The organism is Streptomyces sp. NPDC005262 (assembly GCF_042872425.1).
Lineage (GTDB): Bacteria > Actinomycetota > Actinomycetes > Streptomycetales > Streptomycetaceae > Streptomyces.
The window spans coordinates 113,260-170,171 of record NZ_JBIAKK010000017.1 but is presented as its reverse complement, the minus strand read 5'-3'; the positions used below and the strand labels follow the sequence as shown (position 1 = coordinate 170,171).

General features: G+C 69.6%; 49 protein-coding genes and 2 pseudogenes (2 of these 51 only partly in view). 19 read left to right on the top strand and 32 right to left on the bottom strand.

What is annotated here, in order from left to right:
- The 3 genes in view from ACFYP5_RS31770 to ACFYP5_RS31760 are tightly spaced (at most 16 nt apart) and all read left to right on the top strand, a layout consistent with a single transcriptional unit that may run on beyond the window.
- Positions 1-1,834: the 3' portion of an FHA domain-containing protein gene (locus ACFYP5_RS31770; RefSeq protein WP_389042298.1), read on the top strand. 521 nt of this gene lie to the left of the window's left edge; the window shows 1,834 of its 2,355 coding nt (coding positions 522-2,355); its start codon lies beyond the left edge, outside the window; its stop codon occupies positions 1,832-1,834.
- A 16-nt stretch (positions 1,835-1,850) separates the two neighbouring features.
- Complete coding sequence (locus tag ACFYP5_RS31765) at positions 1,851-2,630, top strand: hypothetical protein (RefSeq protein WP_389042296.1); 780 nt, start codon at positions 1,851-1,853, stop codon at positions 2,628-2,630.
- The gene (locus ACFYP5_RS31760) at positions 2,630-3,673 is read left to right on the top strand and encodes a serine/threonine-protein kinase (RefSeq protein WP_389042324.1); all 1,044 of its coding nucleotides are present in this window, start codon (positions 2,630-2,632) and stop codon (positions 3,671-3,673) included. Before ACFYP5_RS31765 ends, ACFYP5_RS31760 begins: the two co-directional genes overlap by 1 nt.
- Positions 3,674-3,693: 20 nt before the next feature.
- On the opposite strand, the gene ACFYP5_RS31755 is transcribed toward ACFYP5_RS31760, so the two are convergent.
- The gene (locus tag ACFYP5_RS31755) at positions 3,694-4,974 is read right to left on the bottom strand and encodes a streptophobe family protein (RefSeq protein ID WP_389042294.1); all 1,281 of its coding nucleotides are present in this window, start codon (positions 4,972-4,974) and stop codon (positions 3,694-3,696) included.
- 144 nt (positions 4,975-5,118) lie between these two features.
- On the opposite strand from ACFYP5_RS31755, the gene ACFYP5_RS31750 reads away from it, so the two are divergent.
- A complete protein-coding gene (locus ACFYP5_RS31750) occupies positions 5,119-6,378 on the top strand; it encodes a DUF6777 domain-containing protein (protein ID WP_389042292.1) in 1,260 nt (419 codons plus the stop codon).
- A 230-nt stretch (positions 6,379-6,608) separates the two neighbouring features.
- Here ACFYP5_RS31750 and ACFYP5_RS31745 read toward each other — a convergent pair whose 3' ends face one another.
- Positions 6,609-9,953: a S8 family serine peptidase gene (locus ACFYP5_RS31745; protein WP_389042291.1), complete on the bottom strand. Its 3,345-nt coding sequence runs from the start codon at positions 9,951-9,953 to the stop codon at positions 6,609-6,611.
- A 306-nt stretch (positions 9,954-10,259) separates the two neighbouring features.
- Between ACFYP5_RS31745 and ACFYP5_RS31740 the strand changes: the two genes are divergently transcribed.
- The 3 genes from ACFYP5_RS31740 to ACFYP5_RS31730 all read left to right on the top strand — a co-directional run bounded on the left by ACFYP5_RS31740 (position 10,260) and on the right by ACFYP5_RS31730 (position 11,843).
- A complete protein-coding gene (locus tag ACFYP5_RS31740; RefSeq protein ID WP_389042289.1) occupies positions 10,260-10,439 on the top strand; it encodes a hypothetical protein in 180 nt (59 codons plus the stop codon).
- A 537-nt stretch (positions 10,440-10,976) separates the two neighbouring features.
- A complete protein-coding gene (locus ACFYP5_RS31735) occupies positions 10,977-11,495 on the top strand; it encodes an ATP-binding protein (RefSeq protein WP_389042288.1) in 519 nt (172 codons plus the stop codon).
- A gap of 132 nt (positions 11,496-11,627) precedes the next feature.
- The gene (locus tag ACFYP5_RS31730; RefSeq protein WP_389042287.1) at positions 11,628-11,843 is read left to right on the top strand and encodes a hypothetical protein; all 216 of its coding nucleotides are present in this window, start codon (positions 11,628-11,630) and stop codon (positions 11,841-11,843) included.
- Positions 11,844-12,642: 799 nt separating this feature from the next.
- Here the strand turns inward: ACFYP5_RS31730 and ACFYP5_RS31725 are convergent.
- Entirely contained in the window at positions 12,643-12,816 is a 174-nt protein-coding gene (locus ACFYP5_RS31725) for a hypothetical protein (RefSeq protein WP_389042285.1), read from the bottom strand.
- Positions 12,817-12,848: 32 nt separating this feature from the next.
- The gene (locus ACFYP5_RS31720; RefSeq protein WP_389042284.1) at positions 12,849-12,989 is read right to left on the bottom strand and encodes a hypothetical protein; all 141 of its coding nucleotides are present in this window, start codon (positions 12,987-12,989) and stop codon (positions 12,849-12,851) included.
- 410 nt (positions 12,990-13,399) lie between these two features.
- Here ACFYP5_RS31720 and ACFYP5_RS31715 point away from each other — a divergent pair, with 410 nt between their 5' ends.
- Positions 13,400-15,502 carry a SpoIIE family protein phosphatase gene (locus ACFYP5_RS31715; RefSeq protein ID WP_389042282.1) on the top strand — a complete coding sequence of 701 codons (2,103 nt, stop codon included), beginning with the start codon at positions 13,400-13,402 and terminating at the stop codon, positions 15,500-15,502.
- A 397-nt stretch (positions 15,503-15,899) separates the two neighbouring features.
- Here ACFYP5_RS31715 and ACFYP5_RS31710 read toward each other — a convergent pair.
- Positions 15,900-16,364: pseudogene (locus ACFYP5_RS31710) on the bottom strand (lamin tail domain-containing protein); the annotation flags it as partial.
- A 465-nt stretch (positions 16,365-16,829) separates the two neighbouring features.
- Between ACFYP5_RS31710 and ACFYP5_RS31705 the strand changes: the two are divergent.
- A complete protein-coding gene (locus ACFYP5_RS31705) occupies positions 16,830-17,441 on the top strand; it encodes a TetR/AcrR family transcriptional regulator (RefSeq protein ID WP_389042280.1) in 612 nt (203 codons plus the stop codon).
- Between the two features lie 73 nt (positions 17,442-17,514).
- Entirely contained in the window at positions 17,515-19,215 is a 1,701-nt protein-coding gene (locus ACFYP5_RS31700; RefSeq protein ID WP_389042278.1) for an acyl-CoA dehydrogenase family protein, read from the top strand.
- A 213-nt stretch (positions 19,216-19,428) separates the two neighbouring features.
- Here the strand turns inward: ACFYP5_RS31700 and ACFYP5_RS31695 are convergent, their stop codons facing one another.
- The 3 genes from ACFYP5_RS31695 to ACFYP5_RS31685 all read right to left on the bottom strand — a co-directional run bounded on the left by ACFYP5_RS31695 (position 19,429) and on the right by ACFYP5_RS31685 (position 22,504).
- Positions 19,429-20,064 carry a DUF6629 family protein gene (locus tag ACFYP5_RS31695; RefSeq protein ID WP_389042276.1) on the bottom strand — a complete coding sequence of 212 codons (636 nt, stop codon included), beginning with the start codon at positions 20,062-20,064 and terminating at the stop codon, positions 19,429-19,431.
- Positions 20,065-20,954: 890 nt separating this feature from the next.
- Positions 20,955-22,067, bottom strand: coding sequence for an XdhC family protein (locus ACFYP5_RS31690; protein ID WP_389042274.1), 1,113 nt, complete (start codon positions 22,065-22,067; stop codon positions 20,955-20,957).
- A 137-nt stretch (positions 22,068-22,204) separates the two neighbouring features.
- Positions 22,205-22,504: a DUF1876 domain-containing protein gene (locus ACFYP5_RS31685; protein WP_389042273.1), complete on the bottom strand. Its 300-nt coding sequence runs from the start codon at positions 22,502-22,504 to the stop codon at positions 22,205-22,207.
- 311 nt (positions 22,505-22,815) lie between these two features.
- On the opposite strand from ACFYP5_RS31685, the gene ACFYP5_RS31680 reads away from it, so the two are divergent.
- Both ACFYP5_RS31680 and ACFYP5_RS31675 read left to right on the top strand, forming a co-directional pair.
- The gene (locus tag ACFYP5_RS31680) at positions 22,816-23,646 is read left to right on the top strand and encodes a PP2C family protein-serine/threonine phosphatase (RefSeq protein WP_389042271.1); all 831 of its coding nucleotides are present in this window, start codon (positions 22,816-22,818) and stop codon (positions 23,644-23,646) included.
- Between the two features lie 65 nt (positions 23,647-23,711).
- Entirely contained in the window at positions 23,712-24,707 is a 996-nt protein-coding gene (locus ACFYP5_RS31675) for an MASE1 domain-containing protein (RefSeq protein WP_389042269.1), read from the top strand.
- A gap of 50 nt (positions 24,708-24,757) precedes the next feature.
- Here the strand turns inward: ACFYP5_RS31675 and ACFYP5_RS31670 are convergent, their stop codons facing one another.
- Positions 24,758-26,023, bottom strand: a complete 1,266-nt coding sequence (locus ACFYP5_RS31670) for an FAD-binding protein (protein WP_389042268.1) — start codon at positions 26,021-26,023, stop codon at positions 24,758-24,760.
- A 323-nt stretch (positions 26,024-26,346) separates the two neighbouring features.
- Between ACFYP5_RS31670 and ACFYP5_RS31665 the strand changes: the two genes are divergently transcribed.
- Positions 26,347-27,897 carry a sugar transferase gene (locus ACFYP5_RS31665; RefSeq protein ID WP_389042266.1) on the top strand — a complete coding sequence of 517 codons (1,551 nt, stop codon included), beginning with the start codon at positions 26,347-26,349 and terminating at the stop codon, positions 27,895-27,897.
- A gap of 103 nt (positions 27,898-28,000) precedes the next feature.
- On the opposite strand, the gene ACFYP5_RS31660 is transcribed toward ACFYP5_RS31665, so the two are convergent.
- Positions 28,001-28,984, bottom strand: coding sequence for a GDP-L-fucose synthase family protein (locus ACFYP5_RS31660; RefSeq protein ID WP_389042265.1), 984 nt, complete (start codon positions 28,982-28,984; stop codon positions 28,001-28,003).
- Between the two features lie 364 nt (positions 28,985-29,348).
- On the opposite strand from ACFYP5_RS31660, the gene ACFYP5_RS31655 reads away from it, so the two are divergent.
- Positions 29,349-29,798, top strand: coding sequence for an adenylyltransferase/cytidyltransferase family protein (locus ACFYP5_RS31655; protein WP_389042263.1), 450 nt, complete (start codon positions 29,349-29,351; stop codon positions 29,796-29,798).
- On the opposite strand, the gene ACFYP5_RS31650 is transcribed toward ACFYP5_RS31655, so the two are convergent.
- Positions 29,764-30,495 (bottom strand): CDP-alcohol phosphatidyltransferase family protein, encoded by a 732-nt coding sequence (locus tag ACFYP5_RS31650; RefSeq protein ID WP_389042262.1) that lies wholly within the window; start codon positions 30,493-30,495, stop codon positions 29,764-29,766. The genes ACFYP5_RS31655 and ACFYP5_RS31650 overlap by 35 nt on opposite strands.
- Positions 30,496-30,626: 131 nt before the next feature.
- Complete coding sequence (locus ACFYP5_RS31645) at positions 30,627-31,319, bottom strand: ribonuclease H (protein WP_389042260.1); 693 nt, start codon at positions 31,317-31,319, stop codon at positions 30,627-30,629.
- A gap of 140 nt (positions 31,320-31,459) precedes the next feature.
- Here ACFYP5_RS31645 and ACFYP5_RS31640 point away from each other — a divergent pair, with 140 nt between their 5' ends.
- A complete protein-coding gene (locus ACFYP5_RS31640) occupies positions 31,460-31,648 on the top strand; it encodes a DUF6381 family protein (RefSeq protein ID WP_030973195.1) in 189 nt (62 codons plus the stop codon).
- Between the two features lie 440 nt (positions 31,649-32,088).
- Here the strand turns inward: ACFYP5_RS31640 and ACFYP5_RS31635 are convergent, their stop codons facing one another.
- From ACFYP5_RS31635 to ACFYP5_RS31595, 9 genes and pseudogenes are all read right to left on the bottom strand, one after another.
- Positions 32,089-32,319, bottom strand: coding sequence for a DUF6296 family protein (locus ACFYP5_RS31635; RefSeq protein WP_389042258.1), 231 nt, complete (start codon positions 32,317-32,319; stop codon positions 32,089-32,091).
- Between the two features lie 107 nt (positions 32,320-32,426).
- A complete protein-coding gene (locus ACFYP5_RS31630; RefSeq protein WP_389042256.1) occupies positions 32,427-33,137 on the bottom strand; it encodes a TetR/AcrR family transcriptional regulator in 711 nt (236 codons plus the stop codon).
- Between the two features lie 69 nt (positions 33,138-33,206).
- The gene (locus ACFYP5_RS31625; RefSeq protein WP_389042255.1) at positions 33,207-34,385 is read right to left on the bottom strand and encodes a low temperature requirement protein A; all 1,179 of its coding nucleotides are present in this window, start codon (positions 34,383-34,385) and stop codon (positions 33,207-33,209) included.
- Positions 34,386-34,489: 104 nt separating this feature from the next.
- Positions 34,490-35,716: a PP2C family protein-serine/threonine phosphatase gene (locus ACFYP5_RS31620; protein WP_389042253.1), complete on the bottom strand. Its 1,227-nt coding sequence runs from the start codon at positions 35,714-35,716 to the stop codon at positions 34,490-34,492.
- 122 nt (positions 35,717-35,838) lie between these two features.
- Positions 35,839-37,098 (bottom strand): arginine deiminase, encoded by a 1,260-nt coding sequence (locus tag ACFYP5_RS31615; RefSeq protein ID WP_389042251.1) that lies wholly within the window; start codon positions 37,096-37,098, stop codon positions 35,839-35,841.
- 50 nt (positions 37,099-37,148) lie between these two features.
- A pseudogene (locus ACFYP5_RS31610) lies at positions 37,149-38,613 on the bottom strand (basic amino acid/polyamine antiporter).
- A 42-nt stretch (positions 38,614-38,655) separates the two neighbouring features.
- Positions 38,656-38,940, bottom strand: coding sequence for a hypothetical protein (locus tag ACFYP5_RS31605; protein WP_389042249.1), 285 nt, complete (start codon positions 38,938-38,940; stop codon positions 38,656-38,658).
- A 303-nt stretch (positions 38,941-39,243) separates the two neighbouring features.
- Positions 39,244-39,462: a hypothetical protein gene (locus tag ACFYP5_RS31600; protein ID WP_389042248.1), complete on the bottom strand. Its 219-nt coding sequence runs from the start codon at positions 39,460-39,462 to the stop codon at positions 39,244-39,246.
- 143 nt (positions 39,463-39,605) lie between these two features.
- A complete protein-coding gene (locus tag ACFYP5_RS31595) occupies positions 39,606-42,053 on the bottom strand; it encodes a SpoIIE family protein phosphatase (protein ID WP_389042246.1) in 2,448 nt (815 codons plus the stop codon).
- Positions 42,054-42,223: 170 nt separating this feature from the next.
- Here ACFYP5_RS31595 and ACFYP5_RS31590 point away from each other — a divergent pair, with 170 nt between their 5' ends.
- Together ACFYP5_RS31590 and ACFYP5_RS31585 are read left to right on the top strand one after the other, a co-directional pair.
- Complete coding sequence (locus ACFYP5_RS31590) at positions 42,224-43,621, top strand: amidase (protein WP_389042245.1); 1,398 nt, start codon at positions 42,224-42,226, stop codon at positions 43,619-43,621.
- Positions 43,622-43,793: 172 nt separating this feature from the next.
- Complete coding sequence (locus tag ACFYP5_RS31585) at positions 43,794-44,759, top strand: aldo/keto reductase (RefSeq protein ID WP_389042322.1); 966 nt, start codon at positions 43,794-43,796, stop codon at positions 44,757-44,759.
- A gap of 72 nt (positions 44,760-44,831) precedes the next feature.
- On the opposite strand, the gene ACFYP5_RS31580 is transcribed toward ACFYP5_RS31585, so the two are convergent.
- The 5 genes from ACFYP5_RS31580 to ACFYP5_RS31560 form a co-directional block, all read right to left on the bottom strand.
- A complete protein-coding gene (locus tag ACFYP5_RS31580; RefSeq protein WP_389042243.1) occupies positions 44,832-45,341 on the bottom strand; it encodes a DUF664 domain-containing protein in 510 nt (169 codons plus the stop codon).
- A 110-nt stretch (positions 45,342-45,451) separates the two neighbouring features.
- Entirely contained in the window at positions 45,452-45,916 is a 465-nt protein-coding gene (locus ACFYP5_RS31575; RefSeq protein ID WP_389042241.1) for a hypothetical protein, read from the bottom strand.
- 184 nt (positions 45,917-46,100) lie between these two features.
- Complete coding sequence (locus ACFYP5_RS31570) at positions 46,101-47,144, bottom strand: ABC transporter substrate-binding protein (RefSeq protein WP_389042239.1); 1,044 nt, start codon at positions 47,142-47,144, stop codon at positions 46,101-46,103.
- Positions 47,145-47,233: 89 nt separating this feature from the next.
- Positions 47,234-48,097: an ABC transporter permease gene (locus ACFYP5_RS31565; protein ID WP_389042237.1), complete on the bottom strand. Its 864-nt coding sequence runs from the start codon at positions 48,095-48,097 to the stop codon at positions 47,234-47,236.
- Positions 48,087-48,902, bottom strand: coding sequence for an ABC transporter ATP-binding protein (locus ACFYP5_RS31560; protein ID WP_030973163.1), 816 nt, complete (start codon positions 48,900-48,902; stop codon positions 48,087-48,089). The genes ACFYP5_RS31565 and ACFYP5_RS31560 overlap by 11 nt, the downstream gene beginning before the upstream one ends.
- A 215-nt stretch (positions 48,903-49,117) precedes the next feature.
- Here ACFYP5_RS31560 and ACFYP5_RS31555 point away from each other — a divergent pair, with 215 nt between their 5' ends.
- A complete protein-coding gene (locus ACFYP5_RS31555) occupies positions 49,118-50,716 on the top strand; it encodes an ATP-binding protein (RefSeq protein ID WP_389042235.1) in 1,599 nt (532 codons plus the stop codon).
- Positions 50,713-51,411, top strand: a complete 699-nt coding sequence (locus ACFYP5_RS31550; protein ID WP_389042233.1) for a response regulator — start codon at positions 50,713-50,715, stop codon at positions 51,409-51,411. The genes ACFYP5_RS31555 and ACFYP5_RS31550 overlap by 4 nt, the downstream gene beginning before the upstream one ends.
- 77 nt (positions 51,412-51,488) lie before the next feature.
- Here the strand turns inward: ACFYP5_RS31550 and ACFYP5_RS31545 are convergent, their stop codons facing one another.
- The 6 genes in view from ACFYP5_RS31545 to ACFYP5_RS31520 are tightly spaced (at most 45 nt apart) and all read right to left on the bottom strand, a layout consistent with a single transcriptional unit that may run on beyond the window.
- Positions 51,489-52,253: an ABC transporter ATP-binding protein gene (locus tag ACFYP5_RS31545; protein ID WP_389042231.1), complete on the bottom strand. Its 765-nt coding sequence runs from the start codon at positions 52,251-52,253 to the stop codon at positions 51,489-51,491.
- Positions 52,250-53,050 carry an ATP-binding cassette domain-containing protein gene (locus tag ACFYP5_RS31540; RefSeq protein ID WP_389042229.1) on the bottom strand — a complete coding sequence of 267 codons (801 nt, stop codon included), beginning with the start codon at positions 53,048-53,050 and terminating at the stop codon, positions 52,250-52,252. Before ACFYP5_RS31540 ends, ACFYP5_RS31545 begins: the two co-directional genes overlap by 4 nt.
- The gene (locus ACFYP5_RS31535) at positions 53,047-53,874 is read right to left on the bottom strand and encodes an ABC transporter permease (RefSeq protein WP_389042228.1); all 828 of its coding nucleotides are present in this window, start codon (positions 53,872-53,874) and stop codon (positions 53,047-53,049) included. Before ACFYP5_RS31535 ends, ACFYP5_RS31540 begins: the two co-directional genes overlap by 4 nt.
- On the bottom strand, positions 53,871-54,836 hold the full coding sequence (locus ACFYP5_RS31530) for an ABC transporter permease (protein ID WP_389042226.1): 966 nt from the start codon (positions 54,834-54,836) through the stop codon (positions 53,871-53,873). The genes ACFYP5_RS31535 and ACFYP5_RS31530 overlap by 4 nt, the downstream gene beginning before the upstream one ends.
- Positions 54,836-56,353, bottom strand: coding sequence for an ABC transporter substrate-binding protein (locus ACFYP5_RS31525; RefSeq protein WP_389042224.1), 1,518 nt, complete (start codon positions 56,351-56,353; stop codon positions 54,836-54,838). The genes ACFYP5_RS31530 and ACFYP5_RS31525 overlap by 1 nt, the downstream gene beginning before the upstream one ends.
- Positions 56,354-56,398: 45 nt before the next feature.
- Positions 56,399-56,912, bottom strand: partial view of a DUF1684 domain-containing protein gene (locus tag ACFYP5_RS31520; RefSeq protein ID WP_389042222.1) — the 3' portion only. It continues 224 nt past the right edge of the window; only the last 514 of its 738 coding nucleotides appear in the window; its start codon lies beyond the right edge, outside the window; it ends in the stop codon at positions 56,399-56,401.

Sequence of the window (56,912 nt, the reverse complement as noted above, 5' to 3'; positions counted from 1 at the left end):
CGGCACGTACGAGATCGTCGACCTCGGCTCGCACAACGGCACCTATCTGAACGGGCAACTGGTCGGCCGCGCCCCGGTCGCCGCCGGTGACATCGTCGGCATCGGTCACTCCGAGTTCTCTCTGGTCGGCGACGTACTGCAGGAGTTCGTCGACACCGGTGAGGTCTCCCTCGATGTACAGGACCTGGCGGTCACCGTGGAGGGCGGCCGCAAGAAGCTGCTCGACGACGTCTCCTTCCCGGTCGGCGAGAAGTGTCTGCTCGGCGTGGTGGGTCCGAGCGGCTCCGGCAAATCCACCCTGCTCAACGCGCTGACCGGCCTCCGGCCGGCCGACGAGGGCAGCGTCCTCTACGACGGCCGAGACCTCTACCACGATTACGCCGAGCTGCGCCATCGCATCGGGCTCGTCCCGCAGGACGACATCCTGCACTCCCAGCTGACCGTGCACCGCGCCCTCGGATACGCCGCCGAGCTCCGCTTCCCCCACGACACCGACCCGTCCGAACGCCGGGCCCGGGTCACCGAGGTGATACGTGAGCTGGCTCTGGAAAAACGGACGGAGCAGCCGATCCACAGCCTCTCCGGCGGCCAGCGCAAGCGCGTCAGCGTCGCGCTGGAGCTGCTGACGAAGCCGTCGCTGCTCTTTCTCGACGAGCCGACCTCGGGGCTCGACCCCGGCATGGACCGCTCGGTCATGCACATGCTCCGGGGGCTCGCCGACGACGGACGTACGGTCATCGTCGTCACGCACAGTGTGCTCAGCCTCGATGTCTGCGACCGGCTGCTGGTGCTCGCCCCCGGCGGGAAGACCGCCTACTACGGGCCGCCGGACGATGCGCTGCCCTTCCTCGGGTTCGAGCAGTGGCCGGAGGCGTTCGAGGCGTTCGAGATCGACCGGGACCGGAACTGGTCGGCGGAGTACCGCGCGTCCCCGTTCCACCGGCAGTACATCGCGAACTCCACCGCGCAGCCCCGGCTGCCGCACGCCACGGTCGCGCCGGTCGCCCCGCCACCGAAGACCCGGAGCGGGGGCGCTCAGCTGCGGACGCTGGTCCGCCGGTACGCCGCCGCGCTGAGCGCCGACCGGACCTTCCTGGCCATCATGATCGCTCTGCCTTTCGTGATGGGCGCGATGACCCGGGCCCTGGCCGGCAGCCGACTGACCGCGGACACTGCGATCAACGCGCTGCTGATCCTCTGTGTGGGCGCAGTGCTGACCGGCGCCGCGAACGCCGTACGGGAGCTGGTCAAGGAACGGGCGATCTATCAGCGTGAGCGTGCCGTCGGTCTGTCCAGATCGGCGTATCTGATGTCCAAAGTGGTTGTCCTGGGCACCATTACGGTGCTGCAGGCCGTGGTCCTGACCCTCGTCGGCCTGGCGGGCGTCGATCTGAACGCCCCGGGCGGCAAGGGCGTTCTCCTGCCGCCGCTGGTCGAAATGACACTGGCCGTGGCCCTGTTGTCGTTCACGGCGATGATGCTCGGTCTGGTCGTCTCCGCACTGGTGCGCAAGGAGGAGGTCACCATGCCGCTGCTGGTGCTCCTCGCGATCGTCCAGGTCGTCTTCTGCGGTGCGCTGCTGAAACTGCACGGTGTGCCAGGGCTGGAGCAGCTGGCGTGGCTGGTGCCGTCCCGGTGGGCGCTCGCGGCGATGGGCGGGACCATCGGGCTCGGCAGGATCGTGCCGGGAAGGGTGAGCTCGGATCCGCTGTTCGACCACACCGCGGCGGCGTGGCTGCTGAACATGGGGATGCTGGTGGTGCTGTCGGTCGTCTTCGGACTGGTGGTGGCGCGGCTGCTCCGCCGGCACGAGCCCGTCATCATGCGGAAGTAGTGGAGGCGGGGAGCCCATGGCGACACCGGAGTTCCGCCCCACACACGTCGTCCCATCGGACGGGATGTCCGCCTGGGAGGCGCCCGACATGTCCCGGCCGACCGAGCCGCTCGACCCGCTGCTTCCCGTCCAGCTGGTCGGCCGACGCGGCGACTGGGGACGGATCCTCTGCGCAAACGGCTGGTCGGCCTGGGTCGACGGCCGGCTGCTCGTCTCCGTGCCGCACGGCCCGCCGGAGCCCGGTCAGCCGCTCGCGCGCACCGCGGACCCCCGGCCGCTGATGGCGCGGGTCCAGGAGTCGCTGGCCCGGTACCGGGGCGCCGCGGAGGAGCTGACCGAGGGCCGGATCGACGGGGAGACCTTCCGCCGTCGTACCCAGGGGCTGCGGGTGGGCATGGTGGTCGACGGCGAGGCGGTGTGGCTGTACGACGCCGAACGCGAGCGCTGGGTGTACTGCGACGGGACGCAGCTGAGTACGTACGCGTCCTCGGCCGGTCCGGGCCACCCGGGCGAGGCGCCTGTGCAAGGGACCGGCGAGATGCACGCACCGGAGCCCGAGCCGACGCAGATCGTCGACCCCGCACGGTCGTCGGCCGGTCCGGGCCGCCCGAACGAGGCGCCTGTGCACCCCGGCACCGACGAGATGCATGAGCCGACGCAGATCGTCGACCCCGCGCGGCCGGCCGCATACCGCCAGGCGGATCCCGCCGATGCCGGGCCGACACAGCTTCTGTGGCCCGTCGACGAGCCCCGGTCGGACAGCGCCCATCCGCCCACCCGGACGGGTGACGCATGATGTCCCCCGCCCCTGCGCCGGTCCCCCCGCACTCCCCCGACCCGCGTCAGGCCACGGATCTGCCCGTGGGCCGACCGTCCGACCTGCTCGGCAGGCGTATCGCGGGCTACCGGGTGGAGAGCGAGATCGGCCGCGGCGGCATGGCGGTCGTGTACCGCGCCAGGGATCTGCGGCTGGACCGGACGGTCGCGCTCAAGCTGCTCGCCCCCGAACTCGCCCGCAACGACACCTTCAGGAAGCGGTTCACCCATGAGTCGAGGGTGGCCGCCTCGATCGACCATCCGCATATCGTGCCGGTCTTCGAGGCCGGGGAGACCGAGGGCATCCTCTACATCGCGATGCGTTACGTCGCCGGCCAGGACCTGCGCGCCCTCATCGACCGTCAGGGACCGATGCAGATCGCGGCGGCGGTCCGGATCGCCGCGCAGGTGGCGTCCGCGCTCGACGCCGCACATGACCATGACCTGGTGCACCGGGACGTCAAACCCGGAAACATCCTGGTCGATGCGGGCACGGACAGCGACCACCCGGAGCATGTGTACCTCACGGACTTCGGGCTGACGAAGAAGTCGCTGTCGCTGACCGGGTTCACCTCGGTGGGCCAGTTCGTCGGCACCCTCGACTACGTGGCGCCCGAGCAGATCTCCGGCCGCCCGGTGGACGGCCGGTGCGATGTCTACAGCCTGGCCTGTGTGGTCTTCGAGACGTTGGCCGCGGTACCGCCGTTCCAGCGGGACGACGACATGGCGCTGCTGTGGGCCCATCAGTTCGACCCGCCGCCGCCGCTGACCGGCCGGCGCCCCGATCTGCCGCCAGCCGTCGACGACGTCCTGGCGAAGGCCCTGGCCAAGAGCCCTGACGACCGGTACGACTCCTGTCTGCAGTTCATCGCCGCACTGCGCCCGGCAGCGCGGAGCACGGTGCGGAAGGACCATCCGCCGACGCAGGTGGACCAGCGAATCGGTGCGTGGGCCACCGGGCCCGAGCCACCGCCCGCGCCGCCGCACTGGGCGCTTCCCGTTTTCCCGGGGCTCGTACGCTGAGCGCTGTGGTCGCGCCCGTCTCAGCCGTTCGTCGGCACTTCTCCGCGCCGGTCGACCCTGGAGGCGAGCAAACCGCCGAGAAGACCGGTGACCAGGCCCCAGAGAGCGGCGACAGCGAGTGCGGACCACAGCCGTGGTCGCAGCGTCAGCTCACCGCCGAGGCCGCCGCCGAGGTCTCCGATGCCGAGCAGTGACACGCCGTAGTGCGCGGAGACCCTCGCGACGAGACAGATGGTCAGCACGGTGAGGACGAGCGCCACCGCCATGTGTACGGCATGCTGCCAGGGTCGTACCCGTGGCGGTGAGCGGACCGCCATGAGAAACGCGGCGGCCACGGTCAGCACGGCGGCGGCGACGACCAGCCACCACGCCCGGCCGTCCTGTTCGGCGAGCGTGGAGACATTGACCGTGGAGATGTCCGGCGTACGCAGTACCGAGTCGAGCATCTGCGGCATCGGCAGCCCGAAGGGACCATCCACCTTCCCCTCCCAGGACGCGCCGAGCCCCAGCGTGTAGGCGGGCCAGGCCAGGTTCGGCAGCCCCAGGAGGATCACGGCGAAGGTGTCGGCCGGGTGCCCCCGGACAGCCAGGACGACGAGTGCGACCACCAGTCCCACGACGACGTACCCCAGCAGCAGCGCGACCATCGCGTACGCGGCCGGGCGCACCGACTCCTGGAAGCGCAGGAGGCGGCCCGGGAGCGGAGCACTGCGCGCTACCAGCAGGGCCAGGACGAGGATGCCGGCCAGCCAGATCAGGCCGAGTACCACGGTGAGGGGGACATCGGTCCGGAATCCGACCTTCGGGGAGACCCCCAGCAGGTCCGCGAGGGCCGCCTCCGTCATGTCGCGCACGGGAATGTCGAAGCTCGCTCTGGCCAGGACGGACAGGCCGATGAGGACCAGTGCCCACAGCACCGCCACCCGGGCGGCCCAGCCGGCCAGTTCGCGCGTGCCGGCAACGGCCCGGTGGCGCAGCGGCCGCAGAAATCCCGCGGCGATCACCAGGGCTCCGGCCAGGGTCACCGACAGCGGAAGCACCGAGAACTCCGCGTGGGTCCTGGCGAGGTCCCCCGCGTTGCCCGTGAGCTCGACGGATCCGCCTGCCGCCATCACGACGATGGCCGCGACGACGCGCGGGAAGCCGTTGCCGGGTAGGCCGGCCGCGCCCGCCGCCCAGAGGCCGAGGGCGGCGGTGGCGACCATGACCACCAGCCCGGCGAGCACCGTCACGAGTGCGTGACCCCAGCCGTGCGCGGGTCTCGGCGCACGGTCGCGGTCGCTGGATGCCTGTTGGCTCACGCTGCCACGCTAGGCACGCGCGCGACGGACCGCCCCTTGGGAGGGGCCGACGGCGTCAGCTTGCGAGGCGCGCCGTCCGCGCGCACACAATGAGCACATAAGGGAACAAAGGGGGACGGATCCTTACGTGGGGAAGAAGAGGCCGTGAGCAGCCAACCGCCATCGCCCGACCGCCCGACAGGTCCCCCTTCCGGCCCGCTCTCGGGCCCCACGCAACCGGCGTCCGTGCCGCCGCCGGGTACTCCGTCCGGCTCCGCCGGCGGGCCGCCGAGCAGCGGTGACTCGGGTGGCTCGGGCGGCTCGGGCGGGGCTTCAGGGCCCGGCGGCCCGAGCGGGGGCGGCACCGGCCGCCCGTGGTGGCGGTCCGTGCCCAAGGTGGCGACGATCGCCGCCGTGATCATCGCCGTGGCCGTGATGGCTGTCGTCTTCATCCGCCCGGACGGCGGTTCCACGGCACGCGGCGAAATCTTCCTGCAGCCGGCGAGAGCGGCCGGACAGGACCCGTTCACCGACTCGACGTCGCGCAGCAACGCCCCGGCGACACCGACCACGGCGCCCACCCCGACCAGGACCGGGGCGGGCGTCACGCAGGGTGTGGACGGCTCGGCCCCGGGTCTGTACGGCGGGACCCGTAAGGTCGCCAGTTGCGACGTGGAGAAGCAGATCAAGGCGCTCACGGCCGAACCGGACAAGAACGACGCCTTCGCCGGGGTACTGGGTATCGATCCGTCCGACGTCGGCACCTATCTGCGGGCGCTCACCCCAGTCCAGCTGCGGTTGGACACCCGGGTCACCAACCACGGGTTCCGGGACGGTTCCGCCACCAGCTATCAGGCGGTGCTTCAGGCCGGTACGGCCGTGCTCGTCGACGACCGCGGCGTGCCGCGGGTGCGCTGCGCGTGCGGCAATCCGCTGCTCGAGCCGGTCCCGTTGAAGGGCAGTCCCGAGGTGAAGGGTGAGCCCTGGCCCGGGTACCGCTCCTCGGGCGTCGTGGTGGTGGAGCCCGCACCGCGTGTGGTGAAGAAGTTCGTCATGTACGACCCGAGGAGCGGCGACTGGTTCACCCGCGGTGCGGGTGACACCGGCGGCAGCGACAGGAAGACGAAGCCGCCCGCCGAGCACACGCCGTCGCCCTGCCCGTCGGCCCCCGAGGGGAAGTCCACGGAGCCGTGTCCACCGGCCTCGGACACGTCGGAGTCCCCGCCCTCCGAGTCCGTCTCTCCCCGGTCCCCGTCCCGCGGATCTGCGACCCCCGAGTCCCCGTCCACCGAGTCCCCTTCCACCGAGCCGCCGGCTCCGCAGTCCCCGTCCTCCCCGGAGGAGCCTTCCGGTCCGCCGCCCGTCATCGAGTCGACGGCGTCCCGGTCGGCCCCGGAGCCGCCGCCTTCCGGGCGGCCCGTGTAACCGCAGTACTCCGCGATGGCCTCGGTCTCCGGCAACGAGCCCCCGGCCGGATACTCGTCCATCTGAGCGGCGCCGGTGACTTGTGGCTGTGCCGTGCCGGGCGCCCGGCACGGCCGCACCACGACACCGAGACCTCCGCGCACGCGAACGGCCTGCCGGAACGGAGAACCGTCCCGGCAGGCCGCCTTGGATCACCCGCCACTCACACGGAGTTCAGCGGCTGAGCGCCGTCACTTCCCGTAGTACGCGTTGTAGATCGACACGGACGACTTGTTGCCCTTCTTGTCCGTGACATTGGCCCGGTAGGAGATCGCCTTCCCCTTGGCCGGGTTCTTCACCGAGATCTTGCCCGACTTGACGGTGACCTTCTTCCAGGTCTTTCCGGCGTCGTAACTGACGTACACCGTCAGCGACTTGAGGTTCGTACCGGCGGCAGCACCCAGCACCTTCACCGGAACGGAGGCGGTCCGGCCCGCAGTGACCTTGCTGTCCAGGGTCACCGTGGGCGAGAAGCGCACCGTGGAGGCCGGCAGCTGTGCGACCGAAGAGGTCTTCTTCGACCGGAAGGTCCAGCTGGCGTCGATCCGGGAGGACGCCGACGCCACCTTCGCCGATCGCTTCACGGAGGTCGTGAGCCGGTACTCGGCGTCACCGGAAGAGACCTTGAAGAACCTCTGCCCGTCCAGCGCGTCCGCGTTCTCGGCGACCTTCGTGCCGTTGCGGTACAGCGACGTCTTCACCGAGGTGTAGGCGGACGAGCCGGAGTGGGTCTGGCCGTCGGCGAAGAGCGGCAGCACACCGATGAGGTCGTTCCCCTCGCGGAACAGACCGTACGACTTGTCGATCCTCGGGCCGAACACCGCCGTGTTGAAGGTCTTCCCGTAGCTCTTGCCCGCCGCGAAGGTCTGCGGTGCACCCAGCGTGTAGAACGCGTCGGTCAGCGGGAAGCCGTCGGAGTCGACCCCGCTGTACTGCTCGAAGTCGAAGCTCCACTTCACCTTGTTCGCAGTCGAGAGATAGAGCGTGCGGGTGGCGGGGAGCTTCTGCTCCGACGGGACGGAGACGTTGGAGAACGATCCGGGCACGTAGCCCCACGGGGCGATCCCACCGGTCTTCCCGGCGGCGGAGGCGCCGATCCCGATCTTCACCTTGGCCAGCTGAGCCGTGGTGAACTTCTTGGTGTAGCCGGTCGCGACCTGCTTCACCGGCCCGCCGAACACGACGTTGTAGCCGGTCGATGAGCCCTTGGCCCAGATACCGGACCAGAACTGGGACAGCGAGCCGTCGGTCACCTGTGCGCCCAGATGGGCAGTGCGGAAGCCCTTGAACGAGTCCAGCCACCAGCCGAAGCCGTAGCCGCTCTGCTCTGTCTCGATCTGGACGTCGGCCGAGGCGAACTGCGACTTCGCGGCCGTGTCGGGCACAGTGATGTCCACCGGCTTCGTCTTACGGGCGTCGAGCGTCACGGTGACGTCCTTGGTGACGCTCAGCTTCGGCTGGAAGATCCAGTCGGCGCCCTTGCTGAAGTCCTGCCGGTCCACATAGATGCCGGTGTTGACCGCGTAAGCCCCCTTGGGGACACGGACCTTCACCGTTCCGGTCGGTCCCGTCGGGTCCAGCCACACGTCCGCCACGTCCCCGCCGACACCGACGAGACTCGTGTCGTAGAGCGCGGCGGACTTCCCCTGCCGGTCGAGGTGCTTGAGCGTCACGGTGTACGACTCGGCCTCGCGCTCGACCGCGGCCGCGGTGCGGACGGTCTGGCCACCGCCGCTGCCGACGACATAGGCGGAGTAGCTGCCGTCCGCCGTGCCACCGAGCCTGGTGTCGACGGTCAGCGGTACCTCGGCGGTACCGGCAGCGGGGACGGTGACCTTGTCCGAGCCGAGGGTGAAGAAGCCGGCCGGGGCGGGCTTGCCCTTCGGGCCGGTGGCCGTCACCGCCAGGTCGAGGGTGACGTCCGTCGTACCGAGGTTGCGGTACGTCACCTTCTTGACGACCGGGGTGTCGTCGGTGTGCGGCCACTGCTGGACCCCGAAGCCGACCGAGACCGGATCGGCCACGACGCTCTGGCCGATGGCCCGGTCGACGGCGATCCGGCCCGAGCCCTGCTCGAACGGCGTGTACGCGCCAGGCTTCGTGGACGCCGTCAGAGCGCCCTTCAGCTCGGCGTACTTCCACTCCGGGTGCTCCTGCTTGAGCAGCGCCGCGGCACCCGCCACGTGCGGGGTCGCCATCGACGTACCGGAGATCGTCAGATAACCCGGCGGGTTCTGCCCGACCTCCTGGTCGATGACGGAACCGGGTGCGGCGGCGGCCGTGATGTCCACACCGGGTGCGGTCACGTCGGGCTTGACCGCACCGTCGCCGATACGCGGGCCTCGGCTGGAGAACTCGGCCAGCTTGTCGTTGTCGTCGACCGCTCCCACGGTCAGCGCGGCGTCCGCGCTGCCCGGCGAGCCGACCGTGCCGGCCCCGCCCTCACCCTCGTTGCCCGCCGCGATGGCGAACAGGATGCCCTTCTCCGCGGACAGCTTGTTCACTTCGGCCTCGAGCGGGTCGATCTCGGGGCTGTCGGCGCCGCCCAGGCTCAGGTTGACGATGTCGGCACCCTGCTCGGCCGCCCACTCCATGCCGGCCAGGATCCCGGAGTCCTCACCGTAGCCGCTGTCGTCGAGCACCTTGCCGTTCAGCAGCTTGGCATCCGGCGCTACGCCCTTGAACTTCCCGTCCGACTTGGCGCCCGTGCCGGCCGCGATGGACGCCACATGGGTGCCGTGCCCGAAGCGGTCGACCGCGTCGGCCGAGGCGGAGAAGTTCTTCTCGGCAAGGATCTGGCCCTGGAGGTCGGGGTGGGTGGCGTCCACACCGGTGTCCAGGACAGCGATTTTGACGCCCTTGCCTGTGTAACCGGCCTGCCACGCGGCCGGCGCTCCGATCTGGGGCACGCTCTTGTCCAGGCTCGCCCGGCGCATCCCGTCCAGCCAGACCCGGTCGACACCGGAGGCCGTGGCGCGTTCGGCGCTGCCCGCCCGCTTGCTGGTGAGCGCCTGCCAGATGTCCTTGGCGTCTCTCTTCGGGGTGGTCAGCGCGTCGGCATTCAGCGATTTCAAGGTCCGGCGGACCTTCGTGCCACCCGCTTCGCGGACCTCGGCCTTGGCGGCGGCGGCCTGCCCGCCGCGATACCCGACGATCAGTTTCAGGCCCGCCTTCTGGGCCTTGCGGTTCACCGCGCGGTTCAGCTCGGTGACGTCGAAGAGCCGCTCGTCGAGCTTGCCGTCGACGATCAGCCCCCGGGCGTCGCTCGGAACGAGGAGCGTGTGCCCGTCGCGTATGCGCTTGGCCACGGGTATGTGTTCGCGCCCCTTGGCGGGCTCGAACATCACGACACGGCCCTTGGCATCCACGGAGACGCGGTCACCGGTGATGAGTGTGATGTGGTGCGGGGCCACGAACTGAGTGCCCGTGGCCCTCGCCTGCGTGCTGTCCGCTGTCGCCACGGCCGGGGTGGTCATGCCCGCCGCTAGCGCCACGGCGGCTGCCGCGGCAAGGGTGGATACGCACGCACTCTTCATATGTCTGTGCAAGTCTCCCCCTGGAGATCAAGTGGTTCCTGAGAACCGCCAGTTCCGCGGGGTCACGCACAGGTCTCCGCACCCCCCGGTCGACGCATTATGACCGAGCGGCACCCGAACGCATGAACATTTCCGCGACACGCGTGCGGAGTTGACGGAAATATACCTATGGGCACGGAAAAGCACTCATGACATGGAAACGGTCGGCCGTGGCGCTGTCGCCGTCCCGCCACCGAGGGCGTTCCGTGGCGCATCACCCTGTACGCGGCCGGGGCCATTGTCAGTCCCGCGCCGTAGTCTTTTCGTATGTCTCGCCCCCCTTCGCCTGCCACGCCCGTGCGTTCTCCCGACGCGGTCAACGAGGACATTCGCGCGCTCTGGGAGCGGTCGGGTGCCGTGCTGTCGCCGGAGGGCCGGCGGGAGTACGAGCGGCTGCTGGTGGAGTGGGCGGTCGCGGTCCGGACGGATGCCGTCGAGGCGGCGTGAGCTGCGCGGCTCCGGCTGAATTTCGGTGCCGCCACACTCGGTCCGGCTGGGACCGAACCGAGTGACGAACCGATCGAACCGGCGCGGGCTTCTCCGTCCCCGCAGGAGCAGGCCCTGACCGAGCCGCACACCGAGGAGTGCTGGGCGCGGTGACGTACTGCGGCAGAAACGTTCCAGGCTGCCGTGGTCGCCGAAGCCGTGACGACCGAACAGGGCCGGTCCGCATGGGAGACGGCCGCGAAGACGGCTGTCCTGCATCCCGGGACATCGGCCGAGGGCCGACGCGCGTCCGCCCCGCTCCCGGGCGCTGTTCCGGGGGCGGGGCGGTTCGGTAGCTGCGCCCAGCCATAGGCGCGAATGTGATGAGTCCACGGTACCGGGCAGGTATGACAACCGGCCCGGGCCAGAGGTCATGCCACTTTTCGAGACAGGTGACACCTGATCCTGGTGGTGACACCAACCTGTGAAACGCCGAAGCCATACCGGATTTCTGCGCTGTCCGTTCCCGCAGCCCGCACAGCGGTAACGTCGAGTCCCATGATCGTATGGCTCAACGGCACCCACGGCGCAGGCAAGACGACGACCAGTGCACTCGTGCAGCGGCTGATCCCGGATTCACGGGTCTTCGATGCCGAGAAGGTCGGCGAGACACTCATGGACATCACGCCGGGACTGCCCGGGACGGACAACTTCCAGCACTGGCCGCCGTGGCGGCCGCTCGTGGTCGAGACCGCCCGCCGCGTACTCGACTACACCGGCGGCACTCTGGTGATGCCCATGACTGTCCTGGTCGAGCAGTACTGGCGCGAGATCAGCACGGGCCTCTTGCAACATGCCATTCCGGTACGGCACTTCGTGCTCCACGCCGACCAGGACACTCTCCGCGGGCGCATCGATGGGGACACACTCCTCGGCCCCTCCCCCTTCCGTCTCAAATACCTCGAGCCCTACGCCGAGGCGGCCCGCACGTGGCTGCACGACGAGGCCGAGGTCGTCGACACCACGCACCTCACGCCCGCCCAGGCCGCCGTGCAGATCGCAGAGGCCCTCAGGTGAATCGTGGGGGCTACGGTGAAGGGCGGGGCTGCGCCGAGCGGACGGAATCGCCGCCCGGTCCCGGTCAGCCGCTGTTCCGCGGACGGCAGCCGCGGGGATGCTGTGAGCAGCAGCCTGATGCACCCTGGATGCATGAGTGCCCCCATAGTCGTCCACGGCTTCTCCCTCACCGGTGGCAGGGCGGTCACGATCAATGACGAGATCGTCGGTCTCGTCTACGACGACTGGGGCCTCATCGAACTTCTCCGGTGGGCCGGTCTCCGCGACGCCGAGCATTACCTCGAGAACGCGGAATGGATCGAATGGCGCGGCGGCTGGCCGCATCGATACCGGTGGGGATGTTCCTAAGGGCTGTCCCGTAATCCCTGGCGGATCAGCGCGCGGCGTCGGATGCGGTGCATCGCAAGGCGGAGGGGCGTCCCCATACCGGTCGTATTCGGGCGTTCCGACAACGCAGCGAGGTGCCGCAGCTGTCGTCGTGCGCCCGCCAGGGATTACGGGACAGCCCTTAGGGGCGTGCCCGCCGCAGATGCCGGAGCAGCGGCCATCTTCGTGGGATCGGGCCGGCACGACGGCCCCCGGTTGCTCGACCACCCGCGCCGGATCGAATGGTGCGGCAGTCGCGCGCACCGCTACGAACCAACATGTGCCCGGGCATGCCCCGACCCTCCCGCAGGGAGGTCGGGAGGGGCGGCGGGCCCCGCCGAGCGGGCGCAGCTACGGACGGGACCCGAAACGGGGCCCTGGCCTGGAGGCTTCGGGGATCCCGCGCGATCAACGATGCACCCGAACCAGCCATAGGGGTAGAGGCGTGACTGAAAAACGTCGGGGCGTTCTTCTCTTCGCCTCAAGGGAACGCACCACGTCTTCCGCTGAGCGACGGCCTGCTCGATGGTGAGCCTGGCCTTGTCCTGGTCGCAGGGGTGGCTGACGTAGCCGGCCAGGGTCTGCGCGCCTGCGGCGGAGTGTGCCGACGGTTCTGCTGTGCGGGGGACGGGTGCGACGCCGACGGCCAAGCCGTGCCGGACGACCGGCGGCGGCGGTGGACGCTCGCTCGGTCTGTATCCAAGACGAAGGCCCCGGGCCATGAGGTCCAGGGCTCAATCGCACATCGGTCGCCGCAGCCTGCCTGCTGTCCGTGTTCTGATCAGTCGGCGATGTCTATGTCGATTTGGCCGATCTTGGCTTGCCGGTTGTTGACGGTGGTGACGATGAGGCTCTTGCCGTTCACGTCCTTGGTCTTCTGGACGAGTTCACGGAGGTCGTCGAGGGTGATCTCTTTTCCGGACTTGGGTGTCAGGTGAGTCGTCACAGGTGGCATGTCCCCCATCGTCCCGATCGTCAAGCGCCCTGTCACGAGGGCCTCCTGGCCTTGATCAGGCCGACGGGTGAAGTGTTGGCCTCGGTACCGGCCCGGTACCCGTTGAACGCCACGTCCTCGGGGCCTGCGGCGAGCCGGCGCCGGCTGATGAGATCGCCGGTGCCGGGGTGCACGCTGACGACGCCGCGCTCCAGGGCCTCGGCCTGCCGGGCCGTCGCCGCCTGTGAGGGCCGGCCCCCGCGACCGTGCCGGTGACGGCCGGCACACCGGCCGCCAGTGCGGTGACCGGAGCGCGCAGCCGGCCGGTGCGGCGGCTGCGGGAGGATCGCAGACAGGGATGAGTCACGGTTGCGCGCCTTCCGTCCGGGGCCGGTGACGCAGATGCGATCACCGCCGGACGCCAAAAGGTTGCCGTGTCTGCTCCGGATCGTGTGACGGGAGGTTCGGACCGGTCCTCCGCCCGGAGTTGCGGACGGGATTCACTCGTCTGCCGTTCCTCGGTGGCGGGGCGGACCAGGAGCCCGGAGGCTGATCGCATACGTGACGAATCGCATGGGTGGCGGAGCCTGATGGGGGTGACACCGTGTCGGACGCAGGTGCACCGGTCCCCGCGTCCATGAACGACGACGGTCTGGACGCGGCGCTCCTCAACAGACTGTTCAACCAGTCCGTGGTGGGCCTTCATGTACTGGATCCGCAGCTGCGGGTGGTACGGATCAGTTCTCTGGCCGGTGCCGACCTCGCCGAGCAGGCGATCGGGCGTCACTTCACCGATGCGTACCATCTCGACCGGCCGGACTCCTTCGAGAAGCTACTGCAACGCGTGCTGGACACGGGTGTTCCGGTGCACGATCGGCTGGTCCACGGCCGGATCAAGAACGCGCCGGGTCCGAGCCGCAGCTACACGGTCACCGTCTTCCGGCTCAACGGCGAACAGGAGCAGATCCTCGGACTGCTCGCCGCCGTCGTCGATGTCACCGAACGCGAAAAGGCCCGCACTCGTGCGATGTACCGGGCCAGGTTGCTCAAGGGCGTGGGGCGGTCCCTCGATGTGGCGACCACGTGCCAGGCGCTCGTCGAAGCCGCTGTGCCGGGATTCGCCGACTTCGCCGTGGTCGAGGTGCTGGACGACGTGCTGCGCGGTGCGGATCCTCCGATGGGCCCGCTGAGGCCGGACGTCCCGCTGCGTCGGGCCGCCCTTCGCGGTGTCAGCCGGGCCACCCTTCGCGGTATCGAGGGTGTCGGCGAGCAGAGCGGGCTCATCGGTGACACGCGCCGGCTGCCCGCCCATACCCCTTTCGCCCTGGCGGTGTCGGACCTGCAGCCCCGTGTTCTCGCGCTCGACGCAGACACCCCGTGGCTCGTCTCGGATCCGCAGACCGCCCGGGTGATCCGGGCACTCGAGGCCCATTCGCTGATGGTGGTCCCGCTGAAGCTGCACGGCGCGGTCCTCGGGCTGGTGAGCCTGTACCGGTGCCCGGGATCGGATCCGTACGACGAGAACGACATCACGCTGGCCCAGTCGGCGGCCGTGCACGTCGCGCTGAGCATCGACAACGCGCGCCGGTACGAGCGCGACCATGTGATCGCGTCGACGGTCCAGCGCAGGCTGCTTCCGGCGGGCGGCGGCGCCGGGGTCGCCGTCGACACCGCGCATGTCCTGCTGCCCGGGCGCAACAGCGGATGCTGGTTCGACACCATCAACCTGTCCGGCGCCCGCACCGCCCTGGTTGTCGGCAACGTCGCAGGTCACGGACTCCAAACGGCCATCATCATGGGGCAGTTGCGTACGGTCATCCAGTCTCTGGCCGGTCTCGACCTCGAGCCGGACGAGGTCCTGGCCCGGCTGAACGACGCGGCGGACCGCCTCGCCGGCGAGCGTGCCGCACTTCCGCCGCGCGACTCGCTGCACCGGGAGTCACTCAAGGCGTCCTGCGTCTACGGGGTCTACGACCCGTTCACCCGCACCTGTACGGTCGCCCGTGCGGGGCATCCCGCGCCGATCGTCATCGCACCCGACGGCAGCGCGCCCGCCGTCGACGTACCCGAGGGGCCCGCGCTCTTCGCCGCCGACAGCGCCCCGTTCGCCACCGCCACCCTCGAACTCGACGAGGGCAGCATCCTGGCATTCGCCACCGGCGCTCTGCTGCCGGACGACGCGTCCGCCACCCGGATACGGAACGCACTCGCGCGCCCCCACCGCACTCTGCAGGAGCTGTGCGACGGCGTCGTCTACACGCTGCCGGCCGACAGCGTCCCCGACGGTGCGGCCATCCTCCTCGCGCGTACCGGCAGTGTGCCGCCCGATCGCGTCGCCACGTGGGAACTGGCCCACGACCGGACGACCCCCGCCATCGCTCGTACGCTCGTGCGCGACCGGCTCGACGGCTGGGAGCTCGACGACGATACGGTCCAGGCGACCGAACTGATCGTGAGCGAGCTGGTGACCAACGCCGTCCGGTACGGCACCCCACCCCTGCAGCTGCGGCTCATCCTGGACCGGTTCCTGACCTGCGAGGTCCACGACAGCAGCCCGGTGGCACCGCATCTGCGCCATGCCCGGACCGTCGACGAGGGCGGGCGCGGGCTGTTCATCGTCTCCCAGCTCGCCGCCCACTGGGGCACCCGGTACGGGCGGCACGGCAAGGCGCTCTGGACCGAGCAGGACGTCCCCGGCCTCGACTGACGGAGCCGCTCGACGCGCAGCGCCGCGCACCGGACCGCCGACGAGTCCGCCGCCGGCCGCCCATGACGAGTGCGGCGCCCCGCGGCCGGGTCGGCCGCGGGGCGCCGCGAGCGAGAGGCGGGGTCCGCTCCCAGGTCAGGGAACGGCCGTCACGGGGTCAGCGACGACCGCCACGATCGTGGTCGCGCCCGTGGTCGCGCCCGTGGTCACGATCGTGGTCACGCCCGTTGTCGCGCCCGTGGTCGCGCCCGTGGTCACGATCGTGGTCACGTCCATGGTCACGCCCGTTGTCACGCCCGTGGTCACGCCCGTGGTCGCGACGGTTGTCACGGTCGCGGTCGCGGTCGCGGTCGAGGCCGAGGCCGAGGCCGTAGCCAAGGCCGTAGCCGAGGCCGTAACCGGCGTGGTGGCGGCCCCAGGACTTGGAGTCGACCTGGTAGCCGCGGCTGTCACGCAGGGTCGCGGTGTCACTGTTGTCCCAGACGTACCGACGGCGGTCCTGATAGACGTGGTAGCCGTTGTCGCGGCCGATGCCGGTGTGGACCCGTACCGAGGAGCGGCCGGCAAGACGCAGGTCGAACCGGTAGGTGCGGCGGCTCTCGTCACTGAGCGTCCAGCCACGGAGGTTGACCGTCTGACGGCTGGTGTTGGTGACGGTGACCCACTCGTCGTTGAGGCTGCGGTTGGAGCCGTCATCGCGTCCGGGACTGTCGTACTGGATCTGCCCCAGGACGATGGGCGAATACGTGTACCGACCGCGGTCGTGACCGTGGTCGTCGGCGGCAGCCGGGAGTGCTGCGGCCGCCACCAGGGCGCCGGCCGCGAGAACGGAAGCGGTGAACCGCCGTGCGGAACGGGACATGAAGACCTCTCAGATGCTGGCCCGGACCGCGAGGTCCGAGCGTTGTTCGGTCCCGGCGTGATGCCGAGAACGCACACTTTGGCCCGAACACCCGATTCACGACACACGCCCCGATACGTGTTACGAAATGCAGACATTTCTGTCACACGCGACTGCATTCGACACGCATCCGATGTCTGCAAATCCGTCAATCACTGACCACTGCATCCACCCGTTCGGTATCGGCACGCCCGGCTTTGCGCGCACCCATACCCCTCGGTGTGCGCCACGGGGCACCCCGCGCAACAGGCGCCAAATTCTGTAACAGCCACCCCACAGCCCACCTCGAACGATATTTCGATTAGCCGCAGGAATGGGAAAAGGCGTTCCACTTCCGCCATCCACCAGGCAGTTCCCGCTCATTGCGCGCGGAGCACAACGGTGGTTCAGTGGGAGGTGAAGTTATGAATCGAGGTTCAGATCATCGTGGCCTACCGCCCCACCGCCCGCACCGAGGCGACCCGGCTCGCGCATCGCCAGCGGCTGCTGGACGCCGCACGACAGCTGCTGGCCGAAGGTGGATACGCCGCGGCCAGCATCTCCGCGCTCGCCGAGCGCGCCCAGGTCGCCACCGGCAGCGTCTACAACCACTTCGCCTCCAAGCAGGAGTTGCTGGCCGCGGTCTTCCGGCATGTCGCCGGCCATGAGCTCACCGCGGTACGGGAAGCCGTAGGCGCGAAGAGCGGGGCGGCCGAGCAATTGCGCACCCTGGTCGAGGTGTTCGCGTTCCGGGCACTGCGCACGCCTCGTACGGCCTGGGCGCTGCTCGCCGAGCCCGTCGATCCGCTGGTCGAGGCGGAACGACTGACCTACCGGCGCGGCTATCACGCCCTCGCCGAAACCGTCATCACGGCCGGCATCGAAAAGGGTGAGCTGCCCGCACAGAACGCCCGGCTGTCTGCCGCCGCGGTGATCGGAGCGATCAGTGAGGCGCTGCTCGGCCCGCTGTCCCCGTTGAGCGAGCGGACCGACCCGGAGCCGGTCGTGGCAGGTATCGCCACCCTCTGCCTCAGAGCCGTGGGAGCGATCGGCACCTGACCGGCCCCCGCACCCCACCGTCACTCCCCCGTACCGGCCGACCAGGCAGCCGACATCAGACAGGATCCGCGAGATGACCGTCACCGCATCCCCGACCGGCCTCCGGCCGGAGGCCCCCGCACCGCACCCCACCCACGAGGTCACCAACCAGGCGCCGCCCCGGACCGGCCTCGACGAGTACGGCACCAATGTGCCGCTCGCCGAGGCGGTCCGGACGTTCGGTGCGGCGTGGCACGAGCCGGAACTGCACGAGATCGGCAGCCTGGTCGGCTCCACGAAGTTCCAGACCGATGCGGAGCTCGCCCACACGTCCCCGCCCGTGCTGCGCACCCACGACCGGTACGGCAACCGGGTCGACGAGGTCGACTTCCACCCGGCGTACCACGAGATCATCGGCGCGGCCGTGCGTCATGGCGCGCACACGGCGGCGTGGGCGGATCCGAAGCCGGGTGCCGCGGTGGCCCGGGCGGCGTCGTTCATGCTGTTCGCCCAGGTCGAGCCGGGCCACGCCTGCCCGATGTCCATGTCGCACGCCGTGGTCCCGGTCCTGCAGCGCGACCTCGAAGTGGGCCAGGACTGGTTGCCGGGTCTGCTCAGCCGCTCCTACGACCCGCGGCTGATCGCCCCGGGCAGCAAGTCGGGGCTGACGTTCGGCATGGGGATGACGGAGAAGCAGGGCGGCTCCGACGTCCGCGCCAACACCACGCGCGCGGTCCCGGTCGCGTCCGACCCCGACGGCCGATCCCATCTGCTGACCGGTCACAAGTGGTTCTTCTCGGCCCCGCAGTCGGACGCCTTCCTGGTACTGGCCCAGGCGGCTGCCGGGCTCACGTGCTTCCTCGTACCGCGTGTACTGGCCGACGGCACCCGTAACACGGTCCGTATCCAGCGGCTGAAGAACAAGCTCGGCAACAAGTCGAACGCCTCCTCCGAGGTGGAGTTCGACTCCACGTGGGCGGTACGGGTCGGCGAGCCGGGGCGTGGCGTTCCCACCATCATCGAGATGGTCAACCACACGCGCCTGGACTGTGTACTGGGCACCACGGCTGGCATGCGCCAGTCGGTCTCCGAGGCGATCTGGCATGCGGAACACCGCAGCGCCTTCGGTGCCCGACTGGTCGACCAGCCGGCCATGACGGCGGTCCTCGCCGATCTGGCCCTGGAGACGGAGGCCGCGACCTGGACCTCGCTGCGGCTCGCCCAGGCGTACGAGACGGGCAGCGGCGAGTCCGAGGCGATGTTCCGCCGACTGGCCACGGCGGTGGCCAAGTACTGGATCTGCAAGCGCGGCCCGCACCACGCCTACGAGGCGCTGGAGTGCCTGGGCGGCAACGGCTACACCGAGGACTGGCCACTGGCCCGCCGCTACCGCGAACAGCCGGTGATGGCCGTCTGGGAGGGCTCGGGCAACGTCATCGCCCTCGACGTGCTGCGCGGCATCGCCAGGACCCCGCAGTCGCTGGACGCCTTCTGGGCCGAGCTGGAGACCACCGCCGGTGCCAGTGCCGTACTCGACGCGCAGGTGCGCCGGGTGCGTCGCGAGCTGGCCGAGGACCTGCGCGATCCCCTTTCCGCACAGACGCGCGCCCGGGCGACGGTCGAGGCGATGGCACTGGCCCTGCAGTCCTCGCTGATGCTGCGGCATGCTCCGGCGTCCATGGCCGAGGCGTTCGTCGCCGCCCGTCTGGGCGAGGACCGTGGCCACCAGTACGGCATCCTGCCGCGGGGCACGGACGCCGCCGCGATCGTGGAGCGGCACTTCGGCGGACGCTGAGGGATGTCGCGTAATCCCTGGTGGGTCAGCGCGCGGCATCGGGTGCGGTGCATCGCCGGGCGGAGGGGCGTCCTCGTACCGGGCGTACTCGGGCGTTCCGACAACGCAGCGAGGCGCCGTGGCTGTCGTCGCGCGCCTGCCAGGGATTGCGCGACAGCCCTTGAGGGCCCATGCCTGGTACCCGGCCGACCGGCCGGGCACCACCCCTTCCCCTCATCGATGCGGCATCGCCGTCCGCGCGGTCAAGGGCCGGTGCGTCCAGCCGAGCAAGGCCACCGAGCACACCGCGGCGAACGCGCACCAGGTGGAGATGAACTCCAGACGCCACAGCGTCGCGCAGATCGCGGCCCCGACGGCGACGAGGAGGCCGAGCAGCCGCAGCAGGCGGTCACCGGCGAGCAGCAGGGAGCCGACCGTGGCCACGAGGTAGCCCGCGACGAGCAGTTCGGAGTGCGGAAGGTCGAGGACGTACCCGAGGGTGTGACCGCGGATCTCCGCGGTCACGGGGCTGGTGGCCAGACGGTACGCGAGGGAGGCGGCGGTCGCGGCGCCGGCCACGACGGGGAGCAGCAGTCGGCGCCGGGCCCGCGGCGGCGCGGCGCTCAGCACGGCCGACGGCACCCAGAGCGCAAGCAGTGGAAGGGCGATGACGGCCCAGACCACCGTGGCGGGGCCGGCGCCGCCGCCGGAGCTCCAGATGAACGACTCGATGATCTGATGGGCGCCGAGTAGCAGCGGCAGCGCCGCGAGCGGCAGATCGCGGGACCGGCGGGTGCGCGCGACGCAGACCACTCCGATTACGGCGATGCCGGAACCGGCCGCCAGATCGGCTGTCGCACTCCAGCACATGAAGTCACCCCGGCCCCGAAGTTGTGCGAGTCGCTCTCTGACGGGGGCAACGCTAAGGGCTGTCCCGTAGTCCCTGGTGGATCAGCGCGCGGCGTCGGATGCGGTGCATCGCAAGGCGGAGGGGCGTGCTCATACTGGACGTATTCGGGCGTTCCGACAACGCAGCGAGGTGCCGTAGCCGTCGTAGTACGCCCGCCAGGGATTGCGGGACAGCCCTTAGGTCCTCCTCAAGGGACATGAACGGCGCCCCGCCCACACCCCCGTCCGGCATACCACCGTCCCCTGGGTGCGGTCACGCGGAGCGCGGACAGCGCATGCACGGTGGTGGTCCGCCCGCCACCGGTGGGCTCCGACCCGGGCCGCTGGGGGCGGGAACCGGGTCTTCCTGATGAAGGGGACAGTCGCGGCGCTGCCGGTGCTTCCTCGCCGGAAGCCATCAACTGCGGCCGACCGTGCGAACGTCGGTGGCAAGCACCGCCGGTGTCGGTCAGGTGCGTCCGCTCGCGCTTGTTCACGCCAACTCATTGACCGTCGGATCACGTTGACGTACCGTCACCGCTGATCGCGTACAAGAACTCGGTTCAGAATACGGAACATCGTTCCCTGGCCGAGGAACTGCCTTTACCACCGCACCAACCACCTCACGGGTGCCTGCGGAGGACACCGCAGGCGGTGAGAGGAACTCCTAGTGCGCACAGAGAATCAGCATGCCAGACGGCGGGGCGGCCGGACGGCCGCCTCGTTCATCGCGGTCGTCCCACTGATCGCCGCGGCCCTCACAGCGCTGTTCGCCACCGGCTCGGCCACGGCCGCACCGGCAGCAGGCTCGTACAGCCTGTCGAACGCAGGCAGCGGACGGCTCGGACGCCGGCGGTTCCATGGCCGAGAGCTCACACGGACTTCGGTCGCGGCCGGTGGATCGCCCCGGCGCTGTCGGCGAGGGGGGTGCCGGTGCCGCCCCAGCGCAGTGCGACGATCTCCGCCGCGATCGAGACGGCCACCTCCTCGGGGGTGCGGGCGCCGAGATCGAGGCCGATGGGCGAGCGAAGTCTCGCCAGTTCCGTCTCGCCCAGGCCGGTCTCCCGCAGCCGTGCCAGACGGTCCTCGTGGGTCCGGCGGCTGCCCATCACGCCGATGTACGCCGCCGGGGAGCGCAGAGCAACCTCCAACAAGGGGACGTCGAACTTCGGATCGTGCGTGAGCACACACAGGACGGTCCGCTCATCGGTCTCCGTGGAGCGCAGATAGCGGTGCGGCCAGTCGACGACCACCTCCGCACCGTCCGGAAATCGCCGGGGGTCGGCGAAGACCGGCCGTGCGTCGCAGACGGTGACCAGATAGCCGAGGAAGGCACCGATCCGGGCGACCGCGGCGGCGAAGTCGATGGCACCGAAGACGAGCATGCGCGGAGGCGGGGCGAACGAGTGCAGGAACACGGTGACGTCGTCCTCACGGCGCTCGCCGCGCGGACCGTAGTGGCGCAGGCCCGTCGCCCCTTGGGCCAGCTCGCCCCGTGCGTCGGCGGTGACGGCCGCGTCGAGGCCGCTGTTCCCGAGCGAACCGGACACGGTGTCCGGCCATACGGCGAGCGCGGCGCCCCGCCGGGCAGGGCCGTCGGTCACGGTGGCCACCACCACCGGCCGGTGTCCCGCCACCGACGCGGCGACCTCTCCGAACGCGGGATCGGTCGCGGCCGACACGGGGCGTACGAGGAGGGTGATCTCACCGCCGCAGGTGAGCCCGACAGCGAAGGCGTCCTCGTCGCTGTAGCCGAAAGTCTGCAGTTGTGCCCGGCCGGTCTCGACGACCTCCGTGGCCAGGTCGAAGACGGCTCCTTCGACACAGCCTCCGGAGACGCTGCCCACGACTTCGTCACCGGGGCCCACCGCCATCGCCGCGCCGGGGCCGCGGGGCGCGCTTCGGGTGACCGCGACGACGGTGGCGAGCCCGAACGGCTCCCCGGCGGCGTACCAGCGGCTCAGCGCCGGGAGGATCTCACGCATGACGGGCACCGCCCGCAGCTGCGTCACCGGCACCTGCCGTGGGCGGTGTCCGGCGAGCCCGCAGGCCGTGGCCCTCGACGAAGGCGTCCATGGATGTGCCGTCGGCAGTGAGACCGTACGCCTTGCGGCCTACGGCTTCAGCCCGCCACATCTGTCCAGGCGTACGGCTTGCCCAGAGACCCCTTCGTGGGTCCGGCGCCCACCGCCTCCATTTCGCGATCTGCCGCTCTCATCAGCTGGCCCGCGACATCCTTCATGGCACGGCTCGCCGCGAGTTCGTCCCCGATGGTGGGGATGTCCACGTCCTGCGGGTTGCAGCGGGCGACCCCGTGACCCATGAGTTTCTCCGAACCGGTGTCCAGCACGGCTTCGGCCTTGGTCGTACCGTTCTCCTCGGAGAGATCGAGGTGGACATTCCACTCCAGTGTGCGTGTCATCGCGCACCTCCCTCACCCGCGTCCGGCCGCACTGTGCCACCACCACGCGGTCCTGCCCTCAGGATCCACCCGGCACGCCCGGTTCGCGCTCCGGGGCGTGCCGCCCCGAGACCCGTCGGGATCCGTGACCGGCGGCCCACCCTGCGGGAGTTTCCGCGCCGAAATATGATGCGGAGGGCAACTGCGACGGGAGCCGTCGCCGGACAGTGCCCGCAAGAGCAGTGCCCGCGGGACTGTGCGGGAGGCGTCCCGGATCCGCCCGCCACATGAGTTCCGTGTTGCGGCTCGCGAACGAATGTGTGGAGCGGCCCATGAACCGGCGTCGTCCTCGCCGTTCCGCGAGTGCCGAGGAACTGCTCACCACGCTGCAGCAGCTCACCGCCCGGGCACGTCACGAGGTCCAGCTGCATCAGGCTCGGGTGGAGCTGGCCGAGGCGCTGCAGCAGGATCTGCTTCCCGCAGGCCTGCCCTCGCTCCCGGGGCTGCAGACCGCCGCCCGCTACTCACCGGCCCGCAGCGGACTGGACATCGGTGGCGACTGGTACGACGGCTTTCCACTGCCGGACGGCACACTCGGATTCGCCATCGGGGACGTGCAGGGCCATGACGTGGAGGCCGCCGCGTTCATGGGACAGATCCGGATCGGCATGCGGGCGATCGCCGCCACCACCTCGGATCCGGGCGAGATCGTGGGCCGGACGAACGATCTGCTCCTCTCCATCGACTCCACCCTTTTGGCGACCTGCACGTTCGTCCGTTTCGACCCGCGCGCCGGGGAACTGCGCACGGCTCGGGCCGGACATGTGTCCGCCGTCTGGGCCACGACAGACGGGCGGTCGGGGATCACGCAGGACGCCGGCGGACTGCCGCTGGGTGTCGCGGCGGAGAAGTATCCGGTCACCCGGCACCGGCTGACCGCCCCGGGGGCGTTCGTGCTCGTCACGGACGGAGTCGTCGAAGGGCCCTCCTTCCCGATCGACGAGGGGCTGGACGCGGTGGTGCGGCTGGTGGCCGCCCGGACCTCGGCGTCGGCCGAGGCGCTGGCCGACGAGGTGATGCACACGGCGGAGCGCACCGGTCACCAGGACGACGCGGCCGTCCTGGTCCTGCGCCACAAGGGCTTCCCCGTCGGCTCCGACTGACCGGGGGGCCGGGCCGAGCGTGTCACGCAGCGGCGCGTCCCGGGCCGCGGTGTCTGATGAGGTCTGTGATCCGCAGCGAGGGAACCAGACGTACGGCGTCAGCTGTGCTCCACATCCTGGTCGTCGCCGCCGGCTACTACGGGGCAGGACAGATCGGTCTGCTGAGAAAGGTGACCGTCCACGGCGCCACGGTCACCCCGCTCTGGCCGTCCACCGGAATCGCCCTGGGCTGCCTGTTGTACCTGGGCATCGGCGTCTGGCCCGGCATCACCCTCGGCGCGCTGCTCAACATCGTCACGCTCTCCGACACGGTCACGCTCTCCGACTGGGGAATCATGATGAGCAGTACCGCGGCGCCCGTCTGCTCGTACCTCATGCTGCGCAGATTCGGGTTCCGAATGGAACTGGACCGGCTGCGCGACGGTGTCGTGCTGGTCTTCCTCGGCGCGATGGCCGGAATGCTGATCAGCGCGACGGCCGGAACCGTCCTCTTCGTACTCGACGGCAAGCTGCCCGCAGGCCATTTCTGGCCGGTCTGGGCGGCATGGTGGTCGGGGGACGCCATGGGGGTGCTCGTGGTCACCCCGCTGATGCTCGTCATGCGCAAGGCGCGGCTGCCCCGCGCCGACGACAGATGGCTGGAGGCGACCGCACTGGCGGTCGCCTCCGTCGTGGTCACACTGGTGGCCACGCGGAGCGAACTGTCGATGATCTATCTGGTGTTCCCGCTGCTCATCTGGGCCGCCCTGCGCTTCCAGCTGGCGGGCAGCGCGCCCTGTGCTCTGCTGGTGTCCGTGCTGGCCATCATCGCGGGAGGGGAGGCGGTCGGTCCGTTCGCCGGACACACCGTCCTCCAAGTGATGCTGAACCTGGCGATCCTGAATGGTTCCGTGGCACTGACCGCGCTGCTGCTGGCGGCGATCGTCACCGAGAAGATGGATATCAGGCGCCGGATCGAGCAAGCCTGTGTGGAGCTGGCCGACGTGGTGGACCATCTCGCGCCGGGCAGATCGGCGGCCGCGTGGCCGTCGCGGTACAAGGACAGACGCGACGGCCTCTGACGTCAGGCGGCCGGGGCTCCCGCTTCACCCCGCACGCCCCTCACCCGGCGTCACTGCGGAAAGTGACGGTCCAGGAAGTCGTTGCGGAACTTGCCCGCCGGGTCCGACCTGGTCGTCAGCTTCTCGAAGGCGGCGTACTGCGGGTACAGCGTGCGCAGCGTCTCGGGTGCGGTCGTGAACACCTTGCCCCAGTGCGGGCGGGCCCCGAACGGTGCCAGTGCCTCCTCGATCGCCCCGAGCACCGGTGTGACGGCGGCGATGTCCTGCACCCAGGTGAAGTGGAAGGCCACCGCGTCGGTCCCGCTCGCGGGGCTCAGCCACAGGTCGTCGCGGGCCACGGTGCGGATCTCGCCGATCTGCAGCAGTGGGGCGATCCGGTCCCGGAGCCGGTCGAGCGCCGCGAAGGCTGCCGCAGCGTCGCTCCGTGCCACGAAGTACTCCGACTGCAGCTCGTCCCCGTTGCTCGGGGTGAACTCCAGCCTGAAGTGCGGCAGACGCGTGTGCCACGCACCGGGAACACCCTGCTGCCGTGTGCAGTTCGCGGCCGGCATGCCCTGGATCGGGTGGCGCGGACCGTCCGCGAGCCTCGCGCCGAGCCACTCCGCGGGCGCCTCCGCCGGTCCGTCCGCACTCACTCGCTGCTTGAGCCAGACCTGGTTGACGGGGCCGCCCCGCCAGTCGGTGAAGAGGCTGACGCTGTACGCGGCCGACATCACCTCGTCGAACCCGGCCCGGTCGCCGATCCGGGCCTGCGGCAGATCCTCGTAGACCCACTGCCGTACGTCGAAGGCGGGCACCAGGTCCAGCGTCAGCCGGGTCACCACGCCGAGGGCGCCCAGGGCGACCACTGCTCCGGGGAAGTCCGCGTCGCCGCGGGTCAGCCGCGCGGTGGTCCCGTCCGCCGTGACCATGTCCAGCGCCCGGACCGCACCCGCCAGAGAGGTGTTGGCAACCCCGGAGCCGTGCGTTCCGGTCGCGCAGGCGCCGGCCACCGAGATGTGCGGCAGCGAACCCAGGTTGTGCAGGGCGAAGCCGTTCCGGTGGAGTTCGTCGGCGAACTCCCCGAATCGCAGTCCCGCGCTGACGGTGACCGTCCCCGCCGCCCGGTCGATGTCGACGGTGCGTGGCAGTCCGGCCACCGACACAAGGTCTCCGGCCGTGTCCGCGACGGTACTGAAGGAGTGCCGGGTGCCCAGCGCCCGTACCTTTGTGCCGGTGGCGACGATCTCCTGCAGCTCCGCCTCCGAGCTGGGGGTACGCAGCCGCCGCGCACCGAAGGTGATGTTTCCGGCCCAGTTCTTCTCCGCGGGAGTCACCGCACGTCCTCTTTCGCTCGTGGCCGGCCCTCGCCGCCTCCGGCCCAGTCTCCCAGACGCGGAGGCGACCGTACGAGGTGGTGACATGTCCGCGCACCATCCAGCGCGGAATCGCCCGAATGCCCACAGCCGGCCACAAGGCCCTGTGATCCGGCCCGGATCGGGACGAGGCCAAAGCGGCAGCTCGCGTTCTGAACTTCACGAGAACTCCAGCGAAATGGCACGTGTGTGGATATCGTGCACCGAGCGAGGGCGCATCCGTCAGTCCACGGGATCGGCGGATGCGTCCTGTTTGTGGAGATGCAACTGTGACTGGGGGGTTCATGGGGCATGTCGAGCTACCCGAATCCGAAATATCAGGACCCGCGGGACTGGCGGGGGCGCCACGTCCGCGGACTGCTTCGAACAGGCCGCACAGCACGGAACTCGAACAGCTGTGGAGCGCCCCGACCGTACAGCGCAACCGTTCCGACCACCGGCCGGGCCCGAAGAAGAGACCGGGCCGGTACCTGCCGCTCATCGTCTGCACCGATCTTCTCGGCCTGGGGATACCGGCCTGGATCGTACTGGGCGCCTACGGGCAACCGCGGGCACAACTCGCCGCCGTGGTGTCCGCGTCGGCGTGGGCAGGTGTCAGGGCCATGCGTGGCAGGTACACGAGCCAGCGGCCGGCGGGCTTCGCGGGCGCGCTGACCGCTCCGGGGGACTGGCTGCTGTTCATGGGCGTGATGGCCGTGCTCGCGACCGTGTTCAGGGAGCCGGTCCAGCCGGTGACCGCCGTCGCGGCGCTGGTGCCCGGCCTGCTGGTAACCGTCGTCGTGTCGACGGTCCGTCACCTCCCGTGGCCGGGAGAGCGACAGCGTGCCGTGCACCGGGTGCTCGTGGTCGGCGAGGCGCCGGGGGTGGACCGGGCGGTGCAGCTGCTCGGTTCCCGTACGGACCACGCCTACACCGTGGTGGCCGCCATACCCGTGGGCGCGGCGTCACTGAGCTGTGAGTCTCCGGTGCCGGGGCGGCTCGCACCCGCCCCGGCCGACGACGACGTGACGACGGTCCTGGGCGGAGCCTTCGCCCACGACGCGGATCTGGCGCTCGTCGTACCCGGACCGCAACTCTCCGGGGAACGCCTGCGACGCCTGTCCTGGGGGCTGCACGACGGGGGGCTCCAGCTGTCCGTGCTGTCGGACCTCTCGGACATCGCGGCAGGCCGGGTGCGTCCGGCCTCCGCGGCCGGGCTGACGCTGCTGCACATCGTGCCGCCGCTGCGCCGGGGGCCGCAGATGGCGCTGAAGGCCGCGGTGGACCGTACCGGTGCGGTCCTCGGACTCGTCCTGCTGACGCCGCTGTTGCTCCTGATCGGGGCGGCAATACGGTTCACCTCCGACGGTCCGGTGTTCCACCGCCAGATCCGTCAGGGGCAGCACAACCAGCCGTTCACCATGTGGAAGTTCCGCACGATGGTGGAGGACGCCGAAACGCACAAGGCGGAGCTGGCGACGGCGAACGAGAACGACGGTGCGATGTTCAAGATGCGCCGCGATCCGCGGGTGACCCGGATCGGCCGGGTACTGCGCCGGACCTCGCTCGACGAGCTGCCGCAGCTGCTCAATGTCATCCGGGGCGACATGTCGCTGGTGGGTCCGCGGCCTCCCCTGCCGGAGGAGGTGTCCCGCTACGACGAGCGTGAGCTCCGTCGGCTCGCGGTCCGGCCCGGGCTGACGGGCCTGTGGCAGGTCAGCGGACGTTCGGACCTGTCCTGGCAGGAGACCGTCTCGCTCGACCTGTGGTACGTCGACAACTGGTCGGTGGCCACGGACCTGGGGCTCATGGCCCGTACGCTGCGCGCCGTCACCGACGGCCGCGGGGCGTACTGAGAGCGGCGGGAAGCCGGATGTGAGAAGTGAACGTCGGCCGGCCCCGCGGGGCCGGCCGTCGCGCTGCGGCGACCGCCCGGTCCGGCGGACCGGGCGGCAGTGGTCAGCGGTCGGTGTCCCGGTGATCCAGCCACCAGGCGTAGGTGCGGGCGATTCCGTCGCGCAACGGGATCTGCGGTTTGAAGCCGAGGGAGGAGAGGCGGGAGATGTCGAGAAGCTTGCGCGGGGTGCCGTCGGGCTTCGACGTGTCCCACGAGACGCCGCCCTGATAGGCCGTCACGTCCCGCACGGTGGCAGCGAGTTCATGGATCGTCAGGTCCTCGCCGCAGCCGACGTTGACCGGTTCGTCACCGTCGTAACGCTCGAGGAGCAGAAGGCATGCCGCGGCCAGGTCGTCGACGTGCAGGAACTCGCGCCGGGGGCTGCCGGAGCCCCAGAGCGTGACCTCGGGTGCGCCGCCGTGTCGCGCCTCGTGGAAGCGGCGGATCAGGGCGGGCAGGACGTGCGAGGAATCCAGGTCGAAGTTGTCGCCGGGCCCGTAGAGATTGGTGGGCATGGCGCTGATGTACGAGGCCCCGTACTGCCGCCGGTACGACTGGGTCTGCACGATGCCGGCGATCTTGGCCAGCGCGTACGCCTCGTTGGTCGGCTCCAGCGGGCCGGTGAGCAGGGCGTCCTCGGGGATCGGCTGCGGCGCACGCTTGGGATAGATGCAGGACGAGCCGAGGAAGAGCAGCCGCTCGACCCCGGCGGCATGCGCACCGGCGATCACGCTCAGCTGGATGCGCAGGTTGTCCTCGAGGAACTGCACCGGATACGTGCTGTTGGCCATGATCCCGCCGACCTTGGCGGCGGCCAGCACCACGGCGTCCGGGCGGATGTCACGCAGAAAGGCCTCGGTCGGTACGGCATCGCGCAGATCGAGGCTGTCGCGGCCACGGGTGATCACCTCGTGGCCTTCGGCGGTGAGGCGGCGCACCACTGCCGAGCCGACGAGTCCGCGGTGGCCCGCGACGAATATGCGGGCGCCGGGTCGCAGGAGGGGGCGGACGGATTCCTGGGGAGGGCCGGGGAGATCAGTCGTCATGGCTCGGATTGTGCCAGTAGCTGTACACCGCGGTGCCGTTTTGCCGCAGATCGCGCAAATACCGATATTTCGGTGACCCAGCCACCTCTCCGGCGACCTCAGAGGGGGGGAGGACGTGGCGAAGACCGCGCTCATCACCGGCGTGACCGCACGCCCCGGTACTCGCCCTCCGTGCGCCAGGAGGGGTTCTCCTGGGAACAACCCCAAAAGTGATCTTATGCGTTCACGTGATGCGCAAGTGGTCTTCACAGTAAGGTCATTGCACCATCAACACCGATACCGATATCCCGCAGGACCGGATGCCATGTCCGGACACCTGAATCCGGGAAACGGACGTCACGTTCACCGTGGGGGGAGAGAACGGATGGGGCACAGGGTCGGCTACGCGCCGGGAGTCTACGACCTGTTCCATGTAGGGCACCTGAACATCCTGCGGCATGCCCGCAGCCAGTGTGACTACCTGGTGGCGGGGGTTGTCTCGGACGAGATGGCCGCGCTCGCCAAAGGCCACAAGCCGGTGATTCCACTGCCGGAGCGGCTCGAGATCGTCCGCAGCGTGCGCTACGTGGACGCGGCGTTCGTCGAGACCGTGCCCGACAAGGTCGAGACGTGGCAGCAGGTCAGGTTCGACGTCATCTTCAAGGGAGACGACTGGCGGGGCACGGAGAAGGGCAAGCGGCTCGAGCGCGACTTCGCCGAAGTCGGTGTGGAGGTCGTCTACTTCCCGTACACCGTGCATACGTCCAGTACCCAGCTGCGCCGGGCACTGGACACGCTCGTCAGCCCGCCGCCCGGAGCGCTTTCAGCTCCCTGAACCATTTGACGAGGAAGGCCACCAGGAACAACGCGTGCACGGCGGCGAGCACGGCATAGCCGATACGGAACGCGGCCTCGTCCCCGAGCAGCAGGAACACCAGGCAGAACACCCCGTAGTCGGCGGGGAGCAGCGCCACGGCCCGCACCCGGGACACCGGGGCCGTGGCGCTGCCGGGCGGTGCGGGGCGGGCGGCGGCCCTGCCGAGCTGTTCGCGCAGCAGACCGGCACAGAAGGTCAGCACGGCGACGAACAGGAAGCCCAGCGGCAGCAGCAGCCAGCCCTCGCCGGGCAGCTCGAAGAACCGGTGGAACGAGATCAGCACAGCGGTGTGTACGAGGATCATCTTGGCGCAGTCCACGACATGGTCCAGCCACTCACCGTCGGGCCCGCCCCGCCCGGTCAGCCTGGCGAGCTGCCCGTCGGCCGAGTCGAAGGCGAAGCCGACCACCAGAGCGGCGTACACGACGGCCGCGAGCCCCCAGGACGGACGGACCAGCGCCACCGACGCGATGGCGGAGAAGGTGAACACCGCACTGACCGAAGTGACTTGATTCGGCGTCAGCCCGGCTCGAAAGGCGCCGGCTGCGAGCACCCGCCCGGCCGGACGGTTCACGTACCGCGAGTAGAGCGACACACCCTTGGCGGTCTTCTGTGCGCCGCGCAACTCACGCAGCACCGTACCTGTGGATCCCATACGCCCCCCAGCGTCCAGCCGTTCCCGCAGCGTCGGCGGAGCACCGACGACGCTGCGGTCGGAGCCGCATCATGGCACGGAGAGCCTCTGTCACGGGGCTACTCCCGACGTCGGACCGGCAGGCGGTCGCCTCAGGCGGGCGCGGTACGGCACTCCGGGTGGCCCCAGCCGTTCGGGTTCTTGGCGATCATGTCCTTGGCCGCGTAGGGCTTTCCGCAGTGGCAGCGGCCCGCGAACCTGGCCCGGATGGTGCCCCCGGTGCGAGCGGGGCGTGCCGCTCCGTCCGTCTTCTTCGCCGCCGTACCGCCGCTCCGGCCTCCGGACGCCCTGGCAGGGGCGGGAGTCGGCAGCGGAGAGCCGTGTGCGGAACCCGCCGCCTGCTGGGCGACGGCGGCCTCGCTGGCCGCCTGGTCGGCAAGGGCGTTGAGCGGGTCCCCGTCCACCTGGTGGGCGGGCACGTAGACGAAGTTCACGGTCCGGCCGCTGAGCAACGCGTCGATGCGGGCCACCAGATCGCGGTTGGCCACGGGCTTGCCGGCCGAGGTCTTCCACCCGTTGCGTTTCCACCCCGGCAGCCACTTCGTGACCGCGTTCATGGCGTACTGCGAATCCATCCGGACCTCGATCTCCGCGCCCGGGTCGGTGGACTCCAGCAACTCCTGGAGTGCGGTGAGTTCGGCGACGTTGTTGGTGGCGGTGCCCAGCGGCCCCGCCTCCCAACGCTCAGGGCTCCCCTGCGCATCGGCCACGACCCACGCCCAGGCCGCAGGCCCCGGATTACCCTTCGATGCCCCGTCACACGCGGCGATCATGCGCTCGTTCATGCCCCCGATCATGCCAGCGTCACGCCTGCCCACGGCTGCGCAGCCCCGACGGTGACGCAGCGTAACGCTTCGGAATGCGGAGAGCCCGCGACGCTGGTTCCCTGATGGAGCCCGCTCTTCCCTAGCGTCAAGGAGTGACGATGAGCGTTGCAGGCGAAACCAGTGGCCGAGCCCAGCAGATGCGCGAGAAGGCCAAGCACATGACCGAGGCCGCGGAGCGCGCCACCGATCCCGAGCAGCGTCAGCGGCTCGAGGAGAAGGCTCGGAAGCTGCAGGAGCAGAGCGAGCAGCTCAGCAACATGAGCGGCGAGACGCGACCGCACAAGTAGGACCACCACCACGCACAGGCCGATGGTTTCGCCGCTCTGACCATGAGTGGGCGGCGAACCATCGGCCTCTGCCGTTGGTGCCCGGCTTCTGCCGTCGGCACCCGGAGCGGAGTTACTCAGTGTCGTCCTTCCGACACGGACGGACCGCGGACAGGCGCCGACACGTGGTCGACATGTCGAAGGGAAGCCATCGCACGGCGACGATCCGCGCTTCGAATTCACGCGTGCCGACGACTGCCTGATCGGCAGTCAGCCCCTGGGAACGGCTCGGCGGGAGCGACGACTGCCGGACGAGGTACCCCACCGGCCGTACCGAAACGAGCAGTTGGATGCCGATCTCCACCGCGGACCCCGCAGCGACCCACCGGAACGGGCGCGTATCCGCGTCCCGACCAATCCACCCACGGGTCAAGGAGATTCCGCACCGAGCACAGAGTTGCTCAGTGCTCGGTGACCGCACGGACCAGCGGTGAGCCGAGCACCTGGTGTCCGCCGCTGGCCATCATCCGCACCTCGCCGTTCTCGCTGATCTCCGCGCGTACGATGCCTGTCTCGTCCTCGTAGATGGGATAACCGCCGGCCCCCTCCCGTGCAGTCCGCCGAACAATCACAGCGTCGTCCTCGACGGCAGATGCCTGAAATACCAGCTCGTAACTTTCTGGGTAATCCATAAGGGGCTCCGCCCGACGATCTTCGGCGGCGAGTCCGCTGCCTGCGTCTCCCATTGTCGCCCACACCCTCGCGCTGTGCCTCAAGAGGATCCGGAGGCACAGGACCCTCAGGGCGGCGGTGCGGGCTCGTCCGCTCCGCGGGTTCCCCGGCGGATGAGCCCCTCGATGATCGCGTCGAGTTCGTCGGCAACCGAGTAGTCGGCGGCGTAGGCACGCCACTGGTCCTTGATGGCGGTGAGCCGCGGCAGCTCCTCCGCGTCCTCCTCCGTGACCATCTCGGGGAAGTAGCGCCTGCTCGGCGGGTGCTCCGCACGGCGGGCGGCGGCCCTGCGGAAGATCAGGTCGCCGTATATGTACTGCCAGATCGTCCAGCAGGCACGTACCGCCCGGGCCGGGGAGAGACCGCACTTCTGGGCGCAGTCGAGGATCTCCTCCACTATCCACAGGACATCCCTGTCGGTGAGCTCGCCCAGCGCCAGGACGTCGAGCACCCATGGGATCCGGCGGAGGATCTCATGAGCGTGCACAGAGACCGCGAGCAGCCGCGCGCGGGGGTCCTCGGGCAGATCGGGGCGCGGCAAGGCGCCCGCGGTCCCGGACAGGGTGAGCATCAGCAGCTCGTCCTTGTCCCGTACATAGTGGTAGAGCGCCATCGGCGTGCTGCCGAGCTCCTTCGCCACCCGTCGCATGCTCAGGGCGTCCAGGCCCTCTTCCTCGAGGATGCGGCGCGCGGTGGCGACCATCGTGTCGGGGTCGAGCCTCCTCGGCCGTCCCACGGACCGCCCGCTCGCCGCCTGCTTCTTTTCTGCACCCGACACATGACCTATTGTCCCTCTCACCTCCCCCGCAACCGTTTTCGTATAGGTAAAATAATCTGCTCACGAGGGTCAGACCCGGCGCCGCACGCGCAGCCGGGATCCCGCGTCCGATGCGCAGGTGATCTGCCAGACCACTGCTGCGGCCAGCCCCCAGATCAGCCCCACCGCACCGATGTGGCCGGCGAATCCGGCGAGCGCGAGCGTCAGCAGCAGACAGGGCAGCGCCCAGGCGAGGGTGTGCCCCCATGGCGCATCGGCCACCACCGCGGCCAGCACTCCGACACCGAAGTACACGGCCAGGCCGACGCCCAGCAGCCAGCGTGCCTCGTCCGGGGCGGGGCCGTGCGGATGCGCGATGGCCAGCCCCAGCCCCGCAGCCAGGACAGCGATCACGCAGGATGTCACGCAGTGCAGCGTCAGGGTGACGCGCACGGGCAGGTCGTCCGGACCGGGCTTCGGCACGCCGCCGAAGCCGTGCAGCAGCGACATGCTCCACAGCGCGACGAGCAGGACGAAGGAACCGGTCGCGACGCCGGCCATGGGCAGGTCCCAGACGGTGTCCGCTGCTGCCGAGGTGATCCGGACGACCCCCTCGCCCAGCACGATGATGACGAAGAGGCCCAGTCGCTCCACCATGTGCGGCACATCGGAATAAGCCGCCTCGATGGCCGGCAGCCGATCGGAGTGCCCTCGCTTCCGGACGAAGCGCTGGACCCGGTCCTGTGCGTCTTGCAGCATGCGGCTGCCCGAGACGGTGAGCATGATCAGCAGGTCGAACGCGAGGCCGAGAGCCCACAGCCAGTACCGCATCGGGGCATCCACCCACAGCGAGATGATCCAGGGCAGCGTCCCGCCGCCCACTTGAGCGAGCGGCCAGTCCACCACGATCTGTCCGGGCCGCCAGAGCCGGCCGGACAGCCAGCGCACGAAGGCGTACGCGATCGCGAACGCCAGGGCGTGGTCGGTACGGATACCAGGCACGGCCGCGACCATGACGGCCAGCCCGAGCATCGCCAGCAGGAAGCCGGGCGTCCAGGCGCGGCTTCCCTCGACGTTCCCGTAGACGGCGAAGCAGACCCACGCGATCCAGAAAGCCAGATAGAGCACCACGTACAGGCCGAGGTCGGCGACTGCCGGTCTGTCGTGCAACAGGTGCGAGAGCTGGAGGACACCCGCGACGACGACCAGGTCGAAGAACAGCTCGACCCAGGAGGCGTGCCGCTGGGCGGGCGGCTGACGTGTGCTCATGAGGGAATCATGGGCCAGGCGTTCCGCTCCTGGACGCAGGCAGCCACGTCTCGCGGGGCACGATCCGGGCCAGGGCGCGGCAGGAGCGCGGCCGGCGAGGACGGTCACAGCCGGACGATGACCAGGGCGGCGTCGTCGATGGCGCCGCCCGGCGGGAGCAGTTCGAGCAGGACGGCGTCGGCAAGGGGTTCGGGGTCGATGCCCTGGTGGCGGACGAGGGAGTCGGCGAGGCGGTCGAGGCCGACGTCGATGTCCTCGCGGCGGCGTTCGATCAGGCCGTCGGTGTACAGAACAAGGGCGTCCCCCGCGGCGAAGACGGTGGTCCCTTGAGGCCGGGGGACGGAGTCCGGGCGGGCGCCGAGCGGGGGGTCGGTGGCCTGGTCGAGGAACTCCACAGCGCCGTCGGTGTGCAGCAGCGCGGGAGGGGGGTGCCCGGCGCTGCTGTAGCTGATGGTGTGCGTGTCCCAGTCGATGCGGGTCGTGACGACGGTGGTGTTCTCGGCGCCGTCGACCGAGCGGGCGTACAGGTCGACGACTTCCAGGGCCTGGGCGGGGCCGTGGGCGACGCGGGACGCGGCGCTCAGCGCGCTGCGGAGCAGGCCCATGACGCCGGCGGCTCGAAGACCGTGGCCGACGACGTCGCCGACCGCGACGCCGACGCAGTCGCCGGGCAGATCGACCAGGTCGTACCAGTCTCCGCACACGTTCAGCGAGCCGACCGCGGGCCGGTAGCGCACGGCGGGGCGGTGGCGGCCGACGGGTCCGGGGACGGGCAGCATGGCCTGCTGCAGGGCGAGGGCCACCTCACGCTCCCGGGCGTGGGCCTGCCGCAGTCGTTCGTTGACCTCCTGCAGTTCCCGGGCCCGGGTGTAGAGCTCGGCCTCCAGCACGCGGGTCCGGTCGCTGTCGGGGCCGCCACGGGCCTTGATGAGCTCGGTCACCTCCTCCACCCGGTGCACCAGCAGGACCACCCGCCCGTCGGCTCCGAACACCGGGGCGTTGACCGGGCTCCAGTACCGCTCCTCCCACTCGCCCGGCCGCTCCGAGGACTGGACATCATAGGGCTGCAGCGCCATGGCGTCCCGCTCGCCGGTGTCCAGCACCCGCTCGAGCGACGCCTCCAGATTCCGCATGCCGGTCGCGGCAGGGTTGTTCGGATTGTCAGGGAACACGTCGAACAGGTACCGGCCGACCACCTGTTCGCGCGTGCGCCCGGACATGCGGAGGAACTCTTCGTTCACATCCGCGAACATTAGTTCCGGGGTGAGCAGCGCCACCATGCCGGGCAGCCCCTGGAACACCGCCGCGTAGTCGATCCCGTCATCCGTCATGGTCCGCCTGCCTCAGTGTCCGTCGTCGGCGTGTGACCCCACGCTCCGGCCGGGGCCGCCGACGAACGGGCCGGGAGCACAACCGTCTGCGCGAGAGAGTGCCCGGAGCGGGCGAGCCGGTGTCAGAAGTCGACCGCCTCGCGGATGAGCGGGCAGGTCATGCAGTGGCCGCCGCCACGCCCACGGCCGAGTTCGGCGCCGACGATGGTGATGACTTCGACCCCGGCCTTGCGCAGGAGGGTGTTGGTCTGCGTGTTGCGGTCGTAAGTGAAGACGACGCCGGGCTCCAGGGCGACGGCGTTGTTGCCGCTGTCCCACTGCTGCCGCTCGGACGCGTACACGTCGCCGCCTGTCTCGATCACCCGCAGGCCCGGCAGGCCCAGACCCTTGGCCACGACATCGACGAACGCTGCCGATCCCTCGTCGGTGATGTCGACACCGGGAGCATTGCCGCCGGGGCGCAGGGAGAAGGTGTGGACCGCCTCCATGATCGTCGGGTAGACCGTCACGATGTCCCGGTCGGCGAACGTGAAAACGGTGTCCAGGTGCATCGCCGCGCGGAGCTTCGGCATTCCCGCGACGATGACGTGCTCGGCGGCGCCGTTCCTGAAGAGTGCGGCCGCGACCTGGGTGATGGCCTGGCGGGAGGTGCGTTCGCTCATGCCCATGAGCACCACACCGTTGCCGACGGGCATGATGTCGCCGCCCTCGAACGTGGCCTGGCCCCAGTCCAGTTCCGGGTCTCCCCACCACACGGTGGAGCCCATGAAGTCCGGGTGGAAGGTGTAGACGGCCTTCATCAGGAGGGTTTCGCCGTGCCGGGCCGGCCAGTACAGCGGGTTCATGGTCAGGCCGCCGTAGAGCCAGCAGGTGGTGTCACGGGTGTAGAGCGTGTTCGGCAGCGGTGGCATGAGGTACTCGCGCGCGCCCGTCGAATCGCGGGCCAGGGTGACGTACCCGGAGCGGAACTCGTGCGGCAGGTCCGTGGTGGCGAGACCGCCGATCAGGTACTCGGCGAGGCGGCGCGGATCGAGTGATTCCAGAAAGGCGCGTGTGTCGTCGATGAGCCCGATGCCCACCTCGTTCGCGGTGATCTTCCGGTCAAGAAGCCAGGTCCGGGCCTCGGGAATCGCCATCGTCCGGGCAAGCACATCGTGCAGTTCGACGACCTCGACACCGCCTTGCGTCAGCTTGTTGACGAAGTCGGCGTGGTCGCGCTGCGCGTTCTCCACCCACATGACGTCGTCGAAGAGCAGGTCGTCGGAGTTGGTCGGGGTGAGTCGGCGGTGCGCCAGACCCGGCGCGCAGACCAGTACCTTGCGCAGCCTGCCGACTTCGGAATGGACGCCGAGTACCGGCGCGGACGTGGGTGTGTCGGTCACGGTGTGTGCCTTTCCGCATGGGGCGAGGGAGACGGGACGGCTGAGGCAGATCAGAGCTCGATCCAGCCGGCCGCCAGGGCGATCACGCCCACGACGGCACCGGCGATCGAGACAGCGCAGATCACCGCTTCGGCGGGCGAGAACAGGCGTCTGTTCCGCTCCCGCCTCGCCTTGACGAACAAGAAAGTCGCCGGGGCATAGAGGATGAACGAGAGCAGTACGAACCTCAGTCCGGCGGCGTACACCAGAAACGCGGTGTAGAGCGTCGCCAGCAGGGCGATCACCAGTTCCCGGCGAGGTCCGCGCTCCACGGCGCTCCCCCGGCCCGGCCCGAATGCGATCTTGACGGCGAAGGCGGCCGCGAGGAAGAACGGGATCAGGCTGAGCACGCTGGTCAGGTCGAGGGCGAAATTGAAGGCGTCGTCCGACAACATCGTGACGACCAGGACGATCTGGCTCAGTGCGGTGGTCATGAGAAGGGCGGGCACGGGGACGTCGGGCCGCGGTGGCACGGCCCAGGAAGCGGGGCATGTCATCGTCCTTGGCCGCGACGAACAGCACCTCTGCAGCCATAAGCGTCCATGCCAGATAGGCGCCGAGCACGGAGACGATGAGCCCCACGCTGACGAAGGCCATGCCCCAGGTGCCGACCGCGGCCTGGAGCACGCCGGCCATGGAGGGCTGGCGCAGCTCGGCGATCTCACCCATCGGCAGGATTCCGTACGACACGATGGTGACCGAGGCGAAGACGGCGAAGACGCTGAGGAATCCCAGGACGGTGGCTCTGCCGACGTCCTCGCGCCGCTTGGCGTGGCGGGAGTAGACGCTGGCTCCCTCGACACCGAGGAAGACGAAGACGGTGGCGAGCATGGTGCCGCGGACCTGGTGGGACAGCGAACCGGCGTAGTCGGCGCCGCCGAAGTTCTCCGCGAAGACGGACGGGTCGAAGTAGAAGAGGGACAACAGGATGAAGACCAGGATCGGTACGACCTTGGCCACGGTCACCACCCGGTTGATGGCCGCCGCTTCCTTCACTCCGCGCCGGATGAGCAGGAAGAACGCCCACAGCCCGACGGATGACAGGACCACCGCGAGGAGCGTGTCGCCGTCGCCGAGTGCGGGTGCGACGGCACCGATCGTCGACATGATCAGCACCCAGTAGGTGACGTTGCCGACGCACGCGCTGGCCCAGTATCCGAACGCCGAGAAGAAGCCCAGATATTCACCGAAACCGGCCTTTGCGTAGGCGTAGACGCCCGCGTCGAGATCGGGCCTGCGCACCGCGAGAGCCTGGAACACGAATGCCAGCATCAGCATGCCGACGCCCGCGATGACCCACGAGATCAGCGCGCCGGCGACTCCGGTCTCCTCGGCGAACCGCCGTGGCAGGGAGAACACCCCGGCACCCACCATGGAGCCGACGACCATCGTCGTCAGCGTGAACAGGGTCAGCTTGACCGCAGGCCGCCCTTCGGCCGCGGCGGACGGGGTGGTGCCGGTGTCGGAGTCGGTCATCAATTCCCTCGTCGACGCGCCCTGTGACGGACGCATTGGCTGTTACTGGGCCGTGGGACCGGCTGCGACGGGTTGCGTCATCTCGATCTGGAAGCCGCTGATGCCGTGGAGCACGCTCCGGGCGGGGCTCGGGTCGTCGAAGACGGCGTACGGCGCGTACGACGACGCACCCTGGCCGGCCCGCTGTACGGCGGACCGGCTGTGACCGTTCCTCATCGCGACAAGCGCGGCAGTCATCGCGCCCATGACCAGGGGCACCTGGATCGGACCGTCCGGAGCATCGAGAACGAAACGCGCGAGTGTGCCGGCCACCAGGACGGTCGGCACGACAAAGAAGGGGACGGCCGCGTCAGCCGATGAAGGCACCCGGAGGCGCGCTCGCGTTCCGCCTGGTCGTCGTCCGCCACATCAGCTCCGGTTCGCACAGGCCCGCCGATCGCAACACCGCACTTTCGCCCAGACGGAAATCTAGTACCGTTCAATTAGTTTGTCGCGCTTTGCACCATTTAGAACTTCATGCGGTTCTTGCTGTGCTCCCTTCGCCACAGGGCTTGCCGGCACCCCGTGCGCACAGGACACCCTCCCTCCATGGCGCGGGGACCGGCCGCCTCAGCCTCGCGACCGTCCTTCTCAGTCAGTCACCCTGAAACCGTCGAGTGTGGTGTACTGCGCGCGGCGCTTCACGATCTGCGCGGTGTGCTCACCCGCGGTCAGCCCCTCGACGCCGAAGATCTCGGCCTGTACCTGGCGCGTGGTGGCGGTGGTGTCCACCGACCCCTGCGACGCGCCGTCGACGAAGACCTCGACGCTGCCCTGGTCGGGTCGCCTCGTTGATCGCCGAGGTCGCATGCGAAACGGGTTTCCACGTCCAGATCTACGACGCTACGTACTGACGGTCACCTATCAGGCCGCGTCCTGCTTCGCCAGGAGTATCCGATGGGGCATCGGCTGCCGGGCCTCACCCGGGTCCCGACCGGGAGAACATGGGCTGTTCAGGCCGGCACCCCGGCGTCGTGGACCAGCTTCTGCTCGGTCCAGATGGTCTTGCCCCGCTGCGTGTAACGCGTTCCCCAGCGGTCGGAGCACTGGGCGACGAGGAGCAGCCCGCGGCCGCCCTCGTCGGTGGTGCGGGCATGTCGAAGACGTGGCGCGGTGCTGCTGCCGTCGAAGACCTCGCAGGTCAGGACGAGGTCGTGGATCAGGCGCAGTCGGATGGGAGCCTTGGCGTGCCTCATGGCGTTGGTGACGAGTTCGCTGGCGATGAGCTCGGTGGCGAACGCCTCCTCGTCCAGGTCCCATGATGTGAGCTGGCGGGTGACGAGCGACCGGGCCGTGGAGACGATGGCCGGGTCCGTCGGCAGGTCCCACGATGCGACCCGGCCTGGGTCCAGCGCGTGTGTACGGGCGACGAGGACGGCGGCGTCCTCGTCGGCCTGCTCCGGGACGAGCGCCTCGGTGAGCATGCAGGCCGTCTCCTGCACCGAGCCGGACGGCCGGGCGAGCAGGTCCGCGAGTCGGGCCTCGTCCGGGTCGCCACCGCGCGCCCGCAGGAGCCCGCTGGTGTGCAGCACGACCACCGAGCCCTCCGGCAGCGTCACATCGGTCTTTGCGAACGGCGGCCCGGGGAGGCCGAGCGGGGCGGCGGACGGAACGTCCAGCATCATCGCTGTCCCGTCCGGGTGGACGACAGCGGGGCCGGGATGGCCCGCGCCGGCCGCACAGCAGTGCAGGGAGATGGGGTCGTAGACCAGATAGAGGAAGGTGCACCAGGCACCCGAGTCGGCATGCGGCGCTTGGGAGCCTGCTTCGTGGGGCGGTTCGTTGCCGTCGCGCCGGGGACCGGCGTCGTCGGCCAGACGCCGCACCAGGTCATCGAGGCGCGCGAGCATCTCGTCGGGCTCCAGGTCCAGATCGGAGAGCGTGTGCACGGCCGCGCGGAGCCGTCCCATGGCGGCGGCGGTCTCCATGCCGCGCCCGGGCACACTGCCTGCCACGAGCGCCACCCGGGCTCCCGACAGCGGCACGACATCGACCCAGTCGCCGCCGGCCCCGCCGTGCACGTACTCGTAGGCCACCTCCACCCCGTTGTTCCGGGGAGGTCCCGTCGGAAGCAGACTGCGCTGCAATGCCATCAGCGAGTCGTGCTCGCGCACGTAGCGGCGGGCGTTGTCCAGGCAGAGAGCGGTGCGGCGCCCGAGCTCGGTGGCCACCATGAGATCGTCCTGCTGGAACGGGCCCTGCTCCCCCCAGCGGTAGAAGGTGGCGATCCCCAGGGCACGGTCCTGGGCGACCAGCGGTACGAACATGAGTGAGTGGATCTTCTCCTCCAGCATCCGACGGCCGCGAACGGGATCGCTCAGCACCCAGTCGCTGTCGGGGGTCAGCGGGCTGATCAGGCGCGGTTGCAGATCGGAGAGTGCCTGGGACGACGGTGACGCCGGCGGGAAGGTGCTGGACTCGCCGACGGGGTAGGCGCCCGGCAGTGCGGAGTCGGACCGCCTGGACCGCGACGCGGCCCGACGCAGCACGGCGCCGGGCCGCACCGGGCCGGAAGAGATCTCCCCGCCCATGAGCACCGGCTCGAGAACCTCCACGCCGATACTGTCGGCCAGTTTGGGCACTGCCACCTCGGCCAGCTCCTGGGCTGTGCGCATCACATCGAGTCCGGTTCCGATGCGTGAACCGCCCTCGGCGAGCAGAGCGAGCCGCTCCTGTGCGAGGTGGCGTTCGGTGACGTCGACCGCGGCGTCAGCCACGCCCAGGACACGACCGTCGTCGTCCTCGAGGCGGAACGCGGAGACCGAGTAGACGTGCGTGTGCTCCGGATCCCCCGGGGGCTTGCCCTGCTTCTCGAAACCCATCACCGGTACACCCGTGTCCAGCACGCGAGTCAACACCCGCTCCATCAGCTCCGGGCTGAAGTCGGGCCATGCCTCGGTCGGCCGTTTGCCGAGCGCTCCCGCGGCGGGGGCACCGTGCATGCCTTCCGCAGCACTGCTGAACCGCATCAGCCGCAACTGCGGGTCGAGAACGAAGAGCCCCACCGGGGACCGGGTGAACAGCGCCTCGAGCAGCGCCCGGTCCAGGTCCGACTCAGGGGGCCCCGTCGGGACAAGTGTCACCGTCCACCGTGCGTCGGCACCGCTTCCTGCCCCCGTCGATTCCACGGGGCGCATGGTCAGCCTGCAGGGCACCGTCCGGCCGTCGCGATGACGCACCACCGTCATGGCGCCGTCGGCGTCCGCCGATTCCGCGGCCGTGGCCAGGAACTCGGTCGCCGGGCGGCCCAGCACCCACTCGGCCGGGTATCCGAGCAACTGCTCGGCTTCCCGGCTCCATCCGGTGATGACGCCTCGCACTCCGACTTCGGCTCGGGCCGAGTTCTGAATCGTGTGCGCGTCGAGCCGGCCCGTGCCGTTCTCGACGTCCGGTGCACCCATGTCCACCAGCCTCGCCCTGCATCTGTCCTCGTGCTCCCAGTCTCCTCCACGGCAACCCGCTCACAACTTGTCCCACGGCCTCCCCACATCGTGCGGCCAGAGATTACCGTTCGGTAACACGGGTGCAGAGGGATTGGCGGTGCGGACAGCCCGAGGTTGACTCATCAACCATGACTGACTGGACCGGCCGCACCGCCGTCGACATCGCTGCCGCCGTACGTGAAGGACGGGCCGACGCTGCCGACGTCACCCGCCAGCATCTGGACCGCATCGCCCGGCTCGATCCGGGCCTGTCCGCATTCCGGTACGTGCGGGTGGAGAAGGCGCAGGCAGAGGCGGAGGCGGTGGACCGGCGGGCCGACCGTGCTTCCCTGCCGCTCGCAGGGGTCCCCGTTGCGATCAAGGACAACATCGCTGTCGCGGGCGAGCAGGCCCGCAGCGGCTCCGCTGCCACCGCGCCGGACCGCAGCTCCGCCGACCACGTGATCGTCGAGCGGCTGCGGGCGGCGGGCGCCGTGGTGATCGGTCTGACCAACGTGCCGGAACTCTGCCTGGTCCCGATGGCGGACAGCGTCTACGGGATCGCCCGCAACCCCTGGAACGAGCAGCGCACACCCGGCGGCTCCTCGGGCGGTAGCGCGGCCGCGGTGGCCGCCGGTCTCGTCCCACTGGCGCACGGCAACGACGGGTTCGGCTCGATCCGTATCCCCTGCGCCTGCTGCGGAACCATCGGCATCAAGCCCGGGCGCGGCGTCGTGCCGCACGCACCGGACGACCCGACCTGGTTCGACCTGGTCGAGAACGGCCCGATCGCGACCACGGTGCAGGACGCAGCCCTCGGACTGGCCGTGATGGCCGGTGACCCGGACTACGCGCAGCTCGGCGAACCGGGGCCGCTGCGTATCGGCGTGTCGGTCCGGTCGATATCGCCGGGCTTCACGATCGCCGCCCAATACCGCCGTGCCGCGCTGGAAGCCGGAAAACTACTGGAAGGGCTCGGGCACACGGTGACCGGGCACACCCGGCGCTACCCGGCATGGCTGGGACCTGCGTCGCTGAGCTCCTGGTACGCCTCGGCGCACCAGAGCGCCGAGGGCCTCGACCGCACCGAACTCGACCGGAGCACCCGGCGGTTGGCCGCAATCGGCAGGACGCTGGGGGCTGTGCACCTGCGGGGGGACCATGCGCGGGACCGCTGGCGCAGCGAGGCGGCAGAACGCTTCTTCGGGCAGGTCGATGTCCTGCTGCTGCCCGCACTCAGCCGGCCGGCAGCGCAGGCGAGGCGCTGGGGCGAACACGGCGCACTGCGCACCTCGGCGGTCAGCACACGTACGGCCTCCCTCTTCGGCTCCTGGAACATCGCGGGCTGGCCGGCGCTCGCCGTGCCCGTGGGGGTGGACGACGACGCGATGCCCGTCGCGGTGCAGCTCGTCGCCAAGCCCGGCGGCGAGAAGCGCCTGCTGGAACTCGCCGCGCAGATCGAAGCCGCCGAACCCTGGCCGCGGCACGCGCCGCGCTATGCCCCGGACGCCACGGGCGGCGCCGGGACAGGGGGCCGGCAGCAGTGAACGGCTGCCGCCGCGGCCGCTCCGCGGCACCTGCACCGTCTACCCACGTACGAGCAGCTTCGGCCTCGGCAAAACCCGACTGACCCCGGCGCCCGAGTCGCCAATTGTCGACGTGATTCCTGGCAGGAGCCTCGGCTCGGTCAGGACGAGGACCATGACGTGGAGGTTGATTGTGCGCTACCGCGAGCTGGGACGCAGTGGACTGTCCGTGTCCGAGATCGGATACGGCGCGTGGGGCATCGGTGAGTCCAGCTGGGTGGGTGCCACGGAGGACGAATCCGTACGCGCTCTGCACCGTGCCATCGACCTCGGCGTGAACTTCATCGATACGGCGCGCGGTTACGGCGAGAGCGAGCGAATCGTCGGCCGGGTCGTCCGCGAGCGGGCCGACGACGAGGTGCTCGTCGCGACCAAGGTGCCGCCGAAGAACCGCACGTGGCCGGCGCCCGACGGCCTGGACCCGGCAGAGGCGTTCCCCGGCGAGCACATCCGCAGGAGCCTGGAGACCAGTCTGCGCACCAGCGGCCAGGACCACTTCGACGTACTGCAGTTCCACGTGTGGAGCGATGACTGGGTAAGCCGTGGTGACTGGCTGGAGACGATCGCGGAACTGAAGCAGGAGGGCAAGATCCGCCTGTTCGGCGTCTCCATCAACGACCACCAGCCCGACAACGCGCTCGCACTCGTGCGCAGCGGCGCCGTGGACACCGTGCAGGTCATCTACAACCTCTTCGACCAAGCGCCCGCCGACGCGCTGCTGCCGGCCTGTGAGGAGCAAGGCGTCGGTGTCATCGTGCGGGTGGCGCTGGACGAGGGCGGCCTCACCGGCCGGATCACCGCCGGTACGACGTTTCCCGAGGGCGACTGGCGCAACCGCTACTTCCGCGACGACCGCCCGGCACAGGTCGAGCAGCGGGTGGCCGCTATCGTCGCCGACCTCGGCATCGCCCCCGATGAGATCGCCGAGCATGCGTTGCGGTTCGTACTGAGTTCGCCCGCGGTTTCCACCGTCATCCCCGGAATGCGCTCCGTACGCAACGTCGAGCGCAACACGGCCCTGAGCGACGGACGTCCGCTCACCGCCGACCAGCTCGCCGTGCTGGCCAAGCATCGGTGGGAGCGCAACTTCTACTCGTGATCCGCGGGCACCGTCGCCGGGAGCGGGCGGCCTACGGATTCACCCCCGCGCACCGCCCGGCCGTGAGCGGTTCTACCGGCGTTCCAGCGAACCGCGGACGAATGCTGCCTGGCCGACATGCTGCAGGTCGTCCGTGATGACGCTGATCAGGCGCACGCCCAGGGTGACCGGCGGCGACCAGGTCTCGTCCACGATGCGCTCCAGGGACCTGGGGTGGAGCCCACGGATGAACTCGATGCTCTGCTCGTGGACGGCGTCGTAATATCCGAGCAGCAGGTCGGACGAACCCACCTGGACAGCCGCGACCTGTTTACTGCTCTGCCCGTATCCGGTGGCTCCCTTGTCGAAGGGCAGGTCGAAGCGGGAGGCCCAGTCCTGGGAGAACCAGACCTGCTGCACACCGGCCGCATCCGAGACATGGTCGTCCTGAATCCGGGTGAGGTGCCACACCAGCCAGGCGATCGAGTTCGCGCCGTCGTCGAGCCGGACGTGCAGGTCGTCGGCGGACAGTCCCTCGACCGCCGAGTGCACCGCTTCCTGAATTCGTGTGAACGCGTCCTTCAAAAGGTCTGCGCTGTTCATGCGAACACCATCGCCGTTCCCGCGCCCGGACCCCGCCATCGACACGCTCCGCACGCCCCGTGCATCGCGGGCTCCGGACGCCGACCGCCGGTCCGACGCGGGTCGTCCCGTCAGCGACGTCCGCACCGGTGCCACGGACACCGGTTCGCGCTTCGGCGCCCGCGTGGTGAATGCGCGCCCAGGAATCCGATTCCCATACCCAGCATCCAGAAATCCTTGGCCAGCGGGATGCCGTTCTGGGTGGGTCGCAGACTGCCGGGCTCCCGCATTCCGGGGACCCTCAGATACAGACCGACCAGCCCCGCGGAGAACCCGGTGAGCGCCACTCCGGCCAGCCGGGTCGGTGCGAAGGGGGCGAGCAGCGTCCCTCCGACGGCGATCTCCGAGCAGGCGAGCAGCCGGGTGAAGAGCTGTGCGTCCAACTTCTTCAAGAACGGATAGGCGATGCAGGCCATGCCGTGCACCCCCGCGGCCGTCTCCTTGTCCGCTCTCAATTTGCTCAGTCCCGAGTTCAGGATGAACACACCGGTGGCGAGGCGCGGGGCCACGTCGCGTGCTTCGAGTTTCACTTCCATGGGAGCCTCCGTCGATCAGGTACTCGGGCCCCTCGTCGACCTTAGCCAGAAGGTGACAGAGGCGCTTGACGGAGAGATCGGCCTCTCCGTCAAGCGCCTCTGTCGCCCTTCGCCGGGCGCCGGTCCGTATCGCATCAGCCTCGTACGGCGTGTTCCGCCGTTCGGGGGATCGGCTTGCCTGAGGTCAGCCGGCGTTCTTGACGAACTCCGTGGTGAAGGTCTTGTCGAGGTCGACCTTGGCGTTCTTCAGGTTCGGGTTGAAGGCCTTCAGTACCCGCTCGACGGTGGCAGGTCCATCCGCGGGCATGACGCCGTCCGTGGTGAACATGGGCAGCGTGCTCTTGATGGCCTGCGCGTAGAGGGCCTTGCCGCCGCCCTGCGCGTAGTCGGCGGGCATCTTGGCCGCGATCTCGTCCGCGCTGTGCGTGGACATCCACTTCAGCGTCCTGACGAAGGCGTTGGCCAGCTTCTGGACGGTTTCCTTGTGACTGTTGACCCATTCGGTCTGCATGTACAGGCTGGAGGACGGGTAGAGCCCGCCGAGCGCCTGCTTGGAGCCTTCGGGGGTGCGCATGTCGATGAGAATCTTGCCGAGCTTCTTGTCCAGGATGGTGGCGACGGTCGGGTCGGTGGTCATGCCGCCCTGGATGGAGCCCTGCTGGAGGGCGGAGATGAAGGTCTGCCCCGCTCCCACCGCGACGGGTGTGAACTGGCTGGTCTGCACATCGCTGTTGACGGCGAGGTACTTCGTCAGGAAGTCGGTCGAGGAGCCGATGCCCGTCACCCCGAGCTTCTTGCCCTTGAAGTCCTTCGGTGACTTGATGTCGCCCGCTGCCTGGTTGGAGACGATCTCGACCTCGCCCGGCGCCTGTGAGAACTGGACGACCGACTCGACCTGCTTGCCCTTCACCTGGAGGTCGAGGGTGTGGTCGTAGAAGCCGACCGTGCCCTGCACATCACCGGAGACCAGGGCCGTCTCGGCCTGGACGCCCGCCGGCTCGGTCAGGAGCTGGACCGACACCCCTTCGTCCTTGAAGTAGCCCAGCCGCTCGGTGAGCATCGCGGGCAGGTAGATGACCTTGTCGAGACCCCCCACCATGATCTTGACCTTGGCGTTCTTGCCGTCGGAGGCGCCGCTGGACCCGGAGTCGGAGCCACAGGCGGTCAGGGTGGTCAGGGCGAGTGCGCCGGCGACGGCGACGGCCGAGACCCGGGTGAGTGTACGCATCTGGTTCACGTCCTCGTGATGAAGCAATCGGATATTCGAATGGCGGGCAGCCCGGGGCGCCGAGTCGGCGCCGCCGTGCGGAGCAGACGTCAGCGTGCGGAGTCGGCGTCAGCCGGCTTCCAGCGGAAGAGCCGTTTCTCGAGGAAGGTCAACAGGCCCTCGGCCAGCAGCGCGACGACCGCGAGGATCACCATCGCGGCGTAGACGCCGGCGGCGTTGAAGGTGCCCTGGGAAGCGGCGACCAGCAGTCCGAGCCCCTTGGTGGCACCGATGTACTCACCGACGATGGCGCCGATGAGCGCGAAGCCGAAGCTCACGTGCAGGCTGGTGAAGATCCATGACGTGGCCGAGGGGATGACCACCTGGAAGGTGACCTGGCGGTTGCTGGCGCCCAGGATGCGGGAATTGGCGACGAGGTTGCGGTCCACCTCCCTGGCGCCCTGGAACGCGTTGAAGAAGACGGGGAAGAACACGAGGACGACCGCTGAGGCCACCTTCGAGGCGGGGCCGAGGCCGAACCAGATCAGAAAGATCGGGGCGAGCACGATGCGCGGCAGGGCGTTGAGCACCTTGATGTACGGGCCGAGGACATCGGCGGCGAACCGGATCCGGCCCAGCGCGATACCGAGCAGCACACCGGCGATCACACCGATGACCCAGCCGAGGAGTGCTTCGTAGAGCGTGTACCAGATCTGCTCCCACAGGGAGCCCTGCGCGGTGCCGTCGATGACCCAGGTGCGGATCTGGTCCCAGATCTTCGACGGCATGGAGAAGTTGAACGGATCGATGACCGCGGTCCGGGCCAGCCACTCCCACAGCCCGATGACCGCGAAGAGCAGCGCGATCCGGCTTCCGAGCACCAGGAACCTGCGGTTGCGGGTGGCTCGCGCTCTGGCCTGGGTCCGCTCGGTCTTCGTGACGGCGGCGCTCGCGGTGACGGAATCAAGCGACATCGAGTGCACCCCTCTCGCGGGTGATACGGACCTCTTCGCCGAGCGAGGACCAGATCTCCCGGTAGATCTCCAGGAACCTGGGCTCCAGACGCACCTGTTCGACCTTGCGCGGGCGGGGCAGATCGATCTCGAAGACCTCCTTGACGGTGGCCGGCCCCGCGGTCATGACCACGACCTTGTCGGCCAGCGCGATGGACTCCTCCAGGTCATGGGTGACGAAGACGACGGAGGCGCCGGTCCCGGCCCACAGCTCCAGCAGTTCGTCGGACATCAGGGCCCGGGTCTGCACGTCAAGTGCGGAGAAGGGTTCGTCCATGAGCAGGATCTCGGGATCGTTGACGAACGTGGCCGCGAGTGCGACACGCTTGCGCTGGCCGCCGGACAACTGGTGGGGATAGCGGTCCTCGAAGGAGGACAGGCCGACCCGGGCAAGCCACTCCCGGGCGCGTTCCTTCGCCTCGGGCTTCGGCACGCCCCGGAAGCGGGGGCCCGCCATCACGTTGGACAGCACGGTGCGCCAGGGGAAGACCGCGTCCTGCTGGAAGACGAAGCCGACCTTGTCGCCGATGCCGCGCACCGGCTCACCGGCGACCAGCACCTCTCCCTCGGTGGGCTCCTCCAGGCCGCTGACCAGCGTCAGCGTGGTCGATTTGCCGCATCCGGTAGGTCCGACCACGGCAACGAACTCACCGCGCCCGATCGTGAGGTCCAGATCTCGTACGGCGGTGTGGAGCGCCCCCGACGGAGTCCGGAACGCTTTGCTCGCCCCCCGCAGTTCGATGGCGGGGCTCGTTTCGCTGTTCATGGGGCGGGACGCTAAATGCGGCTCGGGCACGACGGCACCCTTGCGCTCACAACTCATGCTTCTGCCCATAACCTGCGGTTCTGCTCGTTCTGCTCACGCCGGAAGAACGAAAGTGCTACGAGGGCTGGTCAGCGACGGCAGCGACGTTTACGTTGCGTTTACACAGCAAACGGATCAGCAGATTCCCAGGCGGGCGGAAGGCAGAGGACGAGCACATGCGGATTCACTGGCCTCGCCGTGTCTTCGCCCAGGTCCTGCTCACGCAGGTCGCCATCACGACCGGGGTGGTCATGCTCGTCACCGGGCTCTTCCTCGCCCCGCTCAGCCACCAGCTCGACGACCAGGCGATGCGCCAGGCTCTGTCCATCGCCCAGACGACCGCCGCCGAACCCCGTCTGGTCAACGACCTGACCAGCACCGAGCCGAGCCCCGGCGGCCCGGTACAGGCCGAGGCGGAGCGGATCCGGCGAGCGACCGGTGCGCTCTACATCGTGGTCATGGACACCCACGGGGTCCGCTGGTCGCACACCGACACCCCACAGATCGGCAAACACGTCTCCACCGATCCCAGTACGGCCCTGGCCGGCCGGGAGATCATGCAGATCGACGACGGCACCCTGGGCCGCTCGGCACGCGCGAAGGTCCCCCTCCGCGACGCACACGGGACGATCGTCGGCGCAGTCTCGGTGGGCATCGCCTACGACAGCGTCCGCGAGCGGCTGCTCGGCACCATTCCGGGACTCCTGCTCTACGCGGGAGCTGCGCTCGCCGCGGGTGTCCTCGCAGCCCTGGCCGTCTCGCGACGTCTGCAGCGCAGCACCCATGGCCTTGCCTTCGCCGACATCTCCGCGCTGCTGGACGAGCGCGAGGCCATGCTGCACAGCATCCGCGAAGCCGTTCTCGCCCTCGACGCGCGAGGCCGGATCCGGTTGCTGAACGACGAGGCGCAGCGTCTGCTGGAACTGACGCCGGACGCCGTCGGCCGTGCTCTGAGCGAGGTGCTGCCGCCGGGCCGTGCGGCAGAGGTGCTGACGGGGCAGGTCGACGGCGTGGACCTGCTCACGGTCTGCAGGGGACGCGTGCTGATCGCCAACCGCATGCCGACCGGTGACGGCGGAGCTGTGGTCACCCTGCGCGATCGCACCGAACTGGAGCTGCTCGGCCGCGAACTGGACTCCACGCACGGCCTCCTCGACGCGCTCCGCGCCCAGGACCACGAGCACGCCAACCGGCTCCACACCCTGCTCGGACTCTTGGAACTCGGAAGGCACGAAGCGGCGGTGGAGTTCGTGGCAGAGGTGGCCAACGGTCGCCGGGCCTCGGCGGAGCAGGTCGCGGAACGCGTCAACGACCCCATGTTGTCCGCGCTGTTGGTGGGCAAGTCGGCCATCGCGGCGGAGCGGGGCGCGTCCTTGCACATCTCCCCGAACACCATGCTCCCCGACGTCGTCGTGGACCCGCGCGATCTGGTGACCGTCCTGGGCAACCTCATCGACAACGCGCTGGACGTCGCTTCCCTCATCGAGGTCGAGCTCCGCGCGGAGGGCACCGCGACGGTCCTGCGGGTCAGCGACAACGGTCCGGGCGTGGCTCCCGATCTGCGCGAACAGATTTTCACCGAGGGCTGGTCCACCAAGGAGTCCCCCGCACATCGGGGCCGTGGGCTCGGCCTGGCGCTGGTACGCCGTCTCGCGGAGCGTTACGGCGGGGTGGCCCGCGTCGGTGCCAGGGCCGGTGGCGGCGCGGTCTTCACCGTCGTACTGCCCGAGACGCTCACCGTCCGGCAGCTGACCGAAGTGGGAGGGGTGCAATGATCGACGTCCTCGTGGTGGACGACGACTTCCGGGTGGCCGAGATCAACGCGGCGTACGTCGCCAAGGTGACCGGCTTCCGCGTGGTCGCTCGCGCCCACACCGCCGCCCAGGCACTGTCCGTCCTGGAACGCAGCCATGTCGACCTCGTACTTCTCGATCACTATCTTCCGGACGAGACGGGACTGACGCTGGTACGTCGACTGCGCCAGCTCGGCCACACGGCGGACGTGATCATGGTGACGGCCGCTCGCGATGTCACGACCGTGCAGACCGCCATGCGCTACGGCGCACTGCAGTACCTCGTGAAGCCGTTCAGTTTCGGCGGTCTGCGATCCAAGCTGGAGAGCTACGCGGCTTTGCGCCGCACTCTCGAAGGCGTGGGCAGCGGCCGGGGCGAGGCCGGACAGGAGCAGGTCGACCAGATCTTCGGGGCTCTCCGCACCCCGGAGGCCGTTCCCGCGGCCGGTCTGCCCAAGGGGCACTCCGCACCGACCGCCGAGGTCATCCGCCACGTCCTGACGGCGGCGGACGAACCGCTGTCCGCACACGAGGTGGCGGTCCGGGCCGGACTGAGCCGCTCCACCGCTCAGCGATACCTCAAGTATCTGGAGAGCGCGGGCCGCATCAGCCTCAGTCTCAAGTACGGCGACACCGGCCGGCCAGAGCACCGCTACGCGTGGGCGAGGGCGAGCTGAGCTCCGTGCGGCGTCGGAGGCATCCGGCACAGCACGGATCAGGTCGGTACCGAGAGGCTGGTGATCAGGACCGACGGTCACACGGGCAGCCGCGGCACGCTTTCGACCAGGCGACGTGTGTACGGGTGCGCGGGAGCGCCCAAGACCTGTCCGGTCTCGCCCTGTTCGACGATGTGGCCGCGCTCCAGGACGGCGGTGCGTTCGCACAGCGAGGCCACTACCGACAGGTCGTGGGAGACCATGACGAGAGTCAGACCCTGCTTCTGCTTCAACTCGTTGAGCAGGTCGACGACTTTGACCCGGGTCGTGACATCGAGTGCGCTGACGGGTTCGTCGGCGAGCAGCACCCGCGGGTCGCACACGGTCGCACGGGCGATCGCGATGCGCTGGCGCTGACCGCCGGAGAACTCGTGCGGATAGCGCTCGGCGGCGTCGGCCGGGAGACCGACCCGCTCCAGGGCGTCGGCCACCTTGGGGCCGGCCGTGCTCCGGCTGTCGATACCGAGGGAACGCAGTGGTTCGGACACGATGCTGCCGACACGCCTACGCGGGTCCAGCGACGAGTACGGGTCCTGGAAGACGCACTGCACGCTGCGCCGGAAGCGCCGCATCTGCTCGCGATCGCGCGGCTTCAGCTCGTCGCCGTCGAACCGGACGGTCCCGGAGGTTGCCCGGGCGAGCCCGAGCAGCAGCCGCAGCAGGGTCGTCTTGCCCGCGCCGGATTCGCCGACGAGGGCGAGGCTGTGCCCGGCCTCGACGGCGAAGGAGACGTCCTCGACGACGGGCGCGGTGTGTCCCCGGTAGGCGAAGGAGGCCGCGTTCAGCTCCAGTACGGGCGTCATCGTGCGCTCCTCAGGTCGAGAGCCGATTCCAGTTGCCGCGCGCTTGCCACCAGCGCCTTGGTGTACTCCTCGCGCGGGGCCCGCACGATCTCGCGGACGTCGCCCTGCTCCACGGCGCGGCCGTCCTTCATCACCAGGACGCGATCGGTGACCTTCGAGACGACCGCGAGGTCGTGACTGACGAAGAGGACGGCCATGCCCCGTTCCCGTACGAGGGTGTCGAGCAGGTCGAGCATGTCGGACTGCACGGTGACGTCGAGTGCGGTGGTCGGCTCGTCCGCGATGAGCAGCTTCGGGTCGCAGGCCAGGGCCATGGCGAGTGCGACGCGCTGTCGCTGTCCGCCGGAGATCTCGTGCGGGAAGGCGTGGGCGATGCGGTCGGGTTCGGGCAGCCGCACCTGCTCCAGGGCCTCCACGACGGCCCGCTTCAGCCCGGCGCCCCTGAGCCCTCGCCTTCTGCCCAGCGGTTCGGCGATCTGCCTGCCGACACGCATCAGGGGGTCGAGTGCGGTGAGCGGCTCCTGGAAGACGATGGCGGCGTCCCGGCCGCGTACACCCGTGAGCTGCTTCTCGCTCGCGCCCACGATCTGGGTGCCGGCGAGTTCGGCGCTGCCGGTGGCCGTCATGCCGTCGGGCAGCAGGCCGAGGACGGCAAGAGTGGTCAGCGACTTCCCGGAGCCCGACTCGCCGATGAGGCCGAGTCGTTCGCCGGGGGCGATGCTCAGCGAGAGGCCGTCGACGAGGATGCGTCCGTCGGCCGTACGGATCACGAGGTCGCGTACGTCGAGGATGTTCATGCGCTCCTCCGTCGGGCCGCCGGGTCGAGGGTGTCGCGCAGTCCGTCGGCGACGAGGTTCACACCAATGACGAGCAGGACGAGCAGGATGCCGGGGGCCAGCGCACCGGCCGGGGCCGTGGTGAAGGTGGCCTGAGCCTCCTGGAGCATGCGGCCCCACGAGGCGTTGGGCGGCGGAGCCCCCAGGCCCAGGTAGGACAGGCCGGCCTCGGCCAGCACCGCGAGTCCGAAGTGAAGGGCCAGGTTCACCACGAGCGTCGGCCAGATGTTGTGCAGCACATGCCCGGCCACGATCCGCGGCCACGACGTGCCGGACGTGCGCGCGGCCGTGATGTAGTCCTGTGCCAGGACCCGCTTGACCAGGACCCGCACGAGCCGCCCTACAACCGCGCTCTGCGCGAGGCCGATCGCCAGCACCGCGGACCCCAGTGTGGCCGAGTGCGCGGCGACGATGAGCATCGCGAGCAGCAGCGTCGGGAAGGCGATCAAGATGTCGAGGAACGCGGAGAGCGTGTCGTCGAGCCAGCCCTGGGCGAACGCGGCCAGCACGCCCAGCGTGACACCGACGGCGGCCGCGATGAGGACCGATCCCAGGCCCGCTTCGAAGGCGACCCGGGAGCCGGTCATCAGCTGGGTGAACAGATCGCGGCCGAGCTTGTCGGTGCCCAGGAGATGACCCTCACCGGGACCCGTGAGCCGCCCGCCGGACGTGTCGTCGGCGGCGTACGGAGCCCAGAAGAGCGAGACCAGCGCAAGCAGCGCGATGAGGCCGGCCAGCACACATCCGACGGTCAGCGTGTACGAGCGCTTCGTCGACTGCTTCATCGGACACCCCCGGAGAGCCTGCCGCGGAGCCGAGGATCGATGATCCGCTGTACGAAGTCGGCGGCGAAGCCGATGACCAGCACCGCGAGCGTGGAGACGAACAGCACGCCCTGGATCACCGGGTAGTCGTGCTGTGCGATGCCGGTCGCCAGCAGCGAGCCGAGGCCGGGAAGCGCGTACACGGACTCCACGACGACCGCGCCCAGCAGCGTGGACGCCAGCTCGATGCCGAGGATCGAGATCACCGGCACCGAGGCGTTGCGCAGACCGTGCCGCCACATCGCCCGCCCGAACGACGAGCCCAGGGCTCGGGCGGTGCGCAGATAGTCGCTGTCCAGTACGTCGAGCGTGGCCGACCTGACGTAGCGGATCAGTGACGCGCTCATCACGAGCGCGATGGTGATGACGGGCAGGGCGAGCGAGCGGACCGCCTCGGCCGGCTGCGACCAGCCGTCCGGCGGGAAGCCGCCTGCGGGAAGCCAGCCGGCGTTCAGCGCGAAGACGGCTATCAGGATCATCCCGAGCCAGAACACGGGCACGGCGATGCCCAGTTGGGAGACTCCGCTGAGCAGCGCGCCGTACCAGGTCCTGCGCCGGTGCGCGGCGACGAAGCCGACCGGGACGGCGATGAGCACCGCCAGGACGAACGCCGTGAGCGTGAGCGGGATCGTGACGTTCAGCCGCGAGACGACCTCGGGCGCGACCGGCAGCGAGCTGACGAACGACGTACCGAGGTCACCGCCGGCCAGCTGCCCGATCCAGTGCACGAACTGCTCGGGCAGCGGCTTGTCGGAGCCGATGGAGTGCCGCGCCGCCGCGATCTGCTCGGGGCTGGCGCCCACCGAGGTGAGCGCGTTGGCGGGGTCGCCCGGCAGCATCCGCAGCAGCACGAACAGGACCACGCTCGCGAGTGCCAGCGACACCAGCAGGAAGGCGAGGCGACGCAAGAGATACCGCGCCATCAGCCCTTCTCGATGTCGTACGCGAAGAACTGCGAGTTGAGGCCGTTGACCGGGTATCCGGAAAGCTTGCTGCCGGCCACGACGATCTGCGGGTACAGGTACAGCCAGTCGCTCGCCGCGTCCTCCGCGGTCCGGCGGTTGACCTTCTTCAGCAGTGCGGTCTGCTCAGCCGTGCCGGAAGCCTGCTCGGCCTCTTCGACCCACTTCGTGACCTGCTTGTTGTCGTAGCCCCAGTAGAAGTCGGGGTTGCCGTACCAGACCAGGTCGCGGTCGTTGACGTGCTCCTGGAGCGTGGCCGTGAAGTCGTGGTTCTTGTAGACCTTCGTGTACCACTCGTCCGGCGTGATCGTGTTGATCTTGACGGTGATGCCGACCTTGGCGAGCTGGGACTTGATGAAGGTCGCCGCCGTCGGGTGCGGGTCGTAGTTCGGGGTGTCGAGGGTGAAGGTGAAGCCGTTCTCGTATCCGGCCTCGGCGAGCAGCTTCTTGGCTCGCGCGGTGTCGTAGGCGTTGACCTCGGTGAGGTCCTCGTACCACGGGTCGGTGGGCGGCACCATGGAGCCGATGAGCTTGCCGTAGCCGCCCCAGACGGACTCCAGCAGCTTCTTGTCGTCGATGGCGGAGGAGACGGCCTGGCGGACCTTGACGTCCGTGAAGGGCTTGGCCTTGTCGTTGAAGGCGAGCAGCAGCTTGGTCGTCGAGTTGCCGTCGTTGACCTTGTAGTTCTGGTTGCTCTTGAACTGGTCGAGGGCGTCGGGCGACTGCTCGCTCGTGACGACGTCCACGGCGTTGGTCAGGAGCGCGTTGTTGAGAGCCGTCGCGTCCTTGTAGTAGTGGAAGACGACCTGCTTGTTCTTGGCCGCGTCACCCCAGTACCCGGCGAACCGGTCGAGGCTGAGAGCGGAACCGCGGGTCCACTTGTTCAGCTGGTACGGGCCGGTGCCGTCCTCGCTCGTCTTGAGGCTCTTCGCGTCGGAGTTGATGACCCACACGTAGGAGAGGTTGTAGACGAAGGAGATGGACTTCTTCGACAGCTGGACCTTCACCGTGCGCGCGTCCGGTGTCTCGACGGACTTGACGACCTCGAGATTGCTCTTGCGCGCGGACTGCGAGTCCTTGGCTGTCACCTTCTCCAGGCTGTACTTGACGTCCTGGCTGGTGAGCTTCTTGCCGCTGTGGAACTTCACACCGTCGCGGAGGGTGAAGGTGTACGTGAGTCCGTCGCCGCTGACCTTGTAGTCCTGGGCGAGCAGATTCTCGACCTTGCCGTCGTCGGTGAGCTTGAACAGCCCCTCGTACACGTTGCCGTTGAGCGCCTCGGTGACGCCCTGGCCGCCGCCCGCGGTGTTGTCGAGGTTCTGGGGCTCGTAGAGCGAACCGATGTTGACCGTGGCGTTCTTGTCGTACGCGCCTCCGGCGGCGCCGCCCCCGTTGGAGCCCCCGCCGCAGGCGGTCAGGGTCAGGGCGAGGGCAACGGCGGTGGCGCCGCCGTACAGAGAGGTCTTCTTGATGCTCATGAGGAGTACGCGCTTTCGTGCTGCGAGGCGGGAGTACGGGGTTGATCAGTGCTGCGCGAGGAAGCCGTCACGGAAGACGGGGAGCTTCTCACCGGCCTCGACGGGCAGGTGGAAACGGTTCTGCCGCGGCGGCATCGGACAGTTGTACTGGTCGGAGAATCCGCACGGCGGCACGAAGGCGCGATTGAAGTCGAGGAGGACACGGCCCTCGCCGGTGTGGGTGACGAAGAGGAAGCGCCCGGCGCCGTAGGTGGTGTCGCCGTTGGTGGGGTCACCGAAGACGAGCAGCAGGGTGCCGTCGTCGTCGAAGGCGCTCAGCACGTACTCCTGTCCGTCCAGGGTGAGCGCGATGTCACCCGGCACGGCGAGGTCACGGGTACCGCCATTGTCACGGATGTGCTCGAAACCGACCCGCCGGGCGCCCGGCACCGGGGTGTACGAGGCCTCCAGTACCCACGCCGGGTCGTACGCGAAGACATCGGTGCGGTCGAAGTTCTGGATCGCGGGCGACTTGGCGTCCCAGAGGCGCAGACCGTGCTCCGGCTCGCCGGTGACGAGG

Bases quoted from the DNA above. Each gene is read 5' to 3' on its own strand.
- ACFYP5_RS31695 (WP_389042276.1), bottom strand. From the start codon at position 20,064: ATGTGCTGGAGTGCGACAGCCGATCTGGCGGCCGGTTCCGGCATCGCC.
- ACFYP5_RS31625 (WP_389042255.1), bottom strand. From the start codon at position 34,385: ATGAGCACACGTCAGCCGCCCGCCCAGCGGCACGCCTCCTGGGTCGAG.
- ACFYP5_RS31590 (WP_389042245.1), top strand. From the start codon at position 42,224: ATGACTGACTGGACCGGCCGCACCGCCGTCGACATCGCTGCCGCCGTA.
- ACFYP5_RS31730 (WP_389042287.1), top strand. From the start codon at position 11,628: ATGAGTGCCCCCATAGTCGTCCACGGCTTCTCCCTCACCGGTGGCAGG.
- ACFYP5_RS31665 (WP_389042266.1), top strand. From the start codon at position 26,347: ATGGGGCATGTCGAGCTACCCGAATCCGAAATATCAGGACCCGCGGGA.
- ACFYP5_RS31530 (WP_389042226.1), bottom strand. From the start codon at position 54,836: ATGGCGCGGTATCTCTTGCGTCGCCTCGCCTTCCTGCTGGTGTCGCTG.
- ACFYP5_RS31575 (WP_389042241.1), bottom strand. From the start codon at position 45,916: ATGGAAGTGAAACTCGAAGCACGCGACGTGGCCCCGCGCCTCGCCACC.
- ACFYP5_RS31740 (WP_389042289.1), top strand. From the start codon at position 10,260: ATGTCTCGCCCCCCTTCGCCTGCCACGCCCGTGCGTTCTCCCGACGCG.
- ACFYP5_RS31555 (WP_389042235.1), top strand. From the start codon at position 49,118: ATGCGGATTCACTGGCCTCGCCGTGTCTTCGCCCAGGTCCTGCTCACG.
- ACFYP5_RS31650 (WP_389042262.1), bottom strand. From the start codon at position 30,495: ATGGGATCCACAGGTACGGTGCTGCGTGAGTTGCGCGGCGCACAGAAG.
- ACFYP5_RS31760 (WP_389042324.1), top strand. From the start codon at position 2,630: ATGTCCCCCGCCCCTGCGCCGGTCCCCCCGCACTCCCCCGACCCGCGT.
- ACFYP5_RS31680 (WP_389042271.1), top strand. From the start codon at position 22,816: ATGAACCGGCGTCGTCCTCGCCGTTCCGCGAGTGCCGAGGAACTGCTC.
- ACFYP5_RS31725 (WP_389042285.1), bottom strand. From the start codon at position 12,816: ATGCCACCTGTGACGACTCACCTGACACCCAAGTCCGGAAAAGAGATC.
- ACFYP5_RS31595 (WP_389042246.1), bottom strand. From the start codon at position 42,053: ATGGGTGCACCGGACGTCGAGAACGGCACGGGCCGGCTCGACGCGCAC.
- ACFYP5_RS31655 (WP_389042263.1), top strand. From the start codon at position 29,349: ATGGGGCACAGGGTCGGCTACGCGCCGGGAGTCTACGACCTGTTCCAT.
- ACFYP5_RS31745 (WP_389042291.1), bottom strand. From the start codon at position 9,953: ATGAAGAGTGCGTGCGTATCCACCCTTGCCGCGGCAGCCGCCGTGGCG.
- ACFYP5_RS31545 (WP_389042231.1), bottom strand. From the start codon at position 52,253: ATGACGCCCGTACTGGAGCTGAACGCGGCCTCCTTCGCCTACCGGGGA.
- ACFYP5_RS31570 (WP_389042239.1), bottom strand. From the start codon at position 47,144: ATGCGTACACTCACCCGGGTCTCGGCCGTCGCCGTCGCCGGCGCACTC.
- ACFYP5_RS31635 (WP_389042258.1), bottom strand. From the start codon at position 32,319: ATGGATTACCCAGAAAGTTACGAGCTGGTATTTCAGGCATCTGCCGTC.
- ACFYP5_RS31700 (WP_389042278.1), top strand. From the start codon at position 17,515: ATGACCGTCACCGCATCCCCGACCGGCCTCCGGCCGGAGGCCCCCGCA.
- ACFYP5_RS31550 (WP_389042233.1), top strand. From the start codon at position 50,713: ATGATCGACGTCCTCGTGGTGGACGACGACTTCCGGGTGGCCGAGATC.
- ACFYP5_RS31540 (WP_389042229.1), bottom strand. From the start codon at position 53,050: ATGAACATCCTCGACGTACGCGACCTCGTGATCCGTACGGCCGACGGA.
- ACFYP5_RS31600 (WP_389042248.1), bottom strand. From the start codon at position 39,462: ATGCGACCTCGGCGATCAACGAGGCGACCCGACCAGGGCAGCGTCGAG.
- ACFYP5_RS31565 (WP_389042237.1), bottom strand. From the start codon at position 48,097: ATGTCGCTTGATTCCGTCACCGCGAGCGCCGCCGTCACGAAGACCGAG.
- ACFYP5_RS31560 (WP_030973163.1), bottom strand. From the start codon at position 48,902: ATGAACAGCGAAACGAGCCCCGCCATCGAACTGCGGGGGGCGAGCAAA.
- ACFYP5_RS31640 (WP_030973195.1), top strand. From the start codon at position 31,460: ATGAGCGTTGCAGGCGAAACCAGTGGCCGAGCCCAGCAGATGCGCGAG.
- ACFYP5_RS31735 (WP_389042288.1), top strand. From the start codon at position 10,977: ATGATCGTATGGCTCAACGGCACCCACGGCGCAGGCAAGACGACGACC.
- ACFYP5_RS31580 (WP_389042243.1), bottom strand. From the start codon at position 45,341: ATGAACAGCGCAGACCTTTTGAAGGACGCGTTCACACGAATTCAGGAA.
- ACFYP5_RS31685 (WP_389042273.1), bottom strand. From the start codon at position 22,504: ATGACACGCACACTGGAGTGGAATGTCCACCTCGATCTCTCCGAGGAG.
- ACFYP5_RS31645 (WP_389042260.1), bottom strand. From the start codon at position 31,319: ATGAACGAGCGCATGATCGCCGCGTGTGACGGGGCATCGAAGGGTAAT.
- ACFYP5_RS31620 (WP_389042253.1), bottom strand. From the start codon at position 35,716: ATGACGGATGACGGGATCGACTACGCGGCGGTGTTCCAGGGGCTGCCC.
- ACFYP5_RS31765 (WP_389042296.1), top strand. From the start codon at position 1,851: ATGGCGACACCGGAGTTCCGCCCCACACACGTCGTCCCATCGGACGGG.
- ACFYP5_RS31690 (WP_389042274.1), bottom strand. From the start codon at position 22,067: ATGCGTGAGATCCTCCCGGCGCTGAGCCGCTGGTACGCCGCCGGGGAG.
- ACFYP5_RS31525 (WP_389042224.1), bottom strand. From the start codon at position 56,353: ATGAGCATCAAGAAGACCTCTCTGTACGGCGGCGCCACCGCCGTTGCC.
- ACFYP5_RS31535 (WP_389042228.1), bottom strand. From the start codon at position 53,874: ATGAAGCAGTCGACGAAGCGCTCGTACACGCTGACCGTCGGATGTGTG.
- ACFYP5_RS31660 (WP_389042265.1), bottom strand. From the start codon at position 28,984: ATGACGACTGATCTCCCCGGCCCTCCCCAGGAATCCGTCCGCCCCCTC.